41 protein-coding genes are annotated in these 51174 nt (G+C 48.7%); 9 read left to right on the top strand and 32 right to left on the bottom strand.

What is annotated here, in order from left to right; translation table 11 throughout:
- The coding region (locus tag RCH83_RS10145) for a hypothetical protein (RefSeq protein WP_306521606.1) at nt 1–1334 on the top strand (1334 nt) is incomplete at its 5' end.
- A 13-nt stretch (nt 1335–1347) separates the two neighbouring features.
- Here the strand turns inward: RCH83_RS10145 and RCH83_RS10140 are convergent.
- The 3 genes from RCH83_RS10140 to RCH83_RS10130 are packed head-to-tail and all read right to left on the bottom strand — an operon-like array spanning nt 1348 to nt 3792.
- On the bottom strand, nt 1348–3276 hold the full coding sequence (locus RCH83_RS10140) for a replication endonuclease (RefSeq protein ID WP_306521604.1): 1929 nt from the start codon (nt 3274–3276) through the stop codon (nt 1348–1350).
- Nucleotides 3254–3559, bottom strand: a complete 306-nt coding sequence (locus RCH83_RS10135) for a hypothetical protein (protein ID WP_306521602.1) — start codon at nt 3557–3559, stop codon at nt 3254–3256. Before RCH83_RS10135 ends, RCH83_RS10140 begins: the two co-directional genes overlap by 23 nt.
- Nucleotides 3553–3792 carry an AlpA family transcriptional regulator gene (locus RCH83_RS10130; RefSeq protein ID WP_306521600.1) on the bottom strand — a complete coding sequence of 80 codons (240 nt, stop codon included), beginning with the start codon at nt 3790–3792 and terminating at the stop codon, nt 3553–3555. Before RCH83_RS10130 ends, RCH83_RS10135 begins: the two co-directional genes overlap by 7 nt.
- 292 nt (nt 3793–4084) lie before the next feature.
- Here RCH83_RS10130 and RCH83_RS10125 point away from each other — a divergent pair, with 292 nt between their 5' ends.
- Entirely contained in the window at nt 4085–4666 is a 582-nt protein-coding gene (locus RCH83_RS10125; protein ID WP_306521598.1) for a ComF family protein, read from the top strand.
- Complete coding sequence (locus RCH83_RS10120; protein ID WP_306521596.1) at nt 4666–5220, top strand: hypothetical protein; 555 nt, start codon at nt 4666–4668, stop codon at nt 5218–5220. Before RCH83_RS10125 ends, RCH83_RS10120 begins: the two co-directional genes overlap by 1 nt.
- Nucleotides 5221–5326: 106 nt before the next feature.
- On the opposite strand, the gene RCH83_RS10115 is transcribed toward RCH83_RS10120, so the two are convergent.
- Together RCH83_RS10115 and RCH83_RS10110 are read right to left on the bottom strand one after the other, a co-directional pair.
- Entirely contained in the window at nt 5327–6283 is a 957-nt protein-coding gene (locus RCH83_RS10115; protein ID WP_306521594.1) for a hypothetical protein, read from the bottom strand.
- 10 nt (nt 6284–6293) lie between these two features.
- Nucleotides 6294–7529 carry a tyrosine-type recombinase/integrase gene (locus RCH83_RS10110; RefSeq protein ID WP_306521592.1) on the bottom strand — a complete coding sequence of 412 codons (1236 nt, stop codon included), beginning with the start codon at nt 7527–7529 and terminating at the stop codon, nt 6294–6296.
- An 876-nt stretch (nt 7530–8405) separates the two neighbouring features.
- On the opposite strand from RCH83_RS10110, the gene RCH83_RS10105 reads away from it, so the two are divergent.
- A complete protein-coding gene (locus RCH83_RS10105) occupies nt 8406–9572 on the top strand; it encodes a diguanylate cyclase (RefSeq protein ID WP_306521590.1) in 1167 nt (388 codons plus the stop codon).
- A 29-nt stretch (nt 9573–9601) separates the two neighbouring features.
- Here the strand turns inward: RCH83_RS10105 and RCH83_RS10100 are convergent, their stop codons facing one another.
- Nucleotides 9602–10039, bottom strand: coding sequence for a hypothetical protein (locus RCH83_RS10100; protein WP_306521588.1), 438 nt, complete (start codon nt 10037–10039; stop codon nt 9602–9604).
- 27 nt (nt 10040–10066) lie between these two features.
- Here RCH83_RS10100 and RCH83_RS10095 point away from each other — a divergent pair, with 27 nt between their 5' ends.
- A complete protein-coding gene (locus RCH83_RS10095) occupies nt 10067–10288 on the top strand; it encodes a hypothetical protein (protein ID WP_306521586.1) in 222 nt (73 codons plus the stop codon).
- Between the two features lie 523 nt (nt 10289–10811).
- Here RCH83_RS10095 and RCH83_RS10090 read toward each other — a convergent pair.
- The 4 genes from RCH83_RS10090 to RCH83_RS10075 all read right to left on the bottom strand — a co-directional run bounded on the left by RCH83_RS10090 (nt 10812) and on the right by RCH83_RS10075 (nt 14174).
- Nucleotides 10812–11705 carry an SMP-30/gluconolactonase/LRE family protein gene (locus RCH83_RS10090; RefSeq protein ID WP_306521584.1) on the bottom strand — a complete coding sequence of 298 codons (894 nt, stop codon included), beginning with the start codon at nt 11703–11705 and terminating at the stop codon, nt 10812–10814.
- A 51-nt stretch (nt 11706–11756) separates the two neighbouring features.
- The gene (locus RCH83_RS10085) at nt 11757–12449 is read right to left on the bottom strand and encodes a sulfite exporter TauE/SafE family protein (RefSeq protein WP_306521610.1); all 693 of its coding nucleotides are present in this window, start codon (nt 12447–12449) and stop codon (nt 11757–11759) included.
- A gap of 204 nt (nt 12450–12653) precedes the next feature.
- Nucleotides 12654–13433, bottom strand: a complete 780-nt coding sequence (locus RCH83_RS10080) for an SDR family NAD(P)-dependent oxidoreductase (RefSeq protein WP_306521582.1) — start codon at nt 13431–13433, stop codon at nt 12654–12656.
- Nucleotides 13434–13457: 24 nt separating this feature from the next.
- Nucleotides 13458–14174, bottom strand: a complete 717-nt coding sequence (locus tag RCH83_RS10075) for a FadR/GntR family transcriptional regulator (protein WP_306521580.1) — start codon at nt 14172–14174, stop codon at nt 13458–13460.
- A 399-nt stretch (nt 14175–14573) separates the two neighbouring features.
- Here RCH83_RS10075 and RCH83_RS10070 point away from each other — a divergent pair, with 399 nt between their 5' ends.
- The gene (locus tag RCH83_RS10070; RefSeq protein ID WP_306521578.1) at nt 14574–16202 is read left to right on the top strand and encodes a sodium:solute symporter; all 1629 of its coding nucleotides are present in this window, start codon (nt 14574–14576) and stop codon (nt 16200–16202) included.
- 49 nt (nt 16203–16251) lie between these two features.
- Here the strand turns inward: RCH83_RS10070 and RCH83_RS10065 are convergent, their stop codons facing one another.
- Nucleotides 16252–17247: a family 43 glycosylhydrolase gene (locus tag RCH83_RS10065; RefSeq protein WP_306521576.1), complete on the bottom strand. Its 996-nt coding sequence runs from the start codon at nt 17245–17247 to the stop codon at nt 16252–16254.
- Between the two features lie 105 nt (nt 17248–17352).
- Between RCH83_RS10065 and RCH83_RS10060 the strand changes: the two genes are divergently transcribed.
- Nucleotides 17353–18369, top strand: coding sequence for an arabinan endo-1,5-alpha-L-arabinosidase (locus tag RCH83_RS10060; protein ID WP_306521574.1), 1017 nt, complete (start codon nt 17353–17355; stop codon nt 18367–18369).
- 37 nt (nt 18370–18406) lie between these two features.
- On the opposite strand, the gene RCH83_RS10055 is transcribed toward RCH83_RS10060, so the two are convergent.
- The 13 genes from RCH83_RS10055 to RCH83_RS09995 all read right to left on the bottom strand — a co-directional run bounded on the left by RCH83_RS10055 (nt 18407) and on the right by RCH83_RS09995 (nt 40313).
- Nucleotides 18407–20890: a beta-L-arabinofuranosidase domain-containing protein gene (locus RCH83_RS10055; protein WP_306521572.1), complete on the bottom strand. Its 2484-nt coding sequence runs from the start codon at nt 20888–20890 to the stop codon at nt 18407–18409.
- A gap of 65 nt (nt 20891–20955) precedes the next feature.
- On the bottom strand, nt 20956–21912 hold the full coding sequence (locus RCH83_RS10050) for a glycoside hydrolase family 43 protein (RefSeq protein WP_306521570.1): 957 nt from the start codon (nt 21910–21912) through the stop codon (nt 20956–20958).
- Nucleotides 21905–23314, bottom strand: a complete 1410-nt coding sequence (locus tag RCH83_RS10045; RefSeq protein ID WP_306521568.1) for an MFS transporter — start codon at nt 23312–23314, stop codon at nt 21905–21907. The genes RCH83_RS10050 and RCH83_RS10045 overlap by 8 nt, the downstream gene beginning before the upstream one ends.
- A gap of 236 nt (nt 23315–23550) precedes the next feature.
- On the bottom strand, nt 23551–26394 hold the full coding sequence (locus RCH83_RS10040; RefSeq protein WP_306521566.1) for a TonB-dependent receptor: 2844 nt from the start codon (nt 26392–26394) through the stop codon (nt 23551–23553).
- 257 nt (nt 26395–26651) lie between these two features.
- A complete protein-coding gene (locus RCH83_RS10035; protein ID WP_306521564.1) occupies nt 26652–27629 on the bottom strand; it encodes a glycoside hydrolase family 43 protein in 978 nt (325 codons plus the stop codon).
- Between the two features lie 94 nt (nt 27630–27723).
- The gene (locus tag RCH83_RS10030) at nt 27724–31293 is read right to left on the bottom strand and encodes a LamG-like jellyroll fold domain-containing protein (protein WP_306521562.1); all 3570 of its coding nucleotides are present in this window, start codon (nt 31291–31293) and stop codon (nt 27724–27726) included.
- The gene (locus RCH83_RS10025; protein ID WP_306521560.1) at nt 31286–31927 is read right to left on the bottom strand and encodes a hypothetical protein; all 642 of its coding nucleotides are present in this window, start codon (nt 31925–31927) and stop codon (nt 31286–31288) included. Before RCH83_RS10025 ends, RCH83_RS10030 begins: the two co-directional genes overlap by 8 nt.
- Before the next feature lie 558 nt (nt 31928–32485).
- Nucleotides 32486–34414, bottom strand: a complete 1929-nt coding sequence (locus RCH83_RS10020) for a family 43 glycosylhydrolase (protein ID WP_306521558.1) — start codon at nt 34412–34414, stop codon at nt 32486–32488.
- Nucleotides 34415–34417: 3 nt separating this feature from the next.
- The gene (locus RCH83_RS10015) at nt 34418–35659 is read right to left on the bottom strand and encodes an aldose epimerase family protein (protein WP_306521556.1); all 1242 of its coding nucleotides are present in this window, start codon (nt 35657–35659) and stop codon (nt 34418–34420) included.
- Nucleotides 35660–35741: 82 nt separating this feature from the next.
- Nucleotides 35742–36326: an HAD family phosphatase gene (locus tag RCH83_RS10010; protein WP_306521554.1), complete on the bottom strand. Its 585-nt coding sequence runs from the start codon at nt 36324–36326 to the stop codon at nt 35742–35744.
- A 102-nt stretch (nt 36327–36428) separates the two neighbouring features.
- Entirely contained in the window at nt 36429–37925 is a 1497-nt protein-coding gene (araA, locus tag RCH83_RS10005; protein ID WP_306521552.1) for an L-arabinose isomerase, read from the bottom strand.
- A 28-nt stretch (nt 37926–37953) separates the two neighbouring features.
- Nucleotides 37954–38646, bottom strand: coding sequence for an L-ribulose-5-phosphate 4-epimerase (locus tag RCH83_RS10000; RefSeq protein ID WP_306521550.1), 693 nt, complete (start codon nt 38644–38646; stop codon nt 37954–37956).
- Nucleotides 38643–40313, bottom strand: coding sequence for a ribulokinase (locus RCH83_RS09995; protein WP_306521548.1), 1671 nt, complete (start codon nt 40311–40313; stop codon nt 38643–38645). The genes RCH83_RS10000 and RCH83_RS09995 overlap by 4 nt, the downstream gene beginning before the upstream one ends.
- 241 nt (nt 40314–40554) lie before the next feature.
- On the opposite strand from RCH83_RS09995, the gene tal reads away from it, so the two are divergent.
- Nucleotides 40555–41502, top strand: a complete 948-nt coding sequence (gene tal / locus RCH83_RS09990) for a transaldolase (RefSeq protein ID WP_306521546.1) — start codon at nt 40555–40557, stop codon at nt 41500–41502.
- 69 nt (nt 41503–41571) lie between these two features.
- Here the strand turns inward: tal and tkt are convergent, their stop codons facing one another.
- On the bottom strand, nt 41572–43605 hold the full coding sequence (tkt, locus tag RCH83_RS09985) for a transketolase (RefSeq protein WP_373689763.1): 2034 nt from the start codon (nt 43603–43605) through the stop codon (nt 41572–41574).
- A gap of 264 nt (nt 43606–43869) precedes the next feature.
- Nucleotides 43870–44103: a hypothetical protein gene (locus tag RCH83_RS09980; protein WP_306521544.1), complete on the bottom strand. Its 234-nt coding sequence runs from the start codon at nt 44101–44103 to the stop codon at nt 43870–43872.
- Between the two features lie 357 nt (nt 44104–44460).
- Between RCH83_RS09980 and RCH83_RS09975 the strand changes: the two genes are divergently transcribed.
- The gene (locus tag RCH83_RS09975) at nt 44461–45573 is read left to right on the top strand and encodes a hypothetical protein (RefSeq protein WP_306521543.1); all 1113 of its coding nucleotides are present in this window, start codon (nt 44461–44463) and stop codon (nt 45571–45573) included.
- Between the two features lie 102 nt (nt 45574–45675).
- Here RCH83_RS09975 and RCH83_RS09970 read toward each other — a convergent pair whose 3' ends face one another.
- From RCH83_RS09970 to RCH83_RS09945, 6 genes are all read right to left on the bottom strand, one after another.
- Nucleotides 45676–46209: a phosphatase PAP2 family protein gene (locus tag RCH83_RS09970; RefSeq protein WP_306521541.1), complete on the bottom strand. Its 534-nt coding sequence runs from the start codon at nt 46207–46209 to the stop codon at nt 45676–45678.
- A 57-nt stretch (nt 46210–46266) separates the two neighbouring features.
- Entirely contained in the window at nt 46267–47028 is a 762-nt protein-coding gene (locus RCH83_RS09965) for a hypothetical protein (protein ID WP_306521539.1), read from the bottom strand.
- Nucleotides 47029–47050: 22 nt separating this feature from the next.
- A complete protein-coding gene (locus RCH83_RS09960) occupies nt 47051–48292 on the bottom strand; it encodes a hypothetical protein (RefSeq protein ID WP_306521537.1) in 1242 nt (413 codons plus the stop codon).
- Nucleotides 48293–48333: 41 nt separating this feature from the next.
- A complete protein-coding gene (locus RCH83_RS09955; RefSeq protein WP_306521535.1) occupies nt 48334–49233 on the bottom strand; it encodes a hypothetical protein in 900 nt (299 codons plus the stop codon).
- A 75-nt stretch (nt 49234–49308) separates the two neighbouring features.
- A complete protein-coding gene (locus RCH83_RS09950; RefSeq protein ID WP_306521533.1) occupies nt 49309–49791 on the bottom strand; it encodes a type II toxin-antitoxin system RatA family toxin in 483 nt (160 codons plus the stop codon).
- A gap of 1 nt (nt 49792) precedes the next feature.
- Nucleotides 49793–51082, bottom strand: a complete 1290-nt coding sequence (locus RCH83_RS09945; RefSeq protein WP_306521531.1) for an aspartate aminotransferase family protein — start codon at nt 51080–51082, stop codon at nt 49793–49795.
- Between the last annotated feature and the right edge of the window lie 92 nt (nt 51083–51174).

Raw genomic sequence — 51174 nt, 5'->3', positions numbered from 1 at the left:
AGTTAGCCAAAATTACCGCCCTTAATTTCGATGGCGCAAATAGCTTATTTCGTTTAGAAATCGATCAGACACAAATTGAAATATCTGATTTTATCTCTGATTCCATTGGTCTTTCTCGATTTACTTGGCAGTTAACTTTCAGAAAAGAGAGTTTCTTACGTTCTATCAATCAGATATCGGATGATATTGATGTTGTATTTTTTACTTCAGAACCTGCATTCTTAGAAAATTTAGATGCTATAGGATTAAAAACACCATTTTTAGAAAGTAAGATTTTATCTATCAAACCGCTTAAAATTATTATTAACGGCTTAGCTAATGGGTTTGGTGGTCCACGGTTGGCTGTTGTTCCTGTGGAAGGCGTGCCAGATGAAAAATTTTGGCTTAATGGAACAGAATTACCTGACCCCGCAAGCCTAAGGAAAGAAATAAATGTTGTAAGCCAAACAAATATATATCTTTCGCCACATAGCTTTGAAATTAGTTGGGGGGCAATTAATACAGACACAGCCTTGCCATTTCGTATTGCATACCTTCAACAACTGCTTGCTTGCTTTTCGCAGCATTTTTTTTCAATAGAAAAAATTCAGCTCAAAGGAGTCAAGCATCTTGAATGCTCTTTAGTCCCTAACTCTGAATTTAATATATTTTCGAAAGAGCTTAATGATATACGAGATGCTGTAATTTGGTGTTACAAAGAGAATGATGCAAGTACTCGAATTCAACTTCTCGTTGACCGCATAACGCTTGAGTTAACTGACTCATGCAACTTTGTAAATATAGCAAGTTCAAAATTATCCCCATCATTTGAACAGGCAAAAAGCAAATACAAGTATGTTGTTTCAAAAAGAAATGAAGATTACCGAAAAGAACTACGTGAGCTATATTCTGATGTGAAACAGTTAGTAAATAGCTACGTAGACAAAACAAACACCATGATTGATGGAATCATTAAGGATGTATTGTCTATAGCATTTCTTTTTACAGTAGGTACTTTTGCCAAAGCGATGATTCAAACTGATATTTTACTATCTACGCAAGCTGATTTTTTCTTTAAAGCTGCGGGAGTGTATCTAATTTTCACCTACTTAATTCGTAGGATTCATTGCTACTTTGTATTAAGTGATAATAAAAAGAATTTGGACGGGTGGATCTCGGAACAATATACTCATATTCCTGTTACTGAGTTAACTGACAAGGTTGGAAAACTGCTTCGCTCTCCACGTCGTAGCTTTGAAATTATGTCTGGAATTATTGCAACTATACATATAATACTGGTTATCTTAGCTTTTAATATGTCCCAAGTATTAGAATTGATTGGATTCACAAAATAAACTGTACAGTTATTTACAGAACTCCAAGTAAAGGCGAAGAGCGGCCTACGGCCTGTTCCAGCCGCCATTGGTGCAGGCGGGTGATAATTGCCTGACCTGCATACAGAACGCCTTTGAGCTTTAACACAATGAGGTTATCAAACCAGCTGGTTTTAATCAGGCCGGTTTGTTGGTCTGCTTCAACATGGTAATAAGGCCGGATTAACAGGTCTTTGCGCTTACAGAACACGCCGCCCATCAGTTGCACGTAACTTTTCCAATCGCCTTTATCTGCTGCAACGCGCACTGCTTCAAACTGCTCGTCCTGTTCAGTACCTTCCTTTACTCGGCGCAGTTCACGCCAAGGCGTAACAGGCACACCGCCAATTTGCTGAAACTGGCGAATGCCCCAGCAGCTTGACCAAGCTTCTACCCGCTGCGCTGCAACATTGGCATCACCGCCGTCTATGTCAGTATCTATGCCTTTGCCGTCGATATTTTTAGAAATATATTTGGCAATATAACCAGTGGCAGAACCCTTGGTTGGGTCAATATCCACCAGCTTCACGCGATTTTCCTGTGCGCCTTTTTCATCGCCATCTTCAGCCAGTGCGTATTGCATCACCACAGCACTAAAAGCTGTTAAATGCTCGGGTGCCATAAACAACATCATATGCCAATGTGGTGTGCCGTCATGCTGGGGTTCGGCAACGCGAAGGCCGTAAATAGCTATTTCTTGTCGCGCCAGTTCTGCTCTAATTCTTGCCCAAACTCGGTTTAAATACTGCTGCGCTTGGTAAGGTGTGGCACCATTCCAATTTGGGTTTCTGTCGCCTGTGCTGGCATAAGCGCAGTGATATTTAGACGGGCAAGTTAAGGTGACAAAAGAGCCAACATGCCCCAGCTCTTTGGCAATATCTTCAGTGCCGCGCATGCGAGTCATCAACTCGCCTTTGCGGATTGTCGGGTTTGAGACGTTTTTATCGGCAACTTCTTTCAGTGAAAAACGCTGCTGATCTTGGTTCACGATAAAAGTACGTTCCATGTAATCAGCTGAAGCTGCCTTTTCCGCTAAGCGGTTTTTCAAAGTTAAATCACTACAATATTTGCCAGCCCTTTTACTGACTTTGCCAAGCAATGCCATTACCTGTTCGGTTTTGCGTTTTTGTACTCGCCGCAATTGCCTGCACCACCACTTCGCATCCTGCATCCGTTTCAGACAACCGGCAAAGCCTGTTTTGCGTGTGAGTTTTGGCGGCTGTAATCCAAGCTGTTTCATATAATCAGCGCAAGCAAAATATGTGGACTGTTCCGCCTTCGTCCGCACTTGTGCGTTAACGGAGTTTTTTTCAGGAATATTTCCGGAATCTCCGGCAGTAGTGCGGAGTTGCGCGTTAACGGGTTTCTGAAATGCCTTTGGAAATTGCAGGAAATTCTCTGAAACTGGTTCAGAAACTGTTTCTGGAATTTCTAAAACTATTTCGGAATTTTTCAGAACGGTTTCTGAAATGATTTCAGAAACTGAGTTGAGATATTCTGAAACCACGAGTGCATTTTCTGAATGAGTTTCTGAAACGATTTCGGAAATTTTCAGAAACTCCGGCAACAACATCGAACGGGCTTGATTGAGTTCACGCAAAAAAATCCGGCTCATTCGGCGCGAATTCTCTTCGGATAAATCATGCCTTTGCTTTTCGCACATATCAAAATTAATACGGAATATCACCGGCAATATCCGGTGTATTTCAGCCGTTACTAACCGAAGCTCAGTATTCGCTTTAACGATATTTGCCGTTGAGCGGTAGTGGTTAAACAAAATTTTCTGAATGGCAAAGGGCAAGCCTTCCAACTTACCGCGCAGAAACTTACGATCATCTGAGTGGAGCGACAGGTAAAAGGCAGAATCAACTTCATCTAGTTGCTGAAACAAGCGTTCAAGTTCAGTTGGTTTGCGAGTTGTCATCGTCACTCTCCGCTAAAACCTGAAAGCTGGTGCCTGCTGCAACTGTTAACCGAGTCCAGCGCAGGCCGGTATTAAACACTTCAGTTTGCTGGAGCAAACCATACTGAATAAGGGTATTCAGTGCTGGTTTTAATGACTTAATGGGCTCTTCACCAAAAATCACCAGCTTATCCATGCTGCGCCCAACTGACGTACACCACTCCACCGCATGGCTGGCATCTGCCACAAACCAATCCAGCAAAGTTTGCACATTAGGCGAAAGTTTTGGATGGGTAATCAGCATACCGAAGCACCTCCGCACTGGCTCAGGTGACTGAACTTCTGCAAGTTGCTTAACCACAGATCTAAATCATCTTTCAGGTAGCGTACCGACCGGCCAATTTTGATAAATGGCGGTGCTGGTGTGCGGTTCTCGCGGTTGCCTTCCATCCGTGACTGACGCAGGAAAGAACGGCTCATGCTGATGTATTCAGCAGTTTCGATTTCGGATAGGACTTTTTTGTTTGATGTACTCATGTTGATTTCCTTGCACGTTAATGAACAAGGACATCTTCAGGTATGAGTTTTTGCATATGCAGTTTTTAGTGCAAAAATGCAGTTTCTAATGCAATTTAGTTGCTCTGAATTCTGCCAGCATCAGCCAATCGCAACTTATCCGTAACACAAATTTAGATTATCGCTTAATTTAAGCGTTACAACGAGCCAAAAGGGAATATTTAAAAATGCAGGTTAAAAATTTATATATTTTTGAGTTCAATGAAAAAATCAGATATTTTGAGGTATTTGTGAACAACGAGAGGAGATACATATGGATGTAAAAATTAAAGAAATATCTGGCGTATGGACGCGCGGATTCTCTCTTGATAAACACACAACAAGCAGCACTCCGATTGGCTACAATGAACAAGGCCACATGCAGTTCGATACTATTAGACCAGAAATTGGCGAAGCCCTCTTCCAACTTAAGTATCGTTCAGACTTCTCCAAAGCACCAATTATCGCCAATCAGTTGCATCAATCTCTGGGTGCGGCCTTTTCGTCATGTGGGCTTATTATTCCTATGCCCGCATCAAAGCAAAGGTTACGCCAGCCAGTAACAGAAATAGCTAGGGAACTAGCCAAACTAATGGGCATCCCTTGTGTTGAAGATTTATTAGTAAAAACAACAGTAACATCTGCTATGAAAGATATTGGAACTAGAGAAGAGAAAGTATCAACTCTCATGGGAGCGTTCACCGTAAATGACGTACTATCACAAGGGAAACATGATGTATTAATCATCGACGATCTATTTGATACCGGTTCATCCCTTGAAGCGGCTACCAACGTCCTCAGAAGTTATAGTAAAATCCGAGACGTTTACGTTGCAACGGTAACGAGGAGGCTATAATGTACAAAGTTTTCATATCCGGCTCGATGAAAATCAAGAATCTTGATCCTGATGTTCTTGAAAGAATAAACAATATAATAGAATCAAAATATCAAATAATATTGGGCGATGCCGATGGTGTCGACAGCTCAATTCAAGCTTACTTGGAATCTAAACACACAAAATCAGTTGTTGTCTATTGCTCTGGCGAAAAGCCGAGAAATAACATAGGCCACTGGATCACAAAGAAAATCCATTCAAACACCACACCCGGGACACGTGCTTTCTTCACAGCAAAAGACATTGAAATGGCCAAAGATTGCGACTATGGCCTTATGGTATGGGATACCAAAAGCACTGGCACGCTAAGTAACGCTATAGAACTATTAACAAGAAAGAAAATGTCCTTGGTTTACATAAACAAAGCAAAAGAATTCTTAAAAATTAAAGAGGTTTCCGACCTTGAGCGTCTGGTTTCTCACATGAGTGAAAATGCTTACCAGCAAGCTGATAAAAAATTAAACCTCAAAGAGAAGATTGGATTTCTCAAGAACGAGCAGGGTACTCTATTCTGAGCTAGTGCATTTGAGCCGCGCCTAACAAGGCGACCAACCCCGCTCCGTTTGCTTCGCGCAGATCAGGTGTACTAGTTCAGTTCAGTTGCGCCTTAAAATGCTTGAACTAGTTGCCCTGCATAGCAACTTTCACATCACGTATCACGTTTCTAATACTGTTAATACTGCAATGCCGTTCAGTTTTTCTGGCAGAAAAATCTCGCCAGATAAACACACCGTCAACATCATCCAGTAGAATATTTTCGTGATCATAATCTCTTGAATCTTCTTGTTTTTTAACCTCTTCAGATAAAATCCGAATCACTCCTTTTGTCTTAATATTTTTGTGTTCACTCAAAATCTGACCAATCAACTTATGAAAAGGATTTGCAAATTTTGCAGTATTACTGATGCTGGGCTTTTCTTGTTGGGTTGCATTAGTGACAATAACTCTATTGCTTGTTTCCTTGATCACACCTAGACGAACCAAATCTGAATGCAAAACACACACGTCAGTTAGCTTAAATATCTGAGTAATTTTTTTATGGGAAATAGCTGGGGCAGTTTTACACTTCTCTGCTGTTTGCTGTGCAAGATTACGCACCGGCTCAGATAAATGTGTGGAAGTAGCTAGCTCTGCGAATCTTCCACTAAAGAAGTGTGAAGCGCTTTGGATTTCTTCTGGTAAAAAAATAGCCATGCAACAATCGCCCCTGAGTGCAGGCTGTGCTTTCTGCTCCCATGCATAAATGCTATTCGTTGGTAATACCGCTTGGAAAGGGCTGTTTTCGGTATAGTTCTGGATTACTGACATATCCCGAAGAATTACGCGTTCAACCTCGGTTTTACTATTGTCCCACAGCTCCAAAAAATTCTGGTTCAAAATTGATACCAAACCTTTGTAATGGCAAGCCCCGTACCCTACAAAACGACTCTGAGCAAAAGTCCCGACTACATAACTCTTCAATGGCAAATTAAAGACCGGCACCAGCTTAGATTTATCGAAGAAGTACTTAATATCGGCATTAGTCAGCTGAAATCTGCTATTCAGTTCATCCAACTGATAATATTCTTTCTGAATCATTTAGTTATACCTATCCAATCAAATTCACAGCAGCCGCTTTATGTTCCGGCGCTAAGTGGGCGTAGCGTAAGGTCATGGCTAAATCGCCATGGCCTAACAGTTCACGAACGGTATTTAAATCGACACTAGCCATCACCAGTTTGCTGGCGAAGTGGTGGCGCAGGTCGTGAAAACGGAAATTAGTAATACCGGCATCTTCCAGTAGTTTTTCCCAACCTTTGCCAATGTCAGTCATGGCTTTGCCGTTTTGGCCTTTAAACACAATGCCGGTGTCGCCGGTGTCGGCTTGCCAACTTTGCAAAGTGCGGAATGCTTCACCGTTCAGCGGTATATGGCGGGTTTTGCCTGATTTGGCATGTTCAAACTGTACTGTCAGGGTTTTGGTATCAAAACTGACGTTTTCCCAGCACAGGCTTAGAATTTCGCCGCGCCGCATGCCGGTATTCATTGCCAGCAGCACTATGGGTTCCAGATGATCAGCAAAGGTTTTGCTACTTAAACAAGGCAACAACTCATAACTGCGGTCTTCCCGATGTTTATTGCCGTTGCTGCGTTCTTGTTTAATTCTCGCGTCCCGCTCGCGCATGGTGGCGCGTAGTGCCTTTTCCTCAACTTTGGATAGGTAGCGAATTTTGGAATTGTCTTCAGGCAAGCGCTTCACTTTGTTCAGTTCATGCTTTTCAATCACCTCCCATTCCACCGCTCGGCTTAAACAGCTTTGCAGGTTAGTTATTTGCCGGTTAATGGTGGCATTGCTATTGCCTTTGGCCTTGCGTTCGATGCGCCATTGCTCAATTAAATGCGGCTTTATATCGGCTAACTGGTAATCCATCAGATGGGCAAAACTGGTGTTAAAGACGTCAATGCGCGCTTTGGCTGTTTTTGGATTTTGGGAATAAAGCCAAGGGGCGAATTTGGATTCGATAAAGTTTTTCAGCGTAGATTGTGCTTCAAGCTTTCGGGCTTGCCGCTCATGCTTTTTTACTTCCTGAACATCTGTGCCTTTGGCAACTTCACCGGCTTTTTGCTTTGCCAAATCCCGAGCAATGGCAGGCGTAATTTGACCTTCCACGCCAAGTTTAAAATTGCCTTGTTTGCCGTTCAGACGATAATTCAGGTAATAGGTTATTTTGCCACTTGCGGCGATGAGTGCATGAAAACCAGCCAGATCGGTGTCGTTAATCCGCTTGTCTTCAGGACGAAGATTTTTGATGGTCGATTGGGAAATTTTGGCCTTGATTGCCATCGCTGATTTTCCATTTATAGCATATTTATAGCAACTCCATCGTGCAGCCACGAAACTGAATGAACGATGAAGAACAAACAGGCCAAAAAAACTCACCTGATATCAGATAGTTATAGACCATAATTGTTCACCCTTGTTCATCTAAGTGCATGAAATATTTATATTTTTCTCGCTCCGGAGGCAGAGGTCTCAGGTTCGAATCCTGATGGGTGCGCCATAAATGTCAAAACCACCTTTTCAGGTGGTTTTTGCATTTATAGCACCCTATCGGATGAGAACATGCTGTTCGACCAAACGGCAGGACTGCCGTTTGGGACGTTGCGAAGCAACGCCCGAAGGGCGAGGTACAGGATGTACCGAGTCAATCCTGATGGGTGAGCCCGGTCTTTCAGCAAGTCAGCAGTCTGACTTGCTGCCGGGCGAACGCCATATACTCTGCATATGGCACCCTATCGGATGAGAACATGTTGTTCGACCACCAATTTGTCTGGAACAAATTGGAACGGCGCAGCCGACCCGCAGGATGATACGAGTATAAGCCGGGAGCGTTTTGGCACAGCGCAACGCGCTGCCCGTAGGGCGAGTCGCAGGATGCGGCGAGTCAATCCTGATGGGTCCGCCCGGTCTTTCAGCAAGTCAGCAATCTGACTTACTGCTGCGCGAACGCCATATGCTCTGCATATGGCCGGATTGCCCATAACTTACCCCAGAGCCACCAGACCCTATTGGTTTATTCCGAATCATCCTTGACTTCAATTAGAGTAAGCTTATATTCTGAGCAATAATAGGTACTCGCTCGTGTCATCACCTATATTGCTTTTTGTGTTGTAAAGAAAATCAACAATTTAACGATTGTTTCAGGGATATAAAACTTAAATGGATTTATTTACTTTAGCCGCCATTAATCTGGTGATTGGCTTATTCACCGCCATTTTTTTTGGCATTGAGTACCGCAGAAACCTCACTCAAAAATACCTGCTTGATTTTAGTTTGAGTGGTTGTTGCCTGATAATGCATGCATTTATTGCCATTATGCGCGATCATGTTGCACTGCCGTATTTTATCCTCCCTGGTTTTATTAATACAATTACAGTGGTTATTCATTTATTGATTCTAAGCGCCTTGTACCGACTGTTGCAGGTGCCACTACAACGTTATTATTTGGTTCTGTTCGCCACTCTAACCTACTCAGTCTGGTTCCTGCCTTTATTCCAGCAAGATCAGTTCAGCAGACTATTAATTGGATTTGCCATCATGTGCGCAGTTAACGTCCTGTGCTTACGCTTATTGTTTACCTCAACCCCCGGTAAGTTCAGCAAAGTAGTGACCTTCTTTCAGTGTGTAATGTTTTTTAACATTGCACAGATGTTGTTACGCAGTGCGCTGTTTATCACAGGAAAATACAGTTTTACCGCTGCCGAACCGAATCCATTTGTGCACCAACTCGGCTGGTTTAGTCTGACAATATATGCCGCTTTAATACTGACAGGTGGCCTGATAATTTTAGCCAGGCAAAGACAATTGGAGCTGGAAGTTCGGGCAGAACGTGACCCAATGACAGGTTTACTCAATAGATATTCAATGCAAGACAGGCTAAACGCTGAGCTCAATCGTTGTCTGCGGAATCATCAGCCTATGGCACTGCTGATATTTGATATCGACCATTTTAAAAGTGTAAACGACAACTTTGGCCATCAAATGGGTGACCAGGTCATTCGTCAGGTGGCTGCCGTCAGTCAGGCCACCTTTAGAAACTACGATTTGGTTTTTCGCATGGGCGGAGAAGAATTTCTGGTCTGCCTTCCGGGCGTAAATCAGCAACAAGCGGCAGAAAAAGCCGAACTATTAAGACAACAAATTGAAGCTCAGCAAATAGTGCCTGGCGCCAAAATAACCATCAGTATCGGTTACGTCATCGCCCAACCAAACCAGGATTTAGACTCACTGATCAAACAAGCAGACGACGCCCTCTACCATGCCAAAGAAAATGGCCGAAACCGTTCAGTGGCATGGTGCTCTGGAGAATTTGTTTTTAATAATTAAGCATGGTGCATTAACTCTTCACTACTGAGTTAATTCACTTCATTAACATTGTTGTCTGTGATTAGTTTCTGCGACGCTGCGCTCACTGCACGCAAAATCTGAAAATCAACAACCCCCAAACGTATCGGGGTTGCCACGATCAAGCCAGCTCTGCGGTAATCTTGATGACTGCTAATAAGCTGAATATAACGTTGCAGCAGTTCAGTCGGCGTGCTGTCGCGTTTAAGTTGTTTTTTCAGCGTTTCAGCAAACTTCTGCATACCATCATCATCGTCTTCTTCGAACAACTCACAATAGATAGCATTTGCCAACTGAGTATTGGTCCAGCCGAGTTGCTTTTGCATAGATTTAATTTGCACTTGCAGCTGCTTAACCTGCTCAGTGTCCCTTTTTGTCCCGTTCGGCAATTTAGTATCACTCCTGTTCACAACAATAGTGTTGTTGAACGCTAAAACAATAGTTATCAAAGCGTTGATAACTCAAAGGAGATTTAAATGTCTACACCTATGACTAAAGAAGCCGCTGCTCGCATTCAATCAGCAACCGCAAAGGCCAACGACGGCAAGGTATCTAAAGACTCATTTGCGGCTAAGGCAGCCAGTATCGCCGCTAAAACGTCAGCATCAAAAACACCACCAACAAACGGCCCCAGCAAAACGGGAAACCCATCAGGACCTGGACGCGGCAATAACCCGCCCGTAAAAAACCAGATTTAATATCAATTCATCAGGCCGGAGGGATCCGGCCTTTTTAATAACAACTAGCTCTGTGTTTGTTAAACAACCTTGTGAACTCTCCCGCCCGCATTGTGAGCTCAGATTCACTTATCTCGACCATGGTTTTATTCAGTGCACAAATACATTCTTCTGCAAGTTGGCGATGCATTGATTGCGTTATCATCACATTTGTCGGATTAGCACAATAACTGACTATCTCGTAAATGGCAGCTGTAGAATAACGTTTTGGCTCTAAAACATAACTCTCAAGCTGAAGCCCTCCCAAGGTTGCAATCAACAAAACAGATGTAACACCTGCAATGGGCATTTTATATTTTCGAAACGAAAATCCAGCAAAACTCTTTTTACATGCATGGCAACAGATGTTCTCTGCAAATTCAATTGTGTTGTTGGTACTACAATTTGGGCATTTTATGTTCATCGCGAGCTTAGTATCCTTACTACTTCTGTTTTACTGTTTTGATATTTGGCTGATTTAAGAAAAGTGAACTTCAGTCCCCCCTTATTCCGGCAATGCCCCGATATCAATCACAGGCAAAGCAATACCCGGAATATCAAGGTCGACCCTAAATAACTTGCCGGCTGCCGGTTGTTGTTGTAATTCTGCCGCACTCAGGCCCGCCTGCGCTGTGGTAATAAACAGCTGCCGCAGTTCAGGTCCGGCAAAAGTGAGATTGGTAACATTGCTGACGGGTAATTGCAGCTGATGGGTTAGCTGGCCTTGTTGGTCAAAACGGCTGATACCACCGCCGCGCCACTGCGCTATCCATAATCCGCCGGCTGCATCCAGCGCCATACCGTCGGGAAAACCCTGCTGTTCGCTAAAACGGATAAAACATTGTTTGTCGGACAGTTCACCTTCTGCCGACAAGGCAAAACGGTACACTTCCCTGCTGGCAGAGCTGGCGTGATAAAGGAAACGTCCATCCGGGCTGAATACAGGGCCATTGGTTACCACATAACCGGTATCAACACTTTGTAAACCCCGTTGGTCAACGCGGTATAACTGCCCTGTAGCAACCTGCTCGGCGTTGTCCATGGTGCCAAACCAAAGCCGTCCTTTGTGATCGACACCGCCATCATTTAAGCGGTTGCCTGCCGGTTCAGTCTGCAACAACAACTGCGGCAGTAACCTGACCTGACCTGTGTCGGGGTCTAACAAACCAATGCTACGCGACATGCCAAGCAACAGCAGTTGCCCTTCGGTGCCAACCAGCCAGCAACCGGGTTCCTGCAACGCAATTCGTGCTGTTTTTTGGCTTTCTGGTTCAAACCAGTATAACCACGGATGCAGAATATCAACCCAAAACAGACGCTTACGCTTAGCATCCCAATAAATACCTTCGGCCAAAGCGGCAGCATGACCAGGGCAAACAGAAAACTGTGCTGATAACATAAAACCTTTTATCCGATGTGGCGAAGTGGCAATACAGCTACTCGTCCACAGTCAGAGCAGCACCGACATCAGGCCGGCAGCAAAGGCTACCAGCAGAATCATCTGGCGTAAACGCTTCGCTTGCAGATGGCGGCCGACAAAACCGGACATTCCCCAGCCAATTAACAAAGCCGGTATCGATTGTAAAAACAAATAAATATCCGCCCAACCGGAAATGCCGCCTAACCATAACACCAACATGCCAAACACATTGATATAAAGGAAAAACATACTGAGATTGGCATTGCGCAGCCTGGGTTCTGCATGCTGATACAACAGCCCCATAGGTGCACCACCTGCTGAGGTTGCAGTGCCGATAAAACCGGAAAAAATGCCGGCAATTAAGTTATTGCGCGGGCTAAGTGCCGGCCTTGCCCCCACCACAGACAACAGAACCGCAATCACAATCAGGCCACCAAACAGCATACGGTATTGGGCAAACACCAGACTGGACATCAGCAGCGCAGCCCCCAACACCCCCAAGGTGCCACCAGCCAACGCATAACTGGTCTGTCTCCATTGCAGGTCCTGATGGTTGCGGATCGACATTAATAAGGTCAACAACAAAGCGTTCAGGATCATCGGACCCGGCACGTATTGTGGAGCCAGAATAAACAGCAGGGGTGCACTAAACAGTCCCAGCCCAAAGCCAAGTAGCCCTTGCAGACAGGCGCCTGTCAGCAGGATCAGATTTATCAGCAGCACTTCAGTCAAACAAACAGCCTCTTGGTGATGGATGCCACAGAATGCGGCGAATATAAATATTATAATACAATTATATAAATGCAAGCTTTGACTGATAACCGCAGATAAACAACACAGGGTGAGGTTGGAAGATAAAAAGCTTAAAAAGATGAAGAGGTTAAGACGTTAACAGTACTGCGCCATCAAAGGCAGGCCGGTTCAGCTTCAGACCCAACCACCATCCACTATGACACTTTGTGCCGTTAACATACGGCTGTCATCGGCAGCAAGGAACAACGCCATATCACAGATATCATCGGGTTCCAGCTGCTGTTTAATCGACTGATGACGGTTAATTTCTTTTACAGTGTCGGCATCAAGCCAGCGTGCCAACTGACGTTCTGTCATCACCCAGCCAGGGATCAGGCTGTTTACCCGAATAAAATCAACGCCATAACGTCCGGCCAGCGTGCGGGTTAAACCTTCAATAGCGGCTTTGGCCGTGGTGTAAGCCGGCATACAGGTTTGTTTAATACGCCAGCTGATAGAACCAAGGTTAATAATACTGCCGCCGCCCAATTGCTGCATTTGTGGCAATACCGCCTGAGCGGCGAAAAAATAATGCCGTAAATTAACAGCAAAACGTTCATCCCAATATTCCACTGTCAACTCTTCCACCTGGTGGCGGGTGTCGTCAGCGGCATTGTTGATCAGGATGCTGATCAAACCAAAATGCTGTTGCGCCTGTGAAATACAAGCCTGCAAAGCAGCAATATCGCGGATATCACAAGGCATAAACAGCGGCGCCTCCGCACATTGCTGACTCACTTGACGTACCAGCGCTTCACCGGCCTCGCGCGCTATGTCCACAAATGCAACTTTGGCTCCCTGCAGACAAAAACGCTCAACCAGCCTGGCGCCAATACCTGTGCCACCACCGCTGATAAAAACCACTTTGCCCCGCAGACTGGGGTAATTCGCTTTGTGGCTTAAGTTGTGCTGCATGTTTTCTGCCCCGGACGCAAACTCTTAGCTGCGTCTTTTAATTTCTGCTTCGATAAAAGTCATGGCTTCGTCAATCAGATGTGTCATCAGATTTTTGGCACGTTCCGGCTGCCGGTTGCGGATGGCAGTGCAAATTTTGGCATGATCTTCTGCCACTGCTAAGTCGTTGGCTTTGGCCGGTGTGGTGTGCTGAATACTGACATTTAATGCAGTGCGGATAAAGTCGCGCAACTGGAAAAAGAACCTGTTGCGACTGGCAAACAAAATACTGGTATGAAAAGCCAGATCGGCATCATGCATACTGCCTTGTGGGTCAACAGCTGCAGCCCGCATAGCGGCTACGGCTTTTTCAATCTGGTCGATATCTTCATCACGGGCAAACTCGGCCGCAAGTGCCGCCGCCTGAGGTTCAATAGCAAGGCGAACCTGTAAAAACTCTTTCAGCACATTTAAGGATGGGCTGCTGTTGAGCAACCAGCTTAAAACACTGGTGTCGTACAAATTCCAGTTGCTGGGTTGTTCAACACTGATGCCCTGGCGTGGCCTTGATGAGATCAGGCCTTTGGCTGCCAGCATTTTTACCGCTTCACGCACAGCGGTGCGGCTGATGCCGTATTCTTCACACAGCTGGGCTTCGGTTGGTAAACCGGATTCGCAACTGTATTCACCAGCCACTATGGCCCGCCCCAGATCGTTGGTCACCTGTTCTGACAGATTTAAATTCTCAATGATACGACCCATGTCGGCTCCTCAATACAAGGTTGGTGTGGCTTTTGCGCAGCGGCAACGGCACCGGATGCTGTCATATTAACATATGTTCTGATGATATTCTTTGGCTGTACCACGCAACAGCTCTCATTCAGCAAAAGCGGTTGGCAGCAGTCTGACAGCAACTTAGTTGCTGCCCACCAAGTTGCCTAAAAAACAGATAAAATTCAAGCTTTAAACACAATGCCAACGCCAAAAAGCCGCTGTTGTCTGTGCTTTTTTTACTGCAAACCAAGCGGCTGCGCCAGCCAAAGTGAGTGGGCTTTCCATTCTTAAATTTGTATTATAATATGCTTTATGAACAATAATTGCTCAGCCAGGTCAGGGTCTGACGGCCAAGGCATGTGCTGAGCGCAAAAAAGGACAGAGGACATGGTTGAACTAACTACGATGGACTGGCTGGTGCTGGCTGGTTTTGGTCTGTTGATGATAGGCGTTGTTGTCGCCGCAATGCGGCAAAAAGAAGAAGACACCACAGACTACTTTCTGGCCGGTCGTAATGCCGGTTGGCTGGTGATTGGCGCATCAATTTTTGCGTCCAATATTGGCTCTGAACATCTGGTCGGTTTGTCCGGCTCTGGTGCTGAATCCGGGATGGCGTTGGCTCACTGGGAACTCCAATCCTGGATCATCTTATTGCTCGGCTGGATTTTTGTGCCTTTTTACTGGAGCAGCAAGGTTTACACTATGCCGGAATTTCTGGAGCGGCGTTTTAACGCCCAATCCCGCAGCTTTTTGTCAGTGATTTCACTGGTGAGTTATGTGCTGACCAAAGTGGCGGTCACTGTGTACGCCGGTGGTGTCGCTTTTAAAACCATTTTGGGTATTGAAAGCATCTGGGGCATCGATTTTTTCTGGATCTCAGCTGTTGGTCTGGTGTTGATCACCGGTATTTATACTGTGCTTGGCGGCATGAAAGCCATTATGTGGACCTCGGTGATCCAGACCCCGGTGTTGATCATCGGCTCTGTGGTGATTCTGGTGGTGGGGCTGGATAAAGTGGGTGGCTGGGCCGAAATGGAAAGGTTAAACGGCGAAAATATGCATCTGATGCGCGCCGCCAGCGACGCAAACTTCCCCTGGCCCGGTATAGTGTTTGGCTCTTTTATTATTGGTTTCTGGTACTGGTGTACCGACCAATACATAGTGCAGCGGGTACTGTCAGCCAAAGGCATTCAGGCAGCAAGACGCGGTACTATTTTTGCAGGTTATCTGAAGTTGTTGCCGGTGTTTATTTTCCTGGTACCTGGCCTGATTGCCCATGCGCTGCAAGCCAAAGGGCTGATTTCATTTGACAGTGCCGATCAGGCCTTCCCGACCCTGGTGGCGGAGTTATTGCCATCCGGTGTCAAAGGTATTGTGATTGGCGGTTTGATGGCCGCATTAATGAGTTCGCTTGCCTCCTTGTTTAACTCGTCCGCCACCTTGTTTACCATTGATTTTTATAAAAAATATAAACCGGAATCAACTGAGCAGCAGCTGCTAAAAGTGGGCCGTATCGCCACTGTGGTGGTGGTGGTGCTGGGTATTTTATGGATCCCGGTGATGAGCCTGATTGCCGACGTGTTATACGAATATCTGCAAAGTGTGCAGTCGCTGATAGCGCCTGGTATAGCCGCAGTGTTTTTATTGGGCATTTGCAGCAAACACATCACGCCCACTGCAGGTTATGTCGGACTGGTCGCTGGTTTTGTTCTTGGTATGATCCGGCTGGTGTTATTACCGTTTCGCGAGGCTATACAGGGTACGCCCATCGCCTGGGTGGTGGAAATGAACTGGTTATATTATTGCGTGCTGTTGTTTGTGTTGGTCTGTGTCATTGTGATTGGGCTGAGTTTTGTTACCAAAGCGCCAAGCGAAGACAATGTGCGTGGTCTGACGTTTTCTACTCTGGGCAAAGACACGATGCGCCAGGTGATCCAGGGGCTGGATAAATGGGATTACATCCATTCCGGCATTATTCTGACTATCACCGCCTTTATCTATTGGCGCTTCTGGTAAGTGACTCTTCAGCAGCTAAAGCCAGCGCCGCTGGCTTTAGCGCTTTTATTTAATCCCCCTGCTCTGGCGCAAATAACGGAAACCCTTCGGCGTCCCATTGTAATACCCGCAACCTTGTATGACGGTTAGGATCCGTCAGCGCTGTGCCCTGCAAATCACGATAATCGCGGCTGTGATAAATCATCAGCTCGGTTTTGCCATCTTCAGCCAACACAAAACTGTTATGGCCAGGGCCAAAACGTTGCAGGCTTTCATTGCTGGCAAATACCGGCTCCGGCTTTTTTTGCCAGCTGGAGGGGTTTAATAAATCCGCACCGGCATCAGCCCACAACATGCCCATCGCGTACCGATGATCAGTGGCACTGGCCGAATAAGTGACAAAAATCCGGCCGTGTTTGATCAAAACGGCCGGGCCTTCGTTCACCTTATAACCCTGAATTTCCCAGGCTAAAGTGGGTTCACTGAGTTTCACCACTGGCCCTTTTATCCGGGTTGGTCCATCCATGGCTGCCAGCCACAACGCCGAGTTATAACTCCGGGCTTTGTCCTGTTGTGCCCACAACAAATAACGTTGGCCATTGTGCTCAAAGGTAGTGGCGTCCAGCGCAAAACTATCCAGATGGGTTGTCAACTCGCCCTCTTCCCGCCACTGGCCCAGAGTTGGCTCTGACGCCGGGTTCGACAATACATACATACGAATATGAAAAGGCGCATCAACACGGCTGGCCGCAAAATACAGATACCAGCGGCCGTTAATGCGGTGCAGCTCTGGCGCCCAGATATTGGCGCTCATAGGCCCGCTGGCTTTTTTCTGCCACACCTGCACGGCTTTGGCGGTTTTTAAACCGGCTAAAGTACAACTGGAGCGAATTTCCAGTGCGGAAAAATCCGGTACTGTGGCAGTAAAGTGGTAACAGCCAGTGGTAGCGTCCCGGTATAAATAGGGATCAGCCCGTTGCAGTAACAATGGATTTTGCGGCAAAGTGACAGCTGCAGTGGCCTGCAATGACAACAAAACGCTTAAAGTGAAAATAGTCAAACGCATCAACAACTCTCCTGTGGTCGCCGGGGCTTGTGAGCGCCGGATCTATTCTGTACTATTAATATTGTATTACTTATTAACAAGAATCAACCGGCAGGAGAAGCAAATATGAATCATCGGATCAGCAGCATCACAGCCGCAGCGTTAATGTTGTGCAGTAGCCTGACACAGGCCAAACAACTGGAAGTGCATGACCCAGTGCTGGCCAAAGCCGGTGATGTTTATTATGTCTTCAGCACAGGTCCCGGCATCAGCATCTATCAGTCCAAAGATTTACACAACTGGCAACCCGGTGGCCGGGTGTTTGCCACAGAACCCAGCTGGGCCAAAGCGATAGCGCCGGGTTTTGATGGCCATTTGTGGGCGCCTGATATCATCGAAAAAGACGGCGTTTTTTATCTGTATTATTCAGTGTCGGCTTTTGGTAAAAATACCTCTGCTATTGGGGTGGCCACCAACAAAACCCTGGATCCCACGGCAAACAATTACCAATGGCAGGATCAAGGCATTGTGCTGCAGTCGGTGCCGGAGCGTGACCACTGGAATGCGATAGATCCGGCCATTATCCGCGATGAAAACGGCGATTATTGGATGAGCTTTGGTTCTTTTTGGGAAGGACTAAAACTGGTGAAACTGGACAAAAACCTCACCCGTCTTGCCGAGCCGCAACAGTGGCACAGCATTGCCAAAAGACCACGCAACCCGGCCTTGCCGGACGGTGAGCCCGGTGATGGTGCTATTGAAGCCCCTTATATTTTTCACAAAAATGGTTATTACTATCTGTTTGTTTCTTTTGATAAATGTTGCCGGGGCAAAGACAGTGATTACAAAATTATGGTGGGACGCAGTAAAAGCCTGACCGGGCCTTATGTCGACAAAACCGGCAAATCTATGTTGCAAGGTGGCGGTTCTTTAGTGCTTAAAGGTGACAAAGACTGGGTGGCGCTTGGTCATAACGCGGCCTACAGCATAGACGGCAAAGATTATCTGGTGTTTCACGCTTATGAAACTGCCGACAAAGCACTGCAAAAACTAAAAGTGTTGCCTATAACCTGGCAAGACGACTGGCCTGTGGTGCAGCAAAAAGCCTTAAATCAATACCGCACCAGACTTATCAACCCATAACCACAAGGCATCAGTCTAAAAGTTGTGCCGGGCCAGATCATCGCTGGGGTTTTAACAGCCTGATGCCATAAATACCACCGGCAACTGAACCTGGTTTGGCGACAAATTTCAGCTGATGTTTGCCGGTGCTGCTGCGCTTTAACAAGATGGCAGGAATGGCGTAGTCAATATGATAAAAACCGGCATTCGCCTGAGCTGCTAAGGTCACTTCCGCCAGCAGCTGGTCATTCAGCAACAGCAGAAACTGCCGGCCAGCGTCGCCGCTAAAATACTCCAGCCGCAGCACTGTGGCCGCATTGGCGGTATCGGTCAGCTGATAACTGAACCATTCACGACTGTCACGCCAGTGCCGGCCGTTGTTGTTACCACTTTGACTGGCCTGCCCCTGATATTGATGCTCGACCTCGGGTTGTTGTTGACCGGGTTGGATCTGATCCAGAGTGCGGGCTATCAGTGCTTGCTCCTCCGCTGCCTTTGCTGTTGCTCTGGCAACAAAATCCGGATAAGCCGCCTTCGCCACTTGCTGCAGATAAATCTGATAACGCTGGTCGTGCACCCGGAAAAACGGCACCAGCTGCGCCACAGGTTGTTGTTGCCAGAACTTCGGCTGAACTGCTTGCAAACCCGGAGCGGCAAAAGCCAGAGGCCCGGGTAAACGGCGCAGTTGTTGTAAAAAAACATCGGGCTCGCCCACTATCAGCGGCGCCGCACCTTGTGGACAGACAGCGCCCGCGGCAATATGGCCCATCCGGCTGTCGTCGGCAATAAACTGCAACTGCTCGTCTTTGAGCTGAGGTAAAGGCTGCGCCAGCGCCACCGGGCCATATAACACTGCGTAGTTGGCAGTTGTTGTATTGTGTTTTGCCTTAGCACCGGGCAGTTGTTCCAGCCGCAGCATAGGGTCCAAAGTAAAACTGAGTTTATCGCCGGCCTTTAACGGCGCGGTCAGCGTCAGATAACCAGGGCGTATGCTGCTGGTTGTGACGGTTTTGCCGTTTAGCTGCAGCTGCAAAGGTGCATTTTGCCAGGAAGCAACGCGGATACTCAGTTGCTGAGGTTTTGCAGTCGCTTTCAGCACTGTCAGCAACACCTGATTATCGTCGGGGAATAAAGTGTCGAGCTGCAATTGCAGCCCCTGCTCAGGCCAATCCAGCGTTGAAGGGATAAACAGATTCAGCAGTAACTCAGCGCCAGCCCGGCTGTAAATCAGTTCGGCATATTTGCTGTGATTCTCAAGGCCCGAACCGACACAACACCACATCGATTTGTCATGCGAAGAATAAACGCGGTAATGGCCGGCGCGCAGCGGCGTAAAATACACCAGGCCACCATGGTCGGGATGTTGTGATGACAAAATATGGTTGTAGCTGGCCCGCTCGTAAAAACTTAAATAGCGCACGTCACCGCTTTGCAGAAACAATAACTTCGCCAGTTTTAACATATTGTATGTATTGCAGGTTTCCGGCCCTTCGACGTCTTCGAGCATAGGACTAAAATCATCAGGCTGATGAAAATGCTCACGCACACTGTTGCCGCCAATCACCACGCTACGGCGTTCTGTGACTGTCTGATAAAAAAACTGCGCAGCCTGCTGCCAGCGCGGTAATTGAGCTGTGCCGCCGACACGCCAAAAACCTATCACTTTTGGAATTTGGGTATTGGCATGCAGGCCGCTGAGTTGGTCTTCGTGACGCAATAAAGGCGCCAGCAAACTTTGTTGTGAATAACTTTGCGCCAGCCGCAGGTAAGCGTCATCGCCGCTGATGTCATACAAATCGACCAGCGTTTCGTTCAGGCCACCATGCTCACTCACCAGCAACTGCTGAATCTGGCTATGCGACAAATTGGCATTTAACCGCAAAAACCACTGGCCTAAATTTAACAGCAGGGTTTTTGCCTGAGTTTTGTGAGTCAACAACCAGACATCAGTTAAACCAGCCATGGTTTTATGCAGGTTATACAACGGAACCCAACTTTGATTCAGGCTGAATAAATCACTTTGAATATGGCCGCTGCGCACTTGTTGCCACAGCAGCTGCCCGCCGGGAATGCCGCCCAGATAACCAACATCAGCACCGGCATAAGCCTGCTGTATTACCACAAGTTCAGCCAGCAGCAAATCCAGTCGCTGATTTAACTCTGGATCCGCTGTTGCCGCCACGGCCAGCGCCAGTGCCGACAGATAATGGCCGCCAATATGACCATCCAGCCCACTGCTTTCCCAATTGCCATAAGCCGGCGCTTTTGGCACTAAACCCGCTTCACGCCAAAAGGGAGCCAACAAACGGTTGATGTCAAAATCACGCAGATATTGCAAATTGGTTTGTTGCGCCTGATAAAAGGGCCCGTCGGTTAAGCGCAGTTGTGACAACACAAAAGGTTGCAGTGCCGGTGTTGTCGCTGTTGCGGCAACAGAATTGACAGCAATCAGCTGCTCTTGCTGTGGTGGCGCGCCATAAGCCCTGACCATCAATACAAGGCTGCCCATCAGTAGCAAACAACCAAAGTGCATCAGACGCATCAGTGTTTCCAAAAGCCGTGGCTGATAAGGGGCTGATACTTGACCAGCACTGTTCCGGTATGGTGCTAAGGCTGACCTGGTTTACCAAACACAGGCTGGCCGTTATCCCAGCGAATGGTTTTGACAAAAGTATGGCGATCCGGATTCCACAACGGGTCTCCTTCAATTTCGGTATATTGCCGGCAGTGGTACACCAGCACGTCGGTACCATCGGCAAGTGTGGTAAAGCTGTTATGGCCGGGGCCAAACATTTTTACACTGTCGTCGGTCTGAAACACCGGTTGTTGTGCTTTATGCCAGCTGGCCGGGTTCAGCACATCGGCGTTTTCATCAGCCGTCAGCAGCCCCATGCAATAGTTCTCGTCCGTGGCACTGGCGGAATAACTGATAAAAATTTTGCCATGGCCTTTCAGCACTGCCGGGCCTTCGTTCACCGAAAAACCACGGGTTTCCCAGTCCAGCTCAGGTTTGGTCAGCAGCACAGGCTCGCCTTTAATCGCCACAGGCGACGCCATTTCGGCGATATATAAATTGGAGTTGCCATTGATGCCCGGGCCTTTTTGCGCCCAGAGGTAATACAGTTTGCCCTGATGATAAAAAGTGGTGGCATCCAGGCAAAAACTGTTGATGCCGGTGTCGATTTGCCCAACAAAATGCCAGTCTGCGGTTAAAGGGTTGTCACCAACGGCCTGAATAACATACATACGATGCTGAAACAGATTGTCTTTAATAGCGCGGCTTGGCGCAGCCGCAAAATAGACATACCAACTGCCCTGATGGAAATGAATTTCCGGTGCCCAAATCAGCTCAGAATAAGGCCCTTGTTCTGGTTTACGCCACACCATCACAGTCTGTGCTGTGGCTAAATCTTCCAGTTGCCGGGCGCGGCGCAGTTCAATACCTTCATAAGAGGGCACAGAAGCGGTGAAATAATAAAAACCGTCGTTGTGCCGGTAAATAAAAGGGTCGGCACGTTGTGGGATCAGCGGTTGATTACTGTTTAGTGCATTGCGGTTAAGCATGACTCTGAAGTCCTTTTTCTACTGCGGATGACGTTGCGGCTGACGGCAAAGATGCCGTCGCCGGTTTAACATTTAATTCAGCCAATAACTGCCGGTAAGCCTGGTCGGTAATGCGGTAACGCTGCATCAACACCCCAACCCCATAATGAAACAGACCGGGGATCAGGGTCAGCATCAGCGCTATGCCGGTTAATGCCAGCGCACTTTGTGCCACATCCGGCTGATAGCCAAAACCGGCCAGCAACCAGCCAACTAAGGCACCGGCTACACCCATGCCGGCTTTTTGGCAAAATGAAATACCGCCAAAAGACAAACCAGCAACCCTCTGACCGGTTTTATGTTCGCCATAATCCACAGCTTCAGCAATGGCCGACCAGAACACAGGTGCATGTAAATCCACCACAAAAGAAATCAGGAAAAACAACACAAAAGCCAATAAAACGTCACCCGGCTGCACCAGCACAAACATCAGCAGACTTAACAGTCCCACTGCCATCTGGCTGTATTTAAACAACTTTACTTTGCAATACACTTTGGTGATCCAGGTAGAGGCCACCATAGATAAAATGGCTGCACCCACACCTGTTGATAAAAACAATGACTGCATTGTGGTGTCGCCGCCCAGATAATATTTGGCGTAATACAAAGCGACAGAACCCCGCACTACATAACCGACAGTCCCCAGCACACAAACACCACACAACACCAGCCACTGGTCGTTTTTCAGCAATAAAGCAAACTGCTGACGCAAGGGTTGTTGATCAACTTTATGCTCCAACCGCTCTGTGGTGGTGAAAAAACAAAACAGGAAAAATAACACCGCCAATACCGCCATCAGCCCCATAGCGGCCTGATAACCGGCGGCTTTGTCTCCTTGCCAATAGTCGGCACCAGCCAGTAAAGGCACAATGATGGTCACAGCAAAAGCAGCAATTTTGGCAAAAAACAACCGATAACCGTTGGCCGACAAACGCTCTTTCGGGTCATCTGTCATCACACCAATTAAGGAGATATAAGGAATAGTCACAGCGGTAAACATCAGTGTGACAAAAATATAAGTGGCATAAGCCCAAACCAGTTTGGCGTTGTAATCCAAATCAGGTGTACTAAAAGTTAAAAAGACCGAAATACCAAAAGGCACAGCAAACACCAATAAATAAGGCCGGTAACGACCCCAACGACTGGTGAATTTATCGGTCAGCAAACCCATCAGCGGATCTGTCACCGCATCCAGTACCCTGACCAGCAAAAACATCAGCGCCATGTCGGACGGTTTCATGCCATACACGTCGGTGTAAAAAAAGGTAATGATCAGCATCATTGCCGAGATCACGACATTCACCGCCATATCGCCGGCACCAAAACCAATTTTTTCCAGTTGCGATAACTTATGCTGACTCATCACGCTGTTTTCCTTTGTGCTGCAGGCCGCTGCTTTGAACCGCACCGTCCCTGACTGCTGTTGGCAGAAGCACACTGCCCTGTTGTTATTGAACCAAGATAATATTGTAGGACAATTGGTGCAACAACCATTTTGCCAATCCGACCCGAATCAGGTTCAGCCTGAGCGGCACGCAGTGGAAGGATCTGTTAAAAAAAGCCCCGCCTGGGCGGGGCTCAAACCAGGTCAATCAAAACTTACATTGAATAACGCACACCCAGAGCAAAGGTACGGCTATACATGGCAGTACCAAAGTTGTTGGTGGTTGGGTTATTGCCGTAATAACTCTGATACACCTCGTTGGTCAGGTTGGTACCATCCAGAGTCACTTCAAGGTTGTCCAACAGCTGATAACTCAACTGGAAGTCCATACTGGCTTCCGGCCGGCGCCGCATTTCCAGCGGGTTGGCAAACAACGCCGCTTCATAGTTGGCAAGGAAGTCATCACGCCATGCATAAGACAACCTCATGCCTAACTTGTCTTTGTCATAAGCCAGCACCAGGCTATAAGACGAATCCGACACGCCAAACACATCAGTGTCTTTATAACCTGTGATATCACCGGCTGAATTGGTATCAGGTGTGGTTTGTGACGATGAAAGCGCAGTGTAACTGGCCTGCACACCAAAACCGTCTAACACCTGAGGCAAATTGTCCGGGAACCAGACTAAACCAAGTTCAGCACCGGAAATATCACCATTGGACGCATTGTACGGCTGGCTTAAGATAAATTTGTAAGGTGTTGGGTCAGTGGCTGATTTGTCATGCATCACAGCACGGCGGAAACCCACCACAAAACCTTCCACATCACGACGGAACAAAGTACCGTACAAAGAACTGGAGTCGGCAAAATACCATTCGAGCGCAAAGTCATAATTGCGTGATTCGGTTGGTTTTAAATCCGGATTACCACCCCCTGCGGTACCATAACCAATACCTGTTACGTCTTCGTTATAAATAATCAGCGGGTTTAAATCGCCAAAAGACGGGTAACGCAAGGTTTCGGTATAAGCCAGACGCATTTGTAAGTCATCTGCCAGTTCATAACGTAGTGTCACACTTGGCAATAAGGTGCGGGTTTTGCTTTCACCCGGCGTCATAGGCTGAGGTACACCAGGCGCAGTTTCCTGATAAAACTCAGAGTCAGTGTCGATGCCGGTGTAACGTAAACCAATTTCACCGTCCAGGGTACGGCCAGCAACTTCAGTTTCGTATTTACCCTGCACATAAGCCGACAAAGTGGTGGATTCAATATCAAAAGAGCGGTTTAAACCCAGTTTGTTCATGCCGTATAAGGTGCGGAATTCATCGGCATTTTCGCGGATATGGTAACCATTGGCCACAGCCCAGCTGGTTGGCACCTGAGCTTCGCCATCCATAAAACCACTGTTCACCGAGGCTAAACCTTCAATAGACGCCACATTCAGGCCGCCACCACAACAGCGATCTTGCCGGCTGAAGGCGGTTTCAGCGCCCCTTTTGTCATAACGTATACCGGTTTCAACTTTGGTGAAAAAGCCGGCCAGGCTATAAGACAAATCTGAGGTCAAAGTAACGGCATCGCCTTCATCACTGTTGGCGTTATCGTACATACCGTCAATCAGATAAGCGGAAGCATCTGCCATAGTCGACTCGTCAACCGCTGCGGTGGCCGGATCATCTTCAAAACCAAACCCCGGCATACCGTCATTCTGGTTAAAGTCGACATTGAGCTTGTAATTGTTGCCGGGACGGATAAAACGCATGGCAAAAAAATCACTTTCGTATTTGCTGGACTGGTACACCACTTCAGATTTAAGTGTCAGATCTTCATTTAACTGCCAATTCCCGCCCAGAGCGTACAACATACTGTCGGTTTTACCTGTGGATAAATCACCACTGGTAAAAACCCATGGATGCAACACTGAACGCGATTTAACAATATTGGTGCCAGGGTGATACACCACATTGGCAGCAGCCGCCGCCTGGGTTGGATTCATCCCGGCATAATCCCCCCACCAATCGGCAAAGGAGAATAACAGGCTGTTAAAACCTTCGTTGCGATAGCCGTTATAAAAAGTTTCAAACACATATTCAGCGTTTTCATTGGGTGAAAACTGGAAAGACAGATTGGCGGCAGGACGTTCACGTTCACCATTGTAGTCACTTTGGAAAATCGCGTCCCGGCCCAGCATATAAGCGGTTGGTGTGCCATTAATATTAAAAACAGAACCTGCTGCTGAAGGTAAACCTTCCAATAAACCAGCTTGCCAGATAGGATCTTCACTGACGCCACCACGGGTCGGCCATACCCGCTCAAAAGGGGTATAAGGTGCAGTGGTCGATTCGGTCATAAAAGGCACCATGGCGCCTGCGGTCACACTTTGATCACGATAACGGATACGCGAAAATGACAGGTTAACCAAAGCGCCAAACTGGCCCTGGCTGCTATCCCAGCGATCGCTGGCCAAGGCGCTGATGGCCGGGTTAGTGGCATCATTTTGTTCGTTGTAAATACCACGGCCGGCCACAATAAACTTGGAACCATCAAAATCAAAAGGCCGGTGGGTTTTAACGTCAATGGCGCCGGCAATGCCACTTTCAATCTGGCTGGCCGAACGGGTTTTAAACACATCAACTTGTTTTAACAAACTGGCGGGAATGTCCTGCAGTGCCACAGCAGTGCCGGCAGCGGTAAAAATATTACGGCCATTCACAGTGGTGGTAATGTCATTTAAACCACGAATGGACACACCTGACACTTCACCTGAACCACGGTTGGTTACCTGTACACCAGTCACCCGTTGCAAAGACTCAACAACGTTATTATCCGGGAATTTGCCGATATCTTCGGCCACGATAGAATCAACAATTTGTTCGTTTAATCTTTTGATACCTAAGGCTTTGTTCAGGCTACCGCGGATCCCTTTTACCTGAATCACTTCAATAGACTCAGTTTTATCTTTTTTATTCTGAGATGTGGTTTCTGCTTCCTGCGCATAGGCTACCTGGCCGGAAAGCACCAGCAGTATCGCACTGGACAAGTGGCTTCGCTTAAACATGGGTCGTCTTCTCCCGTCATTGTGTATGAATGCCTTGCAAGTCCATCACTACCCGAACTTTTCCGGCTTATTGTTTTGTCCATCTGCAGCTGCTGCAGCACTGAATATCACTGCAAAAGCGGCACTGTCAAATTATTATACTTCTATAATACTATTGTATGATTATTTAACTGTCAACCAAAGTTACGCCCTGATGACAATTTTATTTATCCATTTAAATCATGCACTTACTATATTTAACGATTTCAGGAACCGCCTTAGCGGATCCCTTCACTGCTCATGATGACACGTTGTAGTGTGCCGTCGCTGTTGTAATACAATGGATCTATGGCCACTGAACGACGAAAACGGCCACCGCTGGCACGCCCATCGGTCGGCGGCACTGCACCGTTGTGGTAGATAAAATAAGATTTGCCCTGAAACTCGATAATAGCTTGATGGTTGGTTTCAGAATTACCGGCAATTTCATTCAGAATGCCCTGATATTGCCATGGGCCATTAATACTCTTGCTGCTGGCGTAACAGATTTTCTCCGGAAAACCGCAGGCATAAGACAGGTAATAACTATTGCCTTTGTGATGCACCCAGGCAGCTTCAGTAAAGTCTTTTAATTCAATGGTTTTTATCTCACCATCCAGCTCGGTCATATTGGCTTTGAGCTTGACGTACTTCGCCACCAGATTGCCAAAAAACAAATAAGCCTGACCGTCTTTATCGATAAACACCGCAGGGTCAATGTCGTCCCAGTCGTTTTTTGTCTGAGTGGTCATGTCGTTACTTACCAGCGCTTTGCCAATAGCATCTTTAAAAGGCCCTAGCGGGCTGTCAGCCACTGCCACTCCAATAGCAAAACCTGGTTTATCGTCTTTATGCCTTACTGTGGTGTAAAAATAAAACTTGCCGTTGCGTTCAATGGCATGGGCAGCCCAGGCATCGCCTTTGGCCCAGCTAAAATCTGTTGCTTTGAGCACTGGCCCGTGGCGTTGCCAGTTTTTCATGTCTTTGGAACTAAACAACAACCAGTCTTTCATCACAAAAAAACCATTGTTATCCGCAGCTTCATCATGTCCGGTGTACAGATACACTGTGTCGCCATGCACCAGTGCCGCCGGATCTGCCGTCAGCACATCGTCAAATAACGGGTTTTTTGCCTGCAGTGGCAAGCTGGTGCTAAGCACAGCGCAGCAAAGCAGCACAGGCCATAGTTGTGATAGTTGCGATAGTTTTTGATACATCTTTGATCCTTATGCCGGCCCCGTCAGGCAACGGGCCTGACGGGGCTGGCTATCATATTGTATTATTTCTAACGGGACCGGCAGCCCCGTCTGCTCAGGGCAGCTGTTGTTGATACAGTTGCAACACTTCTTCGCCGGTAATGGCTTCGTGATAAATATTCACTTCATCCAGCATGCCTTTAAACGGCGTATCCCAGAAGTTCACCCCCAACGCAAAACCCGGGGCGCCGCCAGTGCCAAACACATTCGGGAAGTTGTTGCCGCTAAACACCTGCTGGCCATTCAGGTAAATTTTCAGGTTGCCGCTACTGACCACAAAAGCCAGATGTGACCAGCTGTTCAGTGGCACCCGCTGGCCTATACCGGCGTCATACCAGGCGGTGCCAGACCACAACATAGTGTTTTCACCAACACCACCATGGCCACGCGGCACCAGACTTACCCAACTGCTGGCGCTGGCATAACCAAAAAACGCTGTGCTGTAGTTAGTCAGCTGCGCCGGATTTAACCACAAGGCCACACTGTAGCTCTGATCTGTGATCAGGTTATCCGGTAAACGTACACCTGAGCTGCCGTTCAGCACCAGCGCCTGGCCGCTGACACCCGCCTGATAACTCAGACTGCCACCCGCCAGATCCAGCCGCTCCGCTGTGCTGCTACCGCTGTTAAAACGGCCGGTGATGTCTGTCAGATCGCTGTTATCAAAACTAAAGTGTGCATATGGCGCAGGTGGTGCCAGCGATCGTACCGTCACCACAAAATCACGTTGTTGTTGCAAACCATTTAAGGTCACAGTGGCAGTTAACGTCAGCTGCCGGTCTGTGTCATCAACACCTGGCCGCGTTACTTTGCCACTGGTATCGATGGTATTGGTATCGCTGGACTGCCACTGGATCACACTGGCAAAAGCACCACTGCGCGGCAAGGTTAAATCGTTACGTACGGCGGAAATATCTCCCAGGTTGAGGTTATTTACCGCAAGTTGCAACAACTGCACGTCGCTGAGCCTGTCCACATCCAGCGCTTTGATTTCCGCAGCAGTTAAAGCAAATTCATAGATCGCCAGCTCGTCAATAGCACCTTGAAAGGGGATGTCCCAATAATTCACGCCCAGCGCAAAGACCGCCTGTACTGTGCTGAACAAATCACGGAAATTACTGCCGGTAAATTTCTGCTCACCGTTGATATACAGACTCAGTTGCCCTTGCTGCACGCTGAAAGCCACATGAGTCCATTGGTTGGCCGGAATTTGCAAACCGGCACTGCCATCAAACCAAAGCTGGCTACCACTCCACAACATAGTATTTTGATCCCAGCTACGCGGTACCAGACTCAGCCAGCTGTCATTGCTGGCTGCGGCAAAAAACGCCGGCGTAAACTGAGTCAGCACAGCAGGATTCAACCACATCGACACTGTGTAAGTGTGGCTGTTGATCAGACCATCCGGCAGCCGCACCCCACTTTGACCATCCAACTGCACTGCCTGACCGACCTGGCCTGCAGCAAAACTGACAGCGCCACTGTTATCCGGTCTGTTACCTGTGGCAAGTCCGGCGGCAAAAGCAGCGGTACTGTCCGTCAGATCCTGTTCAAAGCGGTACAAAGCGGTGCGGTTATAGGCTTTACGCGCTTTGACAACAACCATAAAGGTTTTGATACGCTGCACCCCGTTGCTGCGGATAGTGGCAGTCAGTTCAACCTGGGCATCACTACGACCGGCAGCTGGTTGTTCTACCTTACCGTTTGCGGCAATCACCAGCGGTAATGAAGAAGTCCACTGGATGGTTGCGCCCTGGGCACCACGGTCGGGCAGCACTAAATCTGTGCTGGTTTCTGCCGGCAACTGCAGGCTGTCGGCGGTGTTTTGCACCAAGTCGGCACTGCCAAGTACCGGCAATCTGCTGCCCCACACTGCTTCGCCTTTGCCCGACAAGGCGCTGAAAGTAGGCACCAGCTGCGTGGTATTGTCATTGTATTGCCAGGAAAGCACCCCGTTAAAACTGCCGACGCCGTCGATATTCAGCGTGATCTGTTGTTTTTTGCCCAGCACATAACTGCCGTTCAGGTCGCCACTGATACTGCCGTCGGCATGCAGACTCAGGTAAACCGACCTATGGGGTGTGCGGTTGATATCTTTGCCATGGTTGATGAACTGATAGGTACCAAGCACATCGGTTTTGTCGACCAGATTATCACCCTGAATGGGCGCATAACGGTGGGGGGCCGCTACCAGCCAGCCATCAGCATTCACAAACAGCTGATGTACCCGGATTTCGTGGCCTTCGCCTTTATCCGGGAAACGGGCATGGAAAATGACAAAATGTTGTTTTGTCGTGGTGTCGTAATAAGCTGAGTTGTGACCAGGCGCCATATAACCATGGTCCGAACCCGGATCGCCCGGATTGTGTTCAAACACATGGCCACCCATTAATTTCACACCAAAGGGGGCTATAGAGGACCAGCCACCGGAAGCCGCCAGCATATTGTTCCCTTCAGCATCGACAAATGGCCCCTGCGGACTGCGCGAGCGGGCAATCCGCATGTTATAACCATCGTTTTGTGCAAAACCACCAAAAGAGGTAAACAGGTAGTAATAGTCTGATTCCGGGCTGTAGAACATAAAAGGCCCTTCAATAGCGCTGTAATAACCACCCATTATTTTGCTGCCATAACCCTGTCCCGGCAAAGCAAAGCCGGTTTGTGGGTTGAGTTCCAGCACAAAAATACCGCCGGAATAAGAGCCATACACCATCCAGAGCCGGCCGGTTTTATCAAAAAACACGTCCGGATCTATGGCGTTTGGATGAATATTACCGTTGTAGATGTTGCCATCCACCCCAGGGTTTTCGCTGCCGCGATGACCACTTTTCAGCATCAGGCCCAGATTGCGGTACGGCCCTTCAATCTGCTCAGACACAGCCACGCCCAAATAAGAACGTGACGAATCACATTCGCCGTTTTCCGGTGAAGCACAGTGGTTGTAATAAAAATAATATTTGCCGTCCGCCAGCTGGATCACGTCCGACGCCCAGGAACCAACATGGCCGCCCGACCAGGCAATTCCTTCGGCCGCTTCGCTCTGATAAGTGGCGAAAAGCGGATTGGCATTATTGACGCCTTCAGCCACCAGCTGCCAGTTCATCAGATCAGTACTTTTCGCCACCGCCAGATGGGAGCCAAACACATAAAAGCGGCCATCATCCAAACGGATCACCGAAGGGTCATGCACAGTCGCATTTTGGTAAGACACCGGCGTTGATAATGTCGGATCCGGCAAATGGTCATCAGACTGCCGCTGATAAACCGCAGTAGCGTAACTGAACATCCCCCTGCTGTTGGCAAAATACACCCGCACCGGCGTGGTTAAGCTGGTGACATTAAAATAAGGCCGGCCAGCGTCGTCTTTGCCATGTGCATTGGTCACGGTGTAACTGCTGCTGGTGATCACCAGCCTGAGCGGCTGCTCCGCCGTTGGCGCGGGTGCCTGCAGAATCTTATTGTCGGTGTAATAACCCAGATTACGCACTGTGACTCTGACACCTTGTTGTACCTGGGCATCTGGCAGCGGTTGCCACTGGGCTGCCTGTGCTTCACTGGCAAACACCACAGTGACAACAGCACACAACAGGCATAATAACGGGCTGAATAACAGAGGCTTAAACATGATGTTTGCCTCCGGCACAGGCTAAATGACGCTGCCGGCGCCATAACAACAATAAAGCGGTCGTGAATAAAACCAGACTGGCCGGTGCAGGCACAGCCGTACTTTGTAACTCAAGGGCGCTCAGCTGCAACTGGTCACCAAGCACAAAATCATTGTCTTGCAGACCAAATTCCAGCGTCAGGTTGCGGCCAATCCAGGCAGTTACCTCAAAACGGCCGCCACTGCTTAAATCCAGCGCATCGTTCGAATCTAAATCCCGCAACTGGGCAAAATAAAAATCGTCGGCACTGCTTAACATGGCCAGTAAATCCAGCTGCAGCCACAAGGCCTGACCACTGGCGACCGGCCCCAGTTGCAAGTCCTGAAACAACACCAGGCTCCAGATCTCCCGCTGTTGTTGTTGCACTGTACTTAATGTCAGCGTCGCGCCGTTGTGGCTAAAAGCCGTTGTATACTGGCCAAAAATATCGCCGCTGTGCTGGCCGGACGTGCCGTTTTGCAGATCAGTCCAGCTAACTGCCGCCTGCCAGTGATCCAAACCCTGGCTGAAATCCGGATTCAGCAAAGTGGCCTCTGCCATACCGGAACAAACCAGCATCAGCGGCAGCAGACAACGCCTGAGTGTTTTTTTCATCATCTTCTCCTGTTGCACCACCGTTCAGGCGGTGGCCTTGTTATTCACCTGCTATTGCAGGTTTTGCTCCTCTGCTCTATCTGCTGAGCTGACCTTTGGCTGGTCAACGTCAAGCAGATTGAACGTGAAAACTGTGGGTCTGAAGTCTTCGGGCCACACAGCGCTGCCTGATGCAAAGCAATAAACACAGGAAACAAGGCCAGGGGACAACAGCTGCCAATCGCCAGCTGCAATATCACACAAATGCAATATTGTAATACAATATTAATAAACTAAGATCAGGGTTGCTGTAAAGAGATCAAATAGGGAAATTTTGATGGTCGGAGCTGACATCACCGCTGGAAAATGCCGTTATGGCGTTGTATTGGTAAAACGAAGCGCATGACTGGCGAAGTGCATAACTGGCAAAACGTATTGCTGGGAAAACCCATGATTGCAGCAAGCAGCATCCCGGCTAAAAGCCCTTTCAGGCTTTAGCTGGGATGGCCTGCAAGCTGGCAACTCCCTATGCCCTGCTCGCTGTTGTATATGTCCTTGCTGCTGTGCCTTAGCTGGAACTTATTGCACTGCTCTCAGGTGAAACAGCTGGCAAGCAGTGCCATTGGCCGGTGCCTGAGCCAGCATGGTTCCGTCGGCAAGACCACAGCTGGCCAGATCCAGCACCTGCTTGCTGTAACTATTACTGAGCAACAAAGCCCCCCCCTTGCCAAAACTCAGCTGCCAGGCTGCGGTTTTGGCCTTGCAACTGCTTTGCACCAGTTTGGCACCGGGCACCACCGCATCCTCTTGTATGGCCAGGCAAAGTTCCGGCTGCTGTTGTGATTTAAACTGCAAACCGGCAAGCCTGGTTTGTTCCGCAGCACCGCCTGTTGTTTGCTCTGGCAGCACAAAGGCCTGCCATTGTTGACAAGGCTCGCCGCGCCAGCGTTGTTGTGTCACTAAGGCCTCGTTGGCTGCCGCCTTGTCACAACCCCCTGCCGTTAACACCTTGCCGGATTGTTGGCTGATCAGCGCAAACACGCCCTGTGGCAACAGTTGCCATGGGCCGCAGTTTTTATGACCAGTGCCACAAGATAAAGTCTGGTTATTCGCCAGATTGTGCAATGAAGACCAACCATCAGCAGTCGCGTTAAACTGCCATTGCTGCTGGTTTTGATCACGCCATGGCTGTAATTCAGCGGCATTAACACCTTTTGTTTCCAGATGACCGGCGCCTGCAAGCACCTGGCCCGAAGCGCTGTCGACCAGACGCACTGCTGCTGTTGCCATGGCGTCCGGCTGCCAGAGGTTGGCTTTATCACAAGCTGCCAGCTGTGACTGAGCGGTTTTTCTGCCCGCTTTATCATCAGGCTGGCTCGTGGCCAAACACAGGCCGGAGTTTTTATCACGCAACCGGTAGGCCAGCCCCTGCACTTTACCAATACGCGGGCCTTGTTCACCGGATGGCCGCGCCACCTGAATGCCGGGCGCCAGCGGCTCGCCAAATAGCGGCAGGCCTTTGGGGTCAAAGCTGAACTTTTGCGCCCGTAATGAACGGCTGGCACCACAACCCTGGCTGGCCTTGTCGTTGCCGTGATAAACCAGCCAATGTTCTTTGCCATCCGGCGATTTAAAGAAGCCGTTATGACCAGGGCCAAACACTTGTCCGGTGCGGCTGAACACTGGTTTATCGTGTTTTTTCCAATGCGCGGGGTTAAGCGCATCATCCCCGACCAGCTCCATCAGACCAAGTTTATAATCTGCTGTGTCGCAAAAACTGGCTGAATAAGTCACAAAGGTGCGGCCGTTGTATTTCAGGGCCGCTGCGCCTTCAGTCACTTTGCGGCCACTGGTTTCCCAGCCAAGCACGGGCCGGGTCAGCACCTGATGCTGTTTGCCGGCCGTTAAGGTCCAGGGGTTGTCCATCTGCGCAATCAGATTCAGCTGTTCGTCGCCCTGCCACTGCGAATACAACAGATACAAATTGCCATTGTGTTCGAGGTAACTGCCGTCAATGTTCCAGCTGTCCGGCATCATGGCGCCTTTGTACTGATAAGGCCCCATCGGGTCGTCACCGGCACTTTCCAGCACGTTCAGATGTTGATGATCCAAAGTGCCATCCTGACCTGCTGTATACATCAGATACCAGCGATAACCATTGGGCCCTTTTAAGCGGTGAAATTCAAAAGCCCAAAAATTACAACAACGTTTCGGATCAGTGTCCGACCAGACATAGACTGGCGTTGCTTTGGCAAGGCCGGCCAGGGTTGGTGATTTACGCATCACCAGTTGTGAAGTCCAGGTGGTGGTGGTCAGATAATAGTTGCCGTCAAAATACTCCAGCCAGGGATCAGCACCGTTATCAAACAAAGGGTTACTAAAGGCACCCGCCTTTGTTGCTGCAGCCTGGGCAAGCCGGGGCTGTTCTTTTGCCAGCACTGTTACCGGCATGGCCAGTAAGCTGGTTGATAAGGCCAGAGCGCAGGCCTGCCATTGAAGAGGACTCATATATTACTCCTTCGCAGCTTGTGTACTGAACCGGTACACAATACGGCTCTGATATTGCTGGCCTGGCTCCAGCACAGTCGTAGCAAAATCCGGCTGATTGGGTGCATCGGGGAAATGCTGCGGCTCTAAACAAAAACCACTCCGATGGCCATAAGTCCGGCCTTTGCCCTGGATACTGCCATCAAGGAAATTGCCGGAGTAAAACTGCACTGCAATATCGTCAGTCAGCACTTCCAACACACGGCCACTTTTTGGCTCCAGCACCAGACCGGCCAGCACCAGTTCTTTATCCGGTGTATTTTTCAGCACAAAGTTATGGTCATAACCCTGGCCAAGTTTCAGCTGGGCATCATCGGCGGTGATATCACGGCCTATAGCTTTGCTGCTGCGAAAATCAAAAGGGGTACCGGCGACATGCTGTAGTTGCCCGGTCGGGATCAGACCAGCCGCCACAGGCGTGATTTTTTCGGCCGGAATGGTCAACTCGTGACTCAGAATATCGCCTTGACCTGCCAGATTAAAATAACTGTGCTGCGTCAGGTTCACCACTGTGGTTTTGTCGGTCGTGGCGGTAAACAACATTTGCAGCTCGTTGTTGTTGGCTAGTGTGTAGGTGACTTCAACCTGCAGATTACCCGGATAACCCTGGTCGCCGTCCGGGCTGAGCAGGCTCAGCACCACACCGACGGCGTCGTGCTGTACAAAGGTTTTGGCGTCCCAGAGTTTTTTATCAAAACCCTGCACACCTCCATGTAAATGATTGGCGCCATCATTGGTGGCAAGCTGATAACTGGTGCCGTTTAAAACAAATTTGCCCGCAGCAATACGGTTGCCATAACGACCGATAATGGCCCCAAAATATGGGTTATTTTCCAGATACTGCGCCAGGTTGTCGTAACCAAGCACAATGTCAGCACGTTGGCCTTTGGCATCCGGCGTGACCAGCCGCGTAATAATGCCACCATAATTGGTCACATCCAGTTCAATGCCATTGGCATTTTTCAGAGTGTATAAACTTACTTCACGGCCGTCGGCCAGCTGGCCAAATGGCTTTTGTGTAACTTCGGGGCGCATGACTTTTATTTCCTGCTGAACGTCTGAGGGAGATGCTGTTGTTGCTTGTGCAGCTGCGCCTGATGACTGAGTTGGTGCAGGCGCCGGGCCACAGCCCGCCAGTTGTATACAAATACAAGCGCCGAAAAACAACGGCAGCGGACCTTTGGCCCAGGGTTGCTTAAATGTCATGATCACACCTTGTCTGAGTGGCTAACTATATTTTGTACTTTTATAATACAATTAGAGGTTGTTAGACAAGATGTTTTCGGTGTTAAAACTGCAGCTCACCGTTTTGCACCAGAATACAGTCCATACCAGCAGCTGCTGCTGCCTGCTGACCTATAGCGGTATCTTCAAACACCACACAGTGTTGTGGTGCCACGCCAAGCTGCGCCGCCACAGTTAAAAAGGTTTCCGGATGGGGTTTGCCTTGATCAACATCTGTGGCAGTGACCACTGTATCCACCAGCGCCAATAAACCGGTTTGTTGCAGCATTTTCAGCGCATGACTGCGGTCGGCACCGGTGCCAATACCAATTTTTAACCTGCCACTATAATGCTGCAGCAGCTCAACTGTGGCCGGAATAAGGCTTGGCACCTCATCCAGCTTTTCCCACAGCTCCCGTTTGAGCTGCGCAACTTCCCGGACGTCATGCGACAAGCCATATTTTTCATTCAGCAATACCACTGTCTGATCGGTCGGCACACCACCCAGATTATGCATATATACCGGGTCAAACGGATAACCATAACGCTCGCACGTCTGGCGCCAGGCAATGCCATGGCTGCCCATTGAATCAATTAAGGTGCCATCCATATCAAAAACAATGGCCTGATAAGCTGTTAAATCCAGCATCTGTGCTCCCTGATAGTTGCCAATTTCTAGTTATCCAATCCCAAAACAACAACAGGCCCAAAGGCCTGTTGTTCATTCCATCAAAGGCAACACCGGCCGATATTACAGCCCCTGCTTCAGGAAATAATAAGCTGAGCTTTGCCGCAGTTCGTTTTTCAGCTGACGGATATTGGTAGCGTCGTCAATGATCACAGTCTCGACGCCTGCCATTTCGGCAAAATCCACCACCATATCTGTGGTCACTGCCTGACTAAACACAGTGTGGTGCGCACCACCGGCGTGGATCCAGGCCGCAGCGGCCACACTTAAGTTCGGTTTAGGTTCCCATAAAGCTGAGGCTACTGGCAACTGTGGTGTGCCTGCCGGTGGCACAACAGTGTCTACTTCATTGATCAGAATGCGGAATCTGTTACCCAAGTCTATAGGCGACACGTTAATGGCCGGGCCTGGTGCAGCACTAAACAACAAACGCGCCACGTCACATTTTACACCTATGGTATGGCGGTGCACTTCAAGCCGGGGTTTGGCGGCTGCAATCGACGGGCAAACTTCCAGCATATGGGCGCCTAACACCTGGTCACGGCTGCCAAAGTTATAGGTGTAATCCTCCATAAAAGAACAACCACCGGCGCGGCCCTGGCCCATCACTTTCATAATGCGCACCATAGCCGAGGTTTTCCAGTCGCCTTCGGCGCCATAACCATAACCCTGCGCCATCAGACGCTGGGTGGCAAGACCAGGTAAACCACTCAGGCCAGCCAGATTTTCAAAGCAGTTGGTAAAGGCTTTAAAACCACCTTTATCGAGGAAACTGCGCATACCAAGTTCAAGCCGCGCTTCGTTTTTTAACATCTGCAGCGCGTATTCATCGCTGAACACTGCCGGCGCAATGTCATAATCCTGCCGGTATAACTCAAGCTGGCTGTTGATGTCACTGTCGCTGACGGCATCGACCACCGCGACTAAATCGGCCAGGCTGTAAGCATGAACTTCATAACCAAACTGAATTTGCGCCGCCACTTTGTCGCCTTCGGTCACAGCCACCTGACGCATATTGTCGCCAAAACGCGCCACTTTTAACGAACGGCTTTCGGCCCAGCCCATAGCAGCGCGGCACCAGTCGTCAATGTCCTGCACCACTTGCGGATTTTGCCAGTGACCCACCACCACTTTGCGTTCTTTGCGCATTCTTGTACCGATAAAACCAAACTCACGACAACCATGTGCACTCTGGTGTGTGTTCATGTAGTTCATGTTGATCTCAGCCCACGGCAACTCAGCATTAAACTGGGTATGTAAATGCAGGAACGGCTTACGCAGTTCATTCAAGCCTGCTATCCACATTTTTGCCGGCGAAAAAGTATGCATCCACAGCACCAGACCCACACAATCAGGGTTGGCATTGGCCTGCTGGCACACTGCAAAAATTTCTTCCGGGCTTTTTACCGTCGGTTTCAGCACCAGCTGCACCGGCAATTTGCCACTCTGATTCAGGCCAGCCACAATAATTTCACTGTCCTGTGCTACGGTTTGCAGCACCTTAGGACCATATAAATGTTGTGAACCGGTGACAAACCAGACTTCTTTAGTATTCATCATCTTCAAATTCCTCTTGGCTGCGGCCGGCTTACGCCTGACCGTAATAAGCGTTTTTGCCGTGTTTACGGAAATAATGTTTGTCCATTACCGCACGGGCCAGCAGGTCGCCTTGCGGTGCCAGGGTGCGGGTTAAATAAGCCATTCGCGCAATTTCCTCGAGGATCACTGCGTGATAGACAGATTTCGCTGCATCTTTGCCCCAGCTAAAAGGTGCATGGCCGGCGACCACCACCATAGGGGCCGCCAATGGATCCAGCTCAGCAAAAGCCCGCACTATCTGCACGCCGGTTTCTTCTTCATAGTCGCGCGCCACCTGCTCCATGCTCATTTCGCCGGTGCAGGGCACTGCGCCATAAACAAAATCAGCATGGGTGGTGCCCAGGCAAGGAATAGGCAATTTGGCCTGCGCCCAGGCGGTGGCATAAGTTGAATGGGTGTGGGTGACACCACCAATCTCCGCAAAATGGCGGTATAAATGAGTGTGAGTTTTGGTATCCGATGAAGGGCGTAATTTGCCTTCGACAATCTGGTTATCCAAATCAACAATCACCATGTCGTCAGCGCGCATATCTTCATACGCCACACCACTGGGTTTTATCGCAATGACCCCTTTGGCGCGGTCGATTTGTGACACATTGCCAAAGGTGTAAATCACCAGGCCGCGTTTTTGCAGCTCTAAATTCGCTTCAAAGACTGCACGTTTTAATTCGGTGTAACTCATATGCCCTCCTGTGCTTTTGCATCCACAAAAGCACCAAGCTGCTGATATTGCTGGTATAGGCGGTCGTAAATGGCGGCATCTTCCGCATTGGGTTTGTAGGTCTGGCATACCGGCGATGCCATCACCTGCTGCGCGGCAGCAACTGAAGGGAACACACCAGCCGCCACTGCCGCAAAAATGGCAGCACCCAAGGCGCAGCTTTGTTCGCTGTCGAGCACAGCAATGTCGCAGTTCCAGACATCGGCACAAATCTGCATCACCAGCGGTGATTTTTTCGAAATGCCACCAATCACCACAATGGAATCAACAGGCACACCCTGCTCGCGAAAACGTTCGGTAATAGCGCGCGAGCCATACGCCGTTGCCTCAACCAAAGCGCGGAAAATTTGCGGCGCCTGGCTACCCATTTTCAGGCCGCTGATCGCCATCGCCACCCGCTGACTGGCATCGGGCGTGCGCCGGCCATTAACCCAATCCAGTGCGGTAATGCCGGTTTGACCAGGTTTGAAAGTTGCCGCCTGCAACGACAAAGCGGGAATTATCTGCGCTTCCAGCCCGGCCAGCGCCGCGGGCGTCAACTGCTGACCCAGTAACTGCAGCGGAAAACTCAGCAGGTCGCGAAACCAAGCATATAAATCACCAAAAGCCGACTGACCGGCTTCCAGTCCAATCATGCCCGGTAACACCGAGCCATCAACCTGACCACAAATACCACGCACTGATTTGCCGGCCAGTAACGCCGGGCTGGCAACTGTAATATCGCAGGTAGAAGTGCCCATCACTTTGGTCAGCACGCCTGGCCGCACATTGGCGGCGACGGCCCCCATATGGCAGTCAAAAGCGCCATATCCGACCGCAATACCACGCGGCAGACCGAGACGCTGCGCCCATTCAGCACACAAACGACCTGCGGTTAAATCGGAAGTTCTGGTGTCTGCATTCAGGCGCTCAGTAAAACCGTCCAGTACGGGATCAATACCGGCAAAAAAATCATTGGGCGGGAAACCGCCCCAGCTTTGGTGCCACATCATTTTGTGACCGGCGGCGCAGCGGCCCAGATAAAAATCGGCCGGCGCCGTGGTCTCGGTCAACACTGCCGTGATCCAGTCGCAATGTTCAACAAAGCTATAAGCTGCAGCCCTTACCGCTGCGTCCTGACGCAGCACATGCAACGCTTTGGCCCAGTACCATTCAGATGAATAAATACCACCGATAAACTGCAGATAATTTGGCCCGGCACCACGCGCGGCATAAGCATTGGCTGCAGTGGTAATTTCGGCCGCCTCAGCCACTGCGGTGTGGTCTTTCCACAAGACAAACATCGCATTCGGGTTTTGCGCAAATTCCGGCAATAACGCCAAAGGCACACCGGCGCTGTTAATAGCCACAGGTGTCGAGCCTGTAGTGTCGACACTCAAGCCGACCACTTTGGCGGCACTGCCTTGTGGTGCTTGTTGCCACAAGGCCTGCAGTACCTGCTCCAGGCTGTCAAGGTAATCCTGTGGATGCTGACGGAACTGGTCACGACCCGGTTCACAATACAAACCCTGACTCCAGCGCGGATAGTTCACCACAGCACTGGCCAGTTCGCGGCCGTCTGTTGTATCGACCAGCAAAGCCCGCACCGAGTCCGAGCCATAATCAATCCCAATTACATAAAGCGACATAAGCACCTTTTTATTGTCAGCATCGACATCACAGAACATTAATTGTATGATAATATCACCATTAGAGGGCTGTAAAGATCATATAAAAATATATTTTGATTTTCTCTGAGTGTTTTATGAGTTTATGTTGACTGGTAAGGGCTGCAGCAAGAGGTCAATACAGGTCAAAGAAAAAAATCAACCAGTGCATGTTGCATTAGCAGCAGATTTCACCCAATTAAATATGATAAATGAGGGAGTTATGTCGGACCAATTAAGCCAGTTAAAGCAGCTGACCACTGTAGTCGCAGATACCGGTGATTTTGCCGCTATTAAGCTGTATCAACCGCAGGACGCCACCACCAACCCGTCGTTGATTTTAAAAACGATTGAACAGGCGCAATACCGCCATCTGGCAGCTGAAGCTTTGCAGTGGGCTGCAGCAACCACTGAGGGTGATGCCCGCATTACCCTCGCTGCCGACAAACTTGCGGTGCTGATTGGTCAGCAATTGATGGCGCAGGTACCGGGTTATGTTTCAACCGAAGTGGATGCCCGTTTATCTTTTGATACCATGGCAACCATTGAAAAAGCCCATCAGCTGCTGGAGCTGTATCAGGCGCAAGGCTCAGACATCAGCCGCGTACTGATTAAAATTGCCGCAACCTGGGAAGGTATTCAGGCGGCGCGGGTACTGGAACAACAAGGCGTGCGGTGTAATCTGACGCTGATCTTCAGTTTTGCCCAGGCCCGCGCTTGTGCCGAGGCCGGCAGCTACTTAATTTCGCCTTTTGTTGGCCGTATTCTGGACTGGTACAAAAAGCAGCAACCGGAGCAAGATTTTAGTGGTGAACAGGACCCGGGCGTGTTGTTTGTGCGTCGGGTATACCAGTATTTTAAAACTCACCGCTACCCCACTATTGTAATGGGTGCCAGTTTTCGCAACAGCGAAGAAATTCGCCAGTTGGCCGGCTGCGACCGCCTGACTATCAGCCCGGCATTATTGCAGGAACTGGCCAACAGCACAGGCCAGATAACACGCCGGTTGCATGCCGATGTCCCGGCCGCAGCTACGCCTGCTACCCTGACCGAAGCGCAATTCCGCTGGCAAATGCTGGAAGACCAAATGGCCAGCGACAAACTGCAGGAGGGCATCCGCCAGTTTGCTGCCGACCAGCAGAAGTTAGAACAGATTTTACGGGGACTGTAACGACCATAGGTGCTGCGTTTTGTCAGACAAAACGCAGCACTCAACTACTCCACAGCTTACAACCGGCCCCTATACACCCGCCAGTAAGGCGTTTGCTTGAGCAACAATATTGGCCGGACTAAAACCAAAATGTTGCATCAATACCGGGCCTGGAGCCGATTCACCAAAACTGCGCATGCCGATAATGGCGCCGTCGCGGCCGGTGTATTTGTACCAGTAGTCCTGATGCGCCGCTTCAATCGCCAGAATTTTACTGCCAAGCGGCAATACTGCAGCCTGATAGGCTGCATCCTGTGCATCAAACACATCAGTGCTTGGCATCGACACCAGCCGCACCGCCACACCGGCGTCTGCCAGTTGTTCATAAGCCTGCAGCGCCAGCCCCACTTCAGCGCCAGTAGCTAATAAAATCAGTGCAGGTATACCGCCTGCAGTCTTGCTTTGCACAGCTTCACTCTCTTTTACAACATAAGCACCACGCTGAATGAAGCTGATATCCAGATCCGCTGGCACCACAGCCTCGGTATTTTGCCGGCTTAATACCAGCGCCGTCGGGCCATTTTTACGCTTCAACGCATGCTGCCATGCCACAGCAGTTTCGGTGGCGTCAGCTGGCCGCCAGGTTGATAGGTTCGGTGTTAAACGCAAATTCGGCACTTGCTCCACCGGCTGATGGGTTGGTCCGTCCTCACCTTGGGCAATAGAATCGTGGGTGTACACAAAAATACTCTGAATGCCCATCAACGCGGCCATGCGCACTGCATTGCGGCCATATTCCATAAACATCAGAAAAGTGCCGCCAAAAGGAATAAAACCGCCGTGCAACGCCACACCGTTCATGATGCTGTTCATGCCAAATTCGCGCACGCCATAATGCAAATAATTGCCGTCCTTGTGTTGATGCAACGCTTTGGCTTCAGGCCATAAGGTCAGGTTAGAACCGGCTAAATCGGCTGAACCGCCGAGAATTTCCGGCAACACTTTGGCAAACACCGCAATACTTTGTTGTGACGCTTTGCGGGTGGCTATCGCCTGTGCCTGTTGCTGACAAGTCAGAATATGCGCCTTGGCCACTGCGGCAAAATCGACTGGCAGTTCAGCATTGAGCACGCGGCGGCTGAACTGCCCGGCAAGTTGCGGAAATTCCGCCTGATAACGCAGCCACAGTTGCTGCCAGGTCTGTTGCCTTGACTCGCCTTTGCTGCGTTGATCCCACAACGCCGCAATATCGGCCGGCACTTCAAAGGCCGGCCAGGGCCAGCCAAGTTGTTGCCGCACCGCTTGTACTTCAGCCTCCCCTAAAGGCGCACCATGACAATCATGAGTACCAGCTTTATTTGGCGAGCCAAAACCAATGACGGTTTTACAACAAATCAGCGTCGGCTGGCTGGTATTGGCCTGCGCCTGGCGGATAGCCGCAGCAATAGCGGCGGCATCGTGGCCGTCGACATCGCTAATCACCTGCCAGCCATAAGCGGCAAAACGTTGTGGCGTGTGGTCGGTAAACCAGCCTTCAACATGACCATCAATCGAAATGCCATTGTCATCCCAAAACGCAATCAGTTTACCAAGCTTAAGCGTACCGGCCAGCGAGCAGGCTTCATGCGACAGCCCTTCCATCAGGCAACCGTCACCAAGGAAACAATAAGTGAAGTGGTCCACTAAGGCAAAACCCGGTTGGTTAAACTGTGCTGCCAGCGTTTTTTCCGCCACCGCCATGCCGACCGCATTGGCAATGCCGGCGCCAAGTGGCCCAGTGGTGGTTTCGACACCTGGTGTATAACCATATTCCGGATGGCCCGGTGTTTTTGAATGCAGCTGCCGAAAACGTTTGAGCTCGCTGATTGGCAGGTCATAACCCGTCAGATGCAACAGTGCATACAACAACATAGAGCCATGGCCGTTTGACAACACAAAACGGTCGCGATCAGCCCAGGCCGGGTCTTTTGGGTTATGTTTTAAAAAATCACGCCACAGCACAGTGGCAATATCGGCCATGCCCATAGGGGCACCCGGATGACCGGACTTAGCCTGTTGTACCGCATCCATCGCCAGCACCCGAACCGCATTTGCCAGCATTTTGTTCTTTACCGCATCACTCATGATGTTCCCCAGTCATTATCCATCACTATTAATATTGTATTACAATTAATCATGACAAAATGTCAGCACAGTGACAAGGGCAAGCGAAGAATAAACTGCAGCCTGTTGGTGTTGTCAGATCCACAACACCAACAGGCTGACAGATCAGGCAGCGTGCTGCTATGCCTGTAGTTCACACCGGGGAGAGGTGGCAAAGCACAGCAGCTGCTGACAATACAAAGTGCAGCAACACACCCTGTTGGCGCAACTTAGCAACCAAGGCAGTTAAATTTGGCTCAGCTCACCCTCAGCCGTATTGCTGCTTTGCTCTGCCATCAAGGCAAAATGACTGGTAATAAAGTTTTCAAAAGCAAGTTTAGGGTCGATATGAAAACCATCGATAACATCTTGCCGTCCCAGTGCATAAGCTTGTTCAAACAGGTTGATGAACATTTGATTTGACGTCATTTCCTCAACATCAATCTGCCGGGTCATAGAAGAATTGGTATTCACTTTCATGCGCTACTCTCATTGATTGTTTACCCAAAATCCATTTGTTGGGTCTGGGGCAATGTGATAACACAGCCCCCGCGCACACAATCTATTAAACGAAGATAAAGACCTGACAAATTTCTGATACTTATCTGACAAAACAGCACGACCAGTGATGAATGTTGTTTTTCATTCTAAAAATCAACAACTTAATATAAATCCCCGATAAAGGTATTTCAGAAAAAAAGTCAAACTGAACCAGAGTACAACAGCAGCTCAGCTGCGTAAAAACGGCCCTGAGCTATACCTCTGCAGTGAACACACCACAAACAGAGGCGCTTGGCAGGCATCTGCACTCTGTCTATACTAGGCGCGTCGTATTGAATGGTCGGAGGACTGACTTTGTACATTTTGTCGTTAGAACAACAACTGTCTGCTGAACTCAACAGAGTTAATTTTGATAAATTGATGGTTGAACAACCTTATGAGTACAAGTCCATTTTCCTGAACAAAATACGCCCGGACTCTACCAACCCCAGATTTCTTCCTGTGGTGATTATTCCAAATCAGGATGCTTATCAGGTCGCGACAAAAAAAATAACCAAAAGCCAGCTGATTGCCCGTTATGATGCCGAAAACAAAGTTGTAATTGGCAAAGCATGTATAGTGAATTGTTTTAAATACAATTCACCAGACTGGAAAAAAGCTAACAAAACCATTGAGTCAATTACCGAACTGGCAAGCAATATCGCAGTGTCGGAAATTATTCAGGTCCCTACTATCTATCCAACTGAAGATGGCGGTTATCAGATCCTGACCGGGCACCGCCGTTTTTTTGCCATGTTATATGCCAACGGTCTCGATAGTGCTGCCCATTTTAAGCTGTACCTGTCCCGCCCGGCATTGCCAAAAACCAAACAATTTCAGGAAAATGCCAGCAGGGAAGATTTGCCCCAGTATGGCAAACTGCAGGCATTTAAAGACGCTATGCTTGAAATTGAAACCCTGAGCAGTATGCGGCAACGCCAGGAAGGAAAAGTACTGACGGTGAAAGAATGCGCCAGTATTCTGGGTGTCTCTATGGGCGCTTTTGATAATTATAATGTGTTAACAAGGTATGCTGCTGTGCTGGATGCTTATCATCATGGTTATGCCCAACCCTTTATAAAAATGAAAAAAATGGTGTTGTCGATTGAAAATTCTTATAAAAGAAAACACAACATTACAGCGCTGAACATCGATCATAAAACCGCAATCAATCAGCTGATCAAAAAAGCCATCTTAAAAGAATCCGATACTAAACCAAAACAAAACCCCAAAACCTACCGTATAGCTCCCATTACCTCAGTGGATGTATTAAAAACATTGTTGTCGGTGAATGTGTTTGAACTGGAACTGGGCATCGACTGGAACTCACTGGACTGGCAAGACAATCGTCAGGTGAATGACGCCATTGCTGCTGTGGTCAGTTATATAGAAATGAAAAACAGCGCCTGACTTTTGTTGCTTAACAAAGATGGTGCTGTATGAATACGGCGCTTTTAACTTTGGGTTGTCGCCTGCTCAGGCGCAGCAAAAACAGCAGCTGCATGGTGTTTATCAAAGCACCAGAGCAGCGACAGAAGCACCCAGGGCTGCACCTGCCACAGTGTCTGATGGAAAATGCACACCAAGTACTACTCTGGATAAGGCCACCCAGAGTGCCCAGCCATATAACACAGGTAAAGCCCATGGATACCAGACACCCAAAGTGCCTGCAATCAAAAAGGCCGCCGACGTATGACCTGATGGAAAACTAAATTTATCCTGCGGGACAACGGTACAACAAAAACCTTCAATACAATCTGCCGGCCTGTCCCGTCTGCAGATATTTTTGGTAGAAAAATAAATAACCCGTTCAATAATAAAAGCAACAACCACCAGTTTGACAATATCATAATGTTCTAAATACAGTAAAAATAAGCCAAGCAGAACATACAAAGGTCCATCGGCCGAAATTGATATATAACGGCAACAGGGCACAAAACCCTGAATATCTTTGATACCTTGGGTTTTCCCAAGCAGACAGAGGTCTGCCTGATGGATCGACTTTAACAGTCTTGCATAAAATCTGCTGTGATTGACTGTGTTCATCAGTACACCTTTCCTTGTGGCAGTGCCTGATAAAAAAGGCACCTTCTGCTGCATCAACTATGCGTCCCTGCCGACATCAAAACGGATCCCTGCATAACAATCTTTAATGTTATTAAACATTTGGTTGCAAAACACCTGATAGGCATGTTCCGTCAGCTGCTTCTTCAGCCAATGCCATTTATCCAGTTGCAGCAGAGCCATCACTGGCGGGACAGGGAAATTCTGACACGCCAGAAAGGCAACTCTGGTGCCTGCACCACCGGCTATTTTTTTAAACGACAAATAGCCGTCGTCACACAAGGCCGAACCATTGGGGCTAAAAACCGTGTACATCCAGACTTTTTGTTCATCGTCGCTGTAGTCAATTTTCTCCAGCTTGTATACATCCAGATCCCCTTTGCCCATAAAAGCCGCATAGTTTGGCTGTGGCAAAGCCACAATCCGCACCACCTGATGCACAGCCCTTGCCTGCGGATCCGTCAGAACCACTTTGGTATCAGTACTGACCGAATCCCGATAAAACTTACCGGCATGGGTAATATCCACTTTTTGGATAAAATCGTCATAAGGCAAAGCAAAATCACGTTCACCATAAAAATAAACCGTATCCTGCTGATGGATCCAGCGCATCCCGGCTTTATTCGGCGGCACCGCCAATAACTGCTGCTCAATATCACGTAACACCGGGATGATTTTTTCGTAATCAGCTGGTTGATATTGCTGAATATCAATCAACAAAGGTTTTAACTCACGCACCACCCTTTGTTTGGCAAAAAAGATCCGGGGTGCTCTGGCAATATTGGTAATAACGTCTCGCATAGATAACAAACCTGTTGCTCTGTTAAAGGGAAGGTGGTGTTGCATCCGGCTGTTGTGGACTTAACAAAATGCTGTGATGAAAACCAAGCCTTGGATCACTCCACCAATGCAAAGTCTGATCAAACTCCTGCAATGACGGCATCTTCACAGTAAATTTCACAGTGTTGGCCGGATAGTTGTAAATGGTAATAGAATTCAGGCCCCGGTTTGCGGTAAACAACAACCCCTGGTTAGCAGACAACTGACAACCATACACTGAATCCAGAAAAGCACCACGCGACACCAGAATGGCTCTGAGATGCTGATGACCATGGGTAAAAATAGAACCCCGGGTCAACGAATCCAGAATGGTGCGCAATCGTTGCCGGGTTGCACCTAAACGGCTGAAAAAGTCAGGTCGTGCATCCAGAATACGATACGAAGACAAGCTTTTCCGGTCTATCATCATGATGGTGCCACTGGCACCGTTACAATAAATAAGTTCCTGATCTGACAGGCAGACATCTGAATTGACATGGGCATGAGTATCCTGCCCCGTGGCCCAGTGCCGCACTACAGTGCCTGTGGCTGCGTCAATTTCATAGGCATACTCTTTAAACTGGGCAATAGACCATTCATGGTAATTATGACCATCCTGAGGCTGCACCCGAAAAGACAATGCATAAAACTTATCTGTGACAGGATCACAAACCACATGCCAGCAAGTGGTTGGCAGCACAACTCTTTTGGTCGTTCTGGTTTCAAGGTCAAAGATACCAACTTCACAACCTTCACCCAACACCGGGTGGTCCATACCGCCATACACCAGATAACGCCTGGACGCCGTCATTTTCAGCGCATGTGGCACTTTCAGCCCGTGGTCACAGAGCCGGACCGGCTGTTCGGGATTATTTAAATCAAACTGCCACAGACCATTACCAATAGTGACTATCACCTGCGAATTATTCAGCCAGACCGCATGGGTACTGCCTTTGATCGACGAATCTGTTGCTTCAAAACGTAAGGTCGAAATTCTGCTTAATTCCTGCAGTGTTGCAGTGTCATAAAACATCAGGTGCTGGGCTGTGCTACCCAAAAAACCAGTCCGGCGATCCGGACTGATACTAATGGCATGCCCACCGGCCATGCCGTCGTAAAACTTTATATCAAAGTTGTAGTCATCGGTTTGTGGGTTGTAGCGGAACACACAAACGCCCGCTCTCCCCTCCAGACCATTCAGACCGTTACCATCTAAAGCGATGTGAAACTCATACGGAAATACCATGTGCCCATTTGTCCTCGTCTGCATTAATCCGATTGCCTGCGTTACTTTTTGGCTTTTGCGCAACCGATTTCAAAATCTTTGCCGTAATACCGCGCCAGAATATTGTCTGATGTGGTGTACCAAAATGCTTTATAAGCAAACCGGGTTAACAGCTCACGGAACCATTTCCAGCGGCTGAATCCGAGGAAAACCATAATGCGTGGTAATGGAAACTGCTGTAATGCAACAAATTCAATTTTGGTTTTGCCATCCGGTAACCGGGATAAAGACAGATAACTGTCGTCTGCAACTGTAGAAGCATTCGGACTACAGACAGTTCTCATCCAGTTGATCACCTGATCCTGATGATATTCCTGGAATTCCAGCTTATACACATCCAGCTCATCTTTGCCGAGAAAAGCCGAATACGCAGGTTGTGCCAAAGCAGCGATACGCTCAATTTGTAGCACAGGGCGGCCTAACCCATCCCGTTTCAGCACTTCAGTATTAATACCAATCACGTCGCGGAAACAATCACCAACCCGGCTGATCTCTATTTTGCGCACTAAATCGTCGTAGTTGATATCAACATGACGTACACCATAAAACTGCACACAAAGTTCACCGTCATAATGGTAAATCCATTTCATACCATCGCCTGACAAAGGCAGGGGTTTGAGCCGGTCTGCCACTTGCTGGGTGGAAGAACGGTCATATTGAAAGTCGGCAGACCTGAATTCGGTTAAATCTAACCGGATTGGTAACTTCTTGCGTGGTAAAGTATTTTTAGCAAACATAATTTGCATGGCACGTTTTAACTGCCGCAAACTCAGGTCCGTTTTTAACTGCCCTTGTGGCACTGTTTCATCGGATGCGTGATGTTGATACAACTGCTCTGCCGCACTTTTTGCCGCCTGACTGAAATTGTTTTTCGCACTAACCAGACTGTCCTGATTGCTCATAATAAACCCTCTAAGTTCAATGTATTGATCCGGGTCGTGGCAGCACCAGCCGCCATCCGTTAACAACCCTGTTATTTAAGCTATAGCCAGCTGCTGCACCTGCTCCACAGCTTCATCCACAAACAACACTTTTTCGCCGAATAATCCACGCAGAATTTGTTTGGTGACATCAGTCAGCACGCGCTCTGCCACAGGATCAACAATGCTTGCCAAAGATGGCACGCCAAAATCAAAATCAACTATTAATGAAGCTTTGACACCATCTGGCTCAGCAACCAACACCCAACCGCCAAAAAACTCATCAAAATCGCCTTCTATCTGACTGAAATCAAGCCGCAATTTATCGCGGCGAAACCAGTCTTCTTCTGTCCAGCGCAACAGGCCGTTCCTAAACTTCACCACCCAGCTGCTGTGCACGTTATCGTCTGTGTGTTTTTCAACATCAACAGAAACAACAACATCAACCAACTCAGCGTAATGCCGGAAATCCGCCAGAGTATCAAATACATCATTTGCTTCGGCGTCCGGAATAAAAGAATGGATCTCTACATGCCGCATCTTAAAATGCTCCTACTGAATTCACTGTGGTATATTGCCGCGCCAGCGCTTTACAGGCGCCTTCAAAGGCCGTAAGTAAAAACTCAACTTCGGCGTCATTCATAATGGCCGGTGGGGTAAACCTGAGTACTGTGCCGGCATTCAACGAATAATTAACCAATAAATGGCGTTCAATCATTTCAGCCAATAAGGCACCGGCAAAGCCAGGTCCTTTCATTTCGACACCAATCAATAAGCCGGCACCGCGCACCTCTTCCACCAGATATGCACAGTGTTTTTTCACTATTTCTTTCATCCGGCCTAACAATACTTCACCTATTTGTGCAGCTCTGAACACCAGATTGTCTGCAATAATAGCTTCCACCGCGGCGCGGGCTGCAGCCATTGCAATAGGTGCACCGGAAAAAGTGGAGGTATGAATAAAAGGGTCTTTGTTAAAGGCCTGGAAGGCTTCAGCTGTGGCCACCATAGCCGACACCGGCACTATGCCACCGGACAAACCTTTCCCAACCAACATAATATCCGGCGTAACATTTTCTCTGTTTGCCCCCCACCAATAACCCAGACGCCCCATACCGGTTTGGATCTCATCCAGCACCATCAGAGCGCCATATTTGTCGCAAAGCGCGCGCACTTGTTGCAAATAACCAAAAGCAGGGATCCTGACGCCACCTTCACCCTGCACCGGTTCCAGAATGACACAAGCCTGCGGACCGGTTTTCAGTGCTTGTTCCATTGCTGCTACATCACCAAAAGGCACAGCAGAAACGTCAGGCAATAATGGACGGAATGGGTCCTGATACAGCCGGTTTGCCGTGACCGACAAAGCACCAAGGGTTTTGCCGTGATAACCGTTGATGGTGGTGATTAAACGTGTTTTGCCAAGTGTCCGGGCCACTTTAATGGCCGCTTCAGTGGCTTCAGTGCCGGACCCGGCAAAATGCACATGGGCCAGCCCCTGAGGCACCACCCGACACAAAGCTTCAGCAGCAAGGGCTGCCTGAGGTTCAAGTAATATTCTCGAAGCTATCGGATTGGTTTGAATTTGTTTGATCACCGCCGCTTCAACATGAGGATGGCGGGCACCTAACAACATCACACCATAACCACCGGCATTCAGATATTTCTGACCATCCAGGGTTTCCACCCAGGCACCTTGTGCTGAAATTTCAGTTTCAGTACCAAACACATCTGAAATTTTGGCCCGGCCCCGGGATAGGTGCCGCCGGTATAAGTCGGCAATTTTGGCACTGCTCAGTTGATTTACATCGTTTATTTGGGTTACAGACATACAGAATCCTTTCAGAATTAAACCATTGCCAATTGTTTTCCTTCACACCATTCAAACAGCGACTGTGCTGAACTGTGGCGTGACGGTGGATG

This window comes from Rheinheimera sp. (assembly GCF_030824435.1).
Classification (GTDB): domain Bacteria; phylum Pseudomonadota; class Gammaproteobacteria; order Enterobacterales; family Alteromonadaceae; genus Pararheinheimera.
This window is presented reverse-complemented; position numbering and strand designations above follow the sequence as displayed.

Bases quoted from the DNA above. Each gene is read 5' to 3' on its own strand.
- RCH83_RS10140 (WP_306521604.1), bottom strand. From the start codon at position 3,276: ATGACAACTCGCAAACCAACTGAACTTGAACGCTTGTTTCAGCAACTA.
- RCH83_RS10035 (WP_306521564.1), bottom strand. From the start codon at position 27,629: ATGTATCAAAAACTATCGCAACTATCACAACTATGGCCTGTGCTGCTT.
- RCH83_RS09995 (WP_306521548.1), bottom strand. From the start codon at position 40,313: ATGTCGCTTTATGTAATTGGGATTGATTATGGCTCGGACTCGGTGCGG.
- RCH83_RS10080 (WP_306521582.1), bottom strand. From the start codon at position 13,433: ATGCAGCACAACTTAAGCCACAAAGCGAATTACCCCAGTCTGCGGGGC.
- RCH83_RS10015 (WP_306521556.1), bottom strand. From the start codon at position 35,659: ATGACATTTAAGCAACCCTGGGCCAAAGGTCCGCTGCCGTTGTTTTTC.
- RCH83_RS09975 (WP_306521543.1), top strand. From the start codon at position 44,461: ATGGTCGGAGGACTGACTTTGTACATTTTGTCGTTAGAACAACAACTG.
- RCH83_RS09945 (WP_306521531.1), bottom strand. From the start codon at position 51,082: ATGTCTGTAACCCAAATAAACGATGTAAATCAACTGAGCAGTGCCAAA.
- RCH83_RS10045 (WP_306521568.1), bottom strand. From the start codon at position 23,314: ATGAGTCAGCATAAGTTATCGCAACTGGAAAAAATTGGTTTTGGTGCC.
- RCH83_RS09955 (WP_306521535.1), bottom strand. From the start codon at position 49,233: ATGAGCAATCAGGACAGTCTGGTTAGTGCGAAAAACAATTTCAGTCAG.
- RCH83_RS10130 (WP_306521600.1), bottom strand. From the start codon at position 3,792: ATGAGTACATCAAACAAAAAAGTCCTATCCGAAATCGAAACTGCTGAA.
- RCH83_RS09965 (WP_306521539.1), bottom strand. From the start codon at position 47,028: ATGCGAGACGTTATTACCAATATTGCCAGAGCACCCCGGATCTTTTTT.
- RCH83_RS10050 (WP_306521570.1), bottom strand. From the start codon at position 21,912: ATGCTTAACCGCAATGCACTAAACAGTAATCAACCGCTGATCCCACAA.
- RCH83_RS09960 (WP_306521537.1), bottom strand. From the start codon at position 48,292: ATGGTATTTCCGTATGAGTTTCACATCGCTTTAGATGGTAACGGTCTG.
- RCH83_RS09970 (WP_306521541.1), bottom strand. From the start codon at position 46,209: ATGAACACAGTCAATCACAGCAGATTTTATGCAAGACTGTTAAAGTCG.
- tal (WP_306521546.1), top strand. From the start codon at position 40,555: ATGTCGGACCAATTAAGCCAGTTAAAGCAGCTGACCACTGTAGTCGCA.
- RCH83_RS10040 (WP_306521566.1), bottom strand. From the start codon at position 26,394: ATGTTTAAGCGAAGCCACTTGTCCAGTGCGATACTGCTGGTGCTTTCC.
- RCH83_RS10075 (WP_306521580.1), bottom strand. From the start codon at position 14,174: ATGGGTCGTATCATTGAGAATTTAAATCTGTCAGAACAGGTGACCAAC.
- RCH83_RS10090 (WP_306521584.1), bottom strand. From the start codon at position 11,705: ATGTTATCAGCACAGTTTTCTGTTTGCCCTGGTCATGCTGCCGCTTTG.
- RCH83_RS10110 (WP_306521592.1), bottom strand. From the start codon at position 7,529: ATGGCAATCAAGGCCAAAATTTCCCAATCGACCATCAAAAATCTTCGT.
- RCH83_RS09950 (WP_306521533.1), bottom strand. From the start codon at position 49,791: ATGCGGCATGTAGAGATCCATTCTTTTATTCCGGACGCCGAAGCAAAT.
- RCH83_RS10010 (WP_306521554.1), bottom strand. From the start codon at position 36,326: ATGCTGGATTTAACAGCTTATCAGGCCATTGTTTTTGATATGGATGGC.
- RCH83_RS10020 (WP_306521558.1), bottom strand. From the start codon at position 34,414: ATGAGTCCTCTTCAATGGCAGGCCTGCGCTCTGGCCTTATCAACCAGC.
- RCH83_RS09980 (WP_306521544.1), bottom strand. From the start codon at position 44,103: ATGAAAGTGAATACCAATTCTTCTATGACCCGGCAGATTGATGTTGAG.
- RCH83_RS10065 (WP_306521576.1), bottom strand. From the start codon at position 17,247: ATGCGTTTGACTATTTTCACTTTAAGCGTTTTGTTGTCATTGCAGGCC.
- tkt (WP_373689763.1), bottom strand. From the start codon at position 43,605: ATGAGTGATGCGGTAAAGAACAAAATGCTGGCAAATGCGGTTCGGGTG.
- RCH83_RS10105 (WP_306521590.1), top strand. From the start codon at position 8,406: ATGGATTTATTTACTTTAGCCGCCATTAATCTGGTGATTGGCTTATTC.
- RCH83_RS10120 (WP_306521596.1), top strand. From the start codon at position 4,666: ATGTACAAAGTTTTCATATCCGGCTCGATGAAAATCAAGAATCTTGAT.
- RCH83_RS10095 (WP_306521586.1), top strand. From the start codon at position 10,067: ATGTCTACACCTATGACTAAAGAAGCCGCTGCTCGCATTCAATCAGCA.
- RCH83_RS10055 (WP_306521572.1), bottom strand. From the start codon at position 20,890: ATGCGTCTGATGCACTTTGGTTGTTTGCTACTGATGGGCAGCCTTGTA.
- RCH83_RS10135 (WP_306521602.1), bottom strand. From the start codon at position 3,559: ATGCTGATTACCCATCCAAAACTTTCGCCTAATGTGCAAACTTTGCTG.
- araA (WP_306521552.1), bottom strand. From the start codon at position 37,925: ATGATGAATACTAAAGAAGTCTGGTTTGTCACCGGTTCACAACATTTA.
- RCH83_RS10070 (WP_306521578.1), top strand. From the start codon at position 14,574: ATGGTTGAACTAACTACGATGGACTGGCTGGTGCTGGCTGGTTTTGGT.
- RCH83_RS10030 (WP_306521562.1), bottom strand. From the start codon at position 31,293: ATGTTTAAGCCTCTGTTATTCAGCCCGTTATTATGCCTGTTGTGTGCT.
- RCH83_RS10125 (WP_306521598.1), top strand. From the start codon at position 4,085: ATGGATGTAAAAATTAAAGAAATATCTGGCGTATGGACGCGCGGATTC.
- RCH83_RS10115 (WP_306521594.1), bottom strand. From the start codon at position 6,283: ATGATTCAGAAAGAATATTATCAGTTGGATGAACTGAATAGCAGATTT.
- RCH83_RS10025 (WP_306521560.1), bottom strand. From the start codon at position 31,927: ATGAAAAAAACACTCAGGCGTTGTCTGCTGCCGCTGATGCTGGTTTGT.
- RCH83_RS10060 (WP_306521574.1), top strand. From the start codon at position 17,353: ATGAATCATCGGATCAGCAGCATCACAGCCGCAGCGTTAATGTTGTGC.
- RCH83_RS10000 (WP_306521550.1), bottom strand. From the start codon at position 38,646: ATGAGTTACACCGAATTAAAACGTGCAGTCTTTGAAGCGAATTTAGAG.